The sequence below is a fragment of the Selenomonas timonae genome, from assembly GCF_014250475.1.
Taxonomy (GTDB): Bacteria; Bacillota; Negativicutes; order Selenomonadales; family Selenomonadaceae; genus Centipeda; species Centipeda timonae.
Genome location: NZ_CP060204.1, coordinates 1,901,140 through 1,958,810, shown reverse-complemented (window position 1 = coordinate 1,958,810; position 57,671 = coordinate 1,901,140). Strand labels below are relative to the sequence as shown.

The window sequence follows — 57,671 nt, the reverse complement described above, 5'->3', positions numbered from 1 at the left end:
GAGCCCAGTCCTCCGAGGAGAGGCTGTAGCCCGTCGGGTTGTGTGCCGGTGTGTTGAGGATGATGAGGAGGCTGTCCTGCTTCTTGAAGAGGGCATCGACCGCTGTGGAAAATGCCGCATGGTTGAAATTGTTTGCCGCGTCAAAGAGCTGGAAATTCGTCACGGAGCAGCCGAGCTCCTGACAGATGACATTGTACGTCCCCCAGAACCAGTCCGAGGTGAGTACCTGATCGCCCTTTTCCACATAGTTGTCTACGGCTGTGCGTAGCGCACCTGTTCCGCCTGCAGTGGCAATCGCAGCGAGGTAGCCGTCCGGGCGATTGCCTGCAAACGTGATGTCGATTGCCGCCTCCAGATACTCCGGAAGTCCCGAGATCGGTGCATAGGCAATATAGTCCTCAATGGGCAGCGAGCGAAAGACGCGCTCGACAGTGGGGAGGTGGGCGAGTTTGCCCTCGTCATCCATGACTGCGCCGATTGTTGCATTCGTCACACGTTCCGCACCATGCTCTGCGATTGCAGCGCGGCACGCTGCATTGGCACCGAAAATCGCGTCCTTCAGTATCCTCGAAGCCGCGTGGGATGCCGCCATCTGAATTGCCATTGTAATACGCTCTCCTTTTCGTTTTGAAAGCACGGACATCATGAAGTCCGCCAAGCGGCAGATCTTCATTCATCCGTGCTTTCTTTGGATTCATTATGATGATATCGTTTTGTTCCGCCCCTGTCCACCGAAGGGGCGGGTGTATACAAGTATTCTTAGCCTTCGGGGAAGAACTCGTCGTGAATGCGGTTGACTGCATCCTTTACACTGCCACCCTTGATGAGGCAGGAAATGCTGATCTCAGACGTGCTGATGATCTCGATGTTGATGTCGGCACGCGAGAGTGCGCCGAACATACGTGAGGCAATCCCAGGATTGCCGAGCATGCCCGCACCGACGATGGAGATCTTTGCCACATCGTTGTCAATGGCAACCGCAGAAGCCTTGATCTCAGCCGAGATCCCCTCGACCACCTGACGCGCCTCCTCGGCATCAATCGTGGCGACGGTGAAGACCATATCCGTCATATTCGACTCTGCGCTGCGAATGCTCTGAACGATCATGTCCACGTCAATGTTTGCCTCTGCAAGCGCGGAGAAAATCTTGTGCGCGACACCGGGGACATTGGAGACACCGAGTACGGTGATCTTCGAGACATGCTCGTCATGGGTAACGCCGCGAATGATAAAGGACTTTTCTTCCACTGTATATTCCTCCCTAATGATGGTTCCCGGTTCCGAAGTAAAGGTTGAGCGGACGTGGATGGGGATGCCGTAGAGCTGCCCCATCTCCACGGAGCGCGGCTGCATGACGCCGGCGCCGAGGCGTGCCATCTCGAGCATCTCGTTGTAGGTGATCTCGCGCATGCGGCGTGCGCCCTTTGCAATGCGCGGGTCGGCAGAGTAAATGCCGTCAACATCCGTGTAGATCTCGCAGGCATCTGCGCCGATTGCGCCTGCAATTGCGACCGCAGATGTATCCGAGCCGCCGCGTCCGAGGGTTACGGGATTGCCCTTTTCATCCGTTCCCTGAAATCCTGCGATCACGACGATATTGCCCTTGTCAAGCTCTTCGTGGACGCGCTCCGGATGAAGTCCGAGGATGCGTCCCTTCGTGTGGGCGCTGTCGGTTTTCATGCCTGCCATCGCGCCCGTGAGGGAGACCGCAGGATGACCCATCGATCGAAATGCCATAGCGAGAAGTGCAATAGACACCTGCTCGCCTGTTGTCATGAGCATATCCATCTCGCGGGCGTACTGATAGGGGCTCGGTGCAACCTCTCCGGCAAGGGCAATGAGGTCGTCCGTCGTGTCGCCCATTGCCGATACCACCATGACAATGCGGTCGTCGGGGGCTTTCTCGCTCAGAATCCGCTTTGCTACATTCTTGATCTTTTCAGGCGTCGCAACGGAGCTTCCGCCAAATTTCTTTACAATAAGTGCCATATAATGTCCCCCTATGGATTGATATGATTCCCATAACGGTGAATGCTGAACGCATTATACAATGAAAATGAAGCACTGTCCAGCTAGCAGAATGTGAATGGGGAGGATACGGAGATAAAAATATGACCTTATTCCATGCTGGACACGAAATAAGGTCATATTGCATGCACTCCGTTATGCGAACGGGGCGATATTACTTGTTGAGGAGCGCCTGGATTTCAGGAGCCTTGCCGTCAGAGCCGAGCACCTCTTTGATCTTGTGGGTGACGAGCTCCTTGATGTAGCTGCGGCCGTCGGTCAGATACTGACGCGGGTCGAAGTGGGACGGCTCCTTCTTGAAGTGCTCGCGGATGCCAGCTGTCATTGCAAGACGGAGGTCGGAGTCGATGTTGATCTTGCAGACGGAGGACTTTGCCGCGCGGCGCAACTGATCCTCGGGAATGCCGACTGCATCCGGCATATGTCCGCCGTTCTCGTTGATGATCTTCACATACTTCGGAATGACGGAGGAAGCGCCGTGCAGCACGATGGGGAAGCCCGGAATGCGCTTCTCGATTTCCTCGAGGATGTCGAAGCGGAGCGGCGGCGGTACGAGGACACCGTCTGCATTGCGCGTGCACTGCTCCGGCGTGAACTTGAACGCGCCGTGCGAGGTGCCGATTGCAATCGCGAGGGAGTCAACGCCCGTCTTTTCGACGAAGTCCTGAACCTCCTCGGGCTTCGTATAGGATGCATCCTCTGCAGAGACGTTGACATCGTCCTCAATGCCGGCGAGCTGTCCGAGCTCTGCCTCAACGGCGACGCCATGTGCGTGCGCATACTCTGCGACGCGCTTTGCAAGAGCGACGTTCTCATCGTACGGCAGATGCGAGCCGTCGATCATGACGGAGGTGAAGCCGCCGTCGATGCAGGACTTGCAGATATCGAAGTCTGCGCCGTGGTCGAGGTGCAGAGCAATGGGAATATCGTTGATTTCGAGTGCAGCTTTGACAAGATGGACAAGGTACTCATGGCGCGCATACTTGCGTGCGCCTGCGGAGACCTGCAGGATCAGAGGGGACTTGAGCTCTCCCGCAGCATCCGTAATGCCCTGAACGATCTCCATGTTGTTGACGTTGAAAGCACCGATGGCGTAGCCGCCCTCATAGGCTTTCTTAAACATTTCCTTGGTTCCGACAAGTGGCATGTGATTACCCCCTATTAAAGCTAAAAATATCCCACGAACGATTTTATTATAGCATAGTTTATTTACGGAAGATACCGTTTTTTGAAATTTCCCATCCGTTCTGTTATAATGGGTAAACTAATGGGGAAAGGCTGGTGCGTTGCGTGCAGCTAAAGCGCTTGGAAGCGTACGGATTCAAGTCATTCGCAGAGCGGATTGTTGTGCAGTTCGATCAGGGGATTACCGCCGTAGTGGGGCCGAATGGCAGTGGCAAAAGCAATATCACGGACGCTGTTCGCTGGGTGCTCGGCGAGCAGAATATTCGCATGCTGCGCGGCCTGCGCTCCGAGGACATCATCTTTGCCGGCTCTGCCGCGCGTCGTGCGCTGAGTGTGGCAGAGGTTGTGCTTGTCTTTAACAATACGGACAAGATGCTGCCGATTGACTATGACGAGGTCGTTGTCAAGCGCCGCCTGTACCGCAACGGCGACAGCGAGGTGTATCTCAATGATTCTCGCTGCCGCATCAAGGACATCTACCAGCTCTTTGCGGATACGGGCATCGGCCATGACGGCATGAGCATCATCGGACAGAACCGATTGAACGATATCCTCGACAGTCGCCCCGAGGATCGCCGCGTATTCTTTGAGGAAACTGCGGGCATCACGAAGTATCGCACGCGCAAGCAGGAGGCTCTGCGCAAGCTGCGTGAAAATGAGGGCGACCTCGTACGTCTGGATGATATCATGTACGCGCATGCGGCAGAGCTTGAGCCGCTCGCCGTGCAGTCGGAAAAGACCATGAAGTTCCGCAGTCTCGATGCCGAGCGGCGCCAGTATCAGATGACGGCGCTCGTACAGCAGCACGGGCGTCTCATGCAGGAACAGGATGCTTTGGATCAGACGCTGCGCACACATCGTGATGAAGAGGCGCGCGAAATGCGTGCGCGTATGGATGCAGAGGGGAAAAAGAACGCGCTTGAGGCTGACATCAGCGCCATCGACCACCGTATGCAAGCCGAGGAGCAGGTGGGGCGCAGTGTGCAGGAGAAGCTGGACACACTCCGACAGGAGGCGGCGCTCATCAAGGGGCGGCAGGATCAGGGGAAGAAGCGCGAAGAGGATATCGAGCGCATGCGTGTATCTGCGTCTGCCAAGATTGACGCGACCGATCAGGAAATCGTCCAGATCCAAGCACAGTTAGAACGCAAACGCGCTGAGATTGCGGAAAAAAATTCGCAGCAGACGGCGGCTCAGGTTGCGTCCGAGCGGCTAGATGAGATCATTGCGGGCGAGGAGCAGCACATGGCGCAGGAGGAGCACTCCTGTCATGCCGTACAGCGGGTACTGGCTCGTCTGCGGGAGGAGCTTGCCGTCGCTCGGAATGCGGCACATACGGAGGAGGAGAACAGGCAGCAAGAGGAGGAGCGTACACGGCGTCAGGATCTCCTTGCGGCGGCGCAGGGCGAACTCGCGCACATCAATCACGCCATCGACCTCTCTGAGAAGAAGATGCAGCAGTTCTCTCAGGAAGGAGATCAGCTTCATACAGAGATTGGAGACCTTCGTCGTACGATTGATCGTGATGAGGCGCAGCTGCGGCAGTCGGATGCGGAGCTCCTGCGCATACGGCAGAGCCTTGATTTTCAGCGGCGCATGCAGGACAGCTATGAAGGCTTCGGGCGGGATGTGCAGATTGTCCTGCAGGCACAGGAGGGCTGGCGCAAAAATGTCTCCGGAACGGTCGCCGACCTCATCCGCATCCCTGAGCGCTATCTCACGGCAATCGACGTAGCGCTCGGCGGGAGCGTGCGCAATATCGTCACGGAGGATACAGATACAGCAAAGGCTGCCATCTCCTATTTGAAGCGCAAAAATGGCGGACGTGTCACATTCCTGCCGCTGACGACGATCACGGTGCGCCAACCGCGTGCAGTCGACCTGCGGAGGTGTCACGGGGTAATCGGCTGGGCGAATACACTCGTGCAGGCGGAGGGGAGATTTCAGAAGGTCACCGAGCATCTGCTTGCACAGACGCTCGTGATGGAGAATTTGGATGATGCCCTGATTGTTGCAAAACAGGAGGGGTATCGCCTACGCATCGTAACACTGACGGGCGAACTGTTGAATCCCGGCGGCTCACTGTCAGGCGGCGGACGGCGCAAGCAGTCGTCCGCACTGCTGAATCGGCGTGCGGAGATCGAGACGTTGAGCGACACTCTGCGCGCGCAGGAGGAAGCCCATAGGGAAATGCGCGTCTCGTTGGAGCAGAAGAAACAGGAGCTCAAGGAGACGAGCAATCGTTATACAGAGAATCGGACGGCAGCAGATCGGCTCTCACAGGAGCTCGTGGATGAGCGCGGGAAACGCCGTGTGTTAGAGGAGCGCATCGCAGATCAGATGGCGACGCTGCAGGAGATGGAGCGGGCGGAGGATGCGCGTCTGGCGCGCGGAGCGCAGCTCGCTGCGAGACGCACGCGGATTGAGCGCCATATTGCCGTATGCACAGATCACGAGGTGCGCTTTACCGAGGCGATCGCGCAGCTGAATGAACGCTGCGAAGAGCTGCGCGACGCGCGCAGGGAGCAGCACGAGCACCTGCATACACTGGATGTTGCAGTCGCTGCGCTCTCCGCAGAGATCGAGACGGGAGAGCGCAATCGCAAATCGCGCGAACTCGAACATGCGGAGGCGCACCGTTCACTGAACGCAGTCATGGATCAGGCGACGCAGCTTGCGGATGAACTGCGAGTCGATGATCAGCGGCTCTCGGAACTCGAGGGCAATATTGAGCACCAGGATACCGCGTTCCAAGAACATGAAAAGCGCAGCGCCGTACTCAAGGATCAGCGACTGGCACATGAGGCGGAGAGCCGTGTCCTTGACGCTGCCGTCAAGAGCGCCGTTTCGCGCATAGAAGCCATCCGCACAAAGCAGCATGACTGTGATAAGCAGTTGGAGCGCATTCATATACGCATGGAGGACTGCCATACGCGTCTCCTGTCCGACTTTGGACTGACGCCGGAGGCGGCGGCAGCAGGTATTCTGGACGTGGACGAGGCATCGTTGGAGAAGCGTCTGCGCGCATTGGAGAATGACATTCAGGCGCTCGGCTCTGTGAACCCGAATGCTGTCGAGGAGTATGCGGAGAAGAAGGCTCGTTACGAGGAGGAAGAGGCACAGATTGCCGACCTGAGAGCCGCAAAGCAGGACATCGAGCAGATTATCCAGAAGATCGATCAGGATATGACGCGCACATTTCGCGATGCGTTCCATCAGATTCAGGAATATTTTAATGAAATATTCGTGCGTCTCTTTGGCGGCGGCATTGCGGAATTGCGTCTGACGGACAAAGAGGATATACTAAGCAGTGGCGTTGAGATCCTCGTAACCCTGCCCGACAAGAAACGGCAGAACCTCTCCGCGCTCTCGGGCGGAGAGCGTGCACTCACCGTCATTGCTCTGCTCTTTTCCTTCCTGCGCTATCGTCCCTCGCCGTTCTCCATTCTGGATGAGATTGACGCACCGCTCGATGAGGCGAATGTCTCGCGTTTCGGTGAATTCCTGCAGGAGTTTGCAAAGAACACGCAGTTTATCGTCGTCACGCACCGAAAGGGAACCATGCGTGCGGCGGATACCATGTATGGCGTTACGGTAGAGGATGCCGGCGTATCAAAGGTGCTGTCCATACGCCTGAAGGATTATGAAGCGGAGCAGTCCGTCTGAAAAGCAGAAAGGAGCTATTGTGGGATTCTTTGATCGACTGAAAAAAGGTCTGACGAAGACGCGGGAGAACTTCACGCATAATATTGAACGCCTCATCATCGGATATGCCGATATTGACGATGAGCTGATCGACGATCTCGAGGAGACGCTGCTGATGGCGGATGTCGGCGTTAAGACGACGGAGACGCTCATTGCAGCAGTGCGTAGGGGGATCAAGCAGAAGGAAATACGCACGCCCGAGGATCTGATCCCCTTTTTGGAAAAGGAGATCGTACAGATCCTGGAATCAGGAGAGAATACATTCCATATGGCGGAGCAGGGGACGACGGTGCTGCTCGTTGTTGGAACGAATGGCGTCGGTAAGACGACGACCATCGGGAAGCTGAGCGCCTACTACCGCAGACAAGGGAAATCGGTGCTGCTCGCGGCAGCGGACACCTTCCGCGCCGCCGCCATCGATCAGCTCGAGATCTGGGGCAAGCGTGCGGACGCACAGGTGATAAAGCACGGCGAAGGATCGGATCCTGCTGCTGTTGTCTTTGATGCTATGCAGGCGGCAAAGGCGCGCAATATTGACATTGTCATTGTCGATACGGCGGGGAGGCTTCAGACAAAGTCCAACCTCATGCAGGAACTCGAGAAAATCTATCGTGTGATCGGACGTGAGATCCCGGGGGCACCGCATGAGACGCTGCTCGTACTCGACGCCGGCACGGGGCAGAACGCGATTAGTCAGGCAGAGCTCTTCACGCAGGCTGCACCTGTTTCCGGCGTCGTGCTTACGAAACTCGACGGAACGGCAAAGGGCGGCGTAACAATCGGCATCAAGTCCCAGCTGTCCATCCCGATCAAGTGGATCGGTGTCGGCGAAGGGATGGACGATCTGCGCCCCTTCCATGCGGAGGATTTTGTGAGCGCACTGTTTGTCAAGCGTGCGGATGAGACGGAAGAATAACGCAGGTGGTATGTGGATGAAAGGGGGATCCGCCATGTATGAGGATCTTATAGAAACAAAGTGCAGCGGTGAGCATATCTTTGACGGCACGTTGCTCCATGTACGCCGTGATATGGTGCGTCTGCCGAACGGGAAGGAGTCCGTACGCGAGTGGATTCACCACCCCGGCGCGGCGGCGGTGCTCCCCGTGCTGCCGAACGGCAATGTGATTCTGGTGCGGCAGTTTCGCTATCCCATCGGGAAGGTCACGCTCGAGGTGCCCGCAGGAAAGCTTGATATGGAGGGGGAGGATCCCCTGCACTGTGCACGCCGCGAGCTGTCGGAGGAGACAGGCTATACGGCAGAGCAGTATGAGAAGCTGACGACCATTGCAACAACGGTGGGCTTTTCCAACGAATACATTCATCTCTATCTTGCGCGTAAACTCTCAGTCGGCGAGCAGCATACGGATGATGATGAGTTTGTTAATGTCGTTCAAATGCCGTTTACCGAGGCTCTTTCAATGGTGAAGACGGGGGAGATCATCGACTCCAAGACCATCATTTCCTTGTTGATGGCAGAAGAACGCCTAAGCATCTGACGAGTGGGAGAAATATATGTTCGGATTTAACTTTGAAGAGATGTTGCTCGGAATCCCCGGGCTCATCATTGCCATGACCTTTCACGAGTATGCGCATGCGCGAGCTGCTGTCTCACTCGGAGACTTCACACCGCGCCTGATGGGACGCCTGACACTCGACCCGCGCGCGCATATCGATCCCATTGGCCTCATCATGCTCTTTCTCGTCCGTTTTGGATGGGCAAAGCCTGTCATGGTGAATCCAAGCAATTTTCGTCAGCCGCGTCGGGATGATATTCTAGTGTCTGTTGCCGGGCCTGCGATGAATCTGCTGCTTGGATTTATTGCCTTCTATATGATCCTCTTCATTCGCTCGCATAATATCGATGTTTCACCGATTACATACGGGATCATACAGATGATCTTTGTCTACAACGTCAACTTTGCAATCTTCAATATGCTTCCGATTCCGCCGCTGGACGGCTCGCATATTGTGCGCAACCTTCTGCCGCCGGATCTCGCCTATCGCTATCAGGCAATTGAGCGCTACAGTCTGCTCATTATGATTGTGTTCATTGCAACACCTCTGCTGAGTGTTGTCCTCATGCCGCTGTTTCGGCTGGTATACGGCGTATACAGTGCGATCGGCAGTGCGCTCTTGTTCTAGGACTGTCTATGGCGGCAGATTATCTTGTCAAATTGGATGCGTTTGAGGGACCGATGGATCTGCTCATGCATCTGATCGAAAAGAATAAAATTGATCTCTATGACATCCCTATTGCGGATTTGACGCGTCAATATCTGGACCACATCGATACGTTGTATCAATTTGATATTGAATATGCAAGCGAATTTCTCGTGATGGCGGCGACGCTCCTGCGGATCAAATCGCGTATGCTGCTGCCGAAGAGCGATGCAGCGGAAGATCAGGAGGAAGATCCGCGCATGGAGCTTGTGGAGCGGCTGCTTGAATATCGTCGGTTCAAGGAGGTCTCGTCCATACTATTCTTCCTGAACGATGCCCAGAGCCCGTATGTGGAGCGCGCGCCGATGCCGCTCCCCGCACATCGGCTGCCGATTATGGGGCTTTCAGCAGAGGCTCTTATGCGCATCTTTGCGGATGTGCAACGCGTACGAGAAGAGCCTGTGATTCCCGCCGTTGTTGTATCGGCAGAGGAATATCGCGTGCAGGACAAGATGACGGATATTCTCGAGCTGCTCAGGCACAGGAACGGCAGAATCAAATTGAATGAGGCGTTTCCAACGGGAACGCGCGAGGAGCTTCTGTCCGCCTTTTTGGCACTTTTGGAACTTGCAAAAATGCAGATGGTCTATATCTCCCAGGAACATCTCTACTATGAAATCGTCATTTCGGCAAAGGAGGGGAGCCGTGCAGTCTCTTAATCGGGCGGGCATATTGGAAGCCGTTCTGTTCGCTGCTGGAATTCCGCTCTCCGTACCGAAACTCGCTGAAATCATTGAGACACCCGAGTGGGAAGTGCAGGAAACACTAACCGAGCTGGAACATATCCTTTCGGAGCGCGGGAGCGGCATCTTTCTGCGAAGATCGGCAGGTGGCTATCAGCTCGTGACACATCCAAACGCCTTTCCGTGGGTGAAGAAGCTGTCCGAAAAGGTGCAGCCGACACTCTCGTCTTCGGCAATGGAGACGCTTTCCATCATTGCGTATAAGCAGCCGATCACAAAGCAGGAAGTGGAGCATATCCGTGGGGTGCGCGCTGAGCGTTCCATTGGACGGCTGCTCGAACTCGAGCTGATCTGTGAAATGGGGCGCAAGCAGGTGATCGGGCGTCCGATTCTCTACGGAACGACGGATTTGTTCCTGCGCGCATTCGGGCTCGAGCAGATTGCGGATCTTCCTGAACTCCCGGAGATGGACGATGTCAAGGATACGCTGGACGATGACCAGCTGCGCCTCTTCGAGGAAATGCGCGCTGCAGCAGATGTCATCGAGCATGAAGACGGGGACGACGATGGCGGGACGGATGGAGAGAATGTCTCTGTGTTCTCACACGATGCAAAGGATTGAAGTCATTGGTTGAATTACTCGCTCCTGCGGGAACGAAGGAAGCATTTCTCGCTGCCGTAGAAAACGGAGCAAATGCAGTTTATCTTGCTGGAAAGATGTTCGGCGCACGCGCCTATGCCTCCAATTTTGATGAGGATGAGATGGCGGAGGTCATTCGGCACGCACATCTCAAAAATGTGCAGGTACATGTTGCTGTCAATACGATTGTCGACAGTGATGAACTTCCGCGGTTAAAAGAATATCTCGCCTTTCTCTACGATGTGGGCGCAGATGCTGTGCTATTGCAGGATCTCGGTGCTGTACGCGTCGCGAAGGAGGTCGTTCCGCAGCTTCCGCTGCATGCGAGTACCCAGATGACGGTACATAATCTCGCTGGTGTTCGGGCGCTGGAGGAACTTGGATTTTCGCGTGTCGTACTGGCGCGCGAGCTTTCCATTGCAGAGATTCGCCACATCTGCGCAGAGAGCCGCGCTGAGATTGAGTCGTTCGTGCATGGCGCGCTCTGCGTCTGCTACTCGGGGCAATGTCTGATGAGCAGCATGATCGGCGGCCGCAGCGGCAATCGCGGGCGCTGTGCGCAGCCTTGTCGTCTGCCCTATACATTGGTCGATGCCCATGGAAAGGATGTACTTGGGGAGTCGGCAGGGAACTTCCTTCTCTCGCCGCGCGATCTGAATACGATCGAACTCATCCCTGAGCTGCTTGATGCGGGCATTGATTCGCTGAAAATCGAGGGACGCATGAAGCGCCCCGAGTATGTCGCAACGATTGTGCATACCTATCGCAAGGCGATCGACCATTATCTCCATCGCGAGAGTGCCCCCGTTGACGCAGAGGATCTCGATCATCTGGCGCAGGTGTTCAATCGTGACTTTACAACGGCGTATATGGAAAAACGCCAAGGCAAATATATGATGAGCGATCGACGGCCGAACAACCGCGGCCTCCTGATCGGGCGCGTTTCTGCGTATGACCGTAGTTCGCACCGTGTCACGGTGAAGCTGTCCAGAAAACTCGCCATCGGAGATCAGGTGGATTTTTGGGTGAAGGTCGGCGGCCGTGTCAGCGCTGAGATCGAGCATTTATACAATGCACAGGGAAAAGAGTGCAGTGAAGCCGCCGCGGGAGATACAGTGTCATTCGTCATCTGTGGCAAGGTGCATATGAATGACCGTGTATTCAAGGTCTATGATGCGAACCTCATGGATGCGGCAAGACATTCCTATGATGTTGCGCACAGCGAAAAAATCCCGCTTCGTGCCGTTCTTCACGCAAGACTCGGAGAAAAGCTGCGCCTCCACATTGAGGATGATGCGGGGAACGCTGTGGACAGCGAGAGTGACTATGTTGTCGCGCGGGCGAACAACCGCCCGCTCACCATCGAGACTGTGCAGAAACAGATGGGACGACTCGGAACAACACTGTTTTCTCTTGCGGAACTGTCCTGTGAGATGGACGATGCTGTGATGGTGCCCGTCAGCGAACTGAATAATCTGCGCCGCTCTGCCATTGCCTCACTTGAGGAGCTTCGCATACATCGTTTTCAGCAAAAGCGAAGCGATACCGTGCGGATTGCCGCGAAAAATAGTGCAATGCCGGTAAGACACAAAACAGAGCTGCCAGCTCCCGCCGCGCTGATGGCTGCGGTCGATGATCTGGCGGCGATGAAGGCGGCTGTCGCCGCTGGTGCGGACGGCATTCTCTACGGAGGCGAATCTCTCCGCGGTATTTCATTGCATCCGAAGGACTATGAAGCTGCATGGGACTATGCACAGGAATGCGGCGTGCGGATCGACTACAACACGCCCCGCATTGTGCGCGGGGACGAGCAGGCGGCTCTGATCCGTCTCTTTGAGTGCTTTGGAGAGAAATTGCCGTCGGCGCTGCACGTCCATCACATCGGTACGGCATTCCTTGCACGCGAGCGCGTTCACGTTACGCTCCATGCGGATTATTCGATGATCTCCTATAACCCGTCTGCACTGGATTTTCTCTATTCATATGGATTCGGCGAAGCAACGCTCTCGCCCGAACTCAACGGCAGACAGATGGAGCGCCTTGTAAAGGCAAGTCCCATGCCCCTCACGGCTCTTGTCAGCGGACGTCTCCCGCTTATGATTTCGGAGTACTGCGTCCTGGGCAGTTTTCTTGGGAATCTCGATACGGGGAAATGCTCGATGCCCTGCCGCAGACAGGACTTTTACCTCCGTGACCGCAAGGGCGTGGATTTCCCCGTGATGACCGATCAATTTTGCCGTATGCACATCTTGAACAGCAAGCAATTATCCCTGCTGCCCTATGTGCATCAGTTTCTCCATATGGGCGTGGCAACGCTGCGGATTGAGGGGCGCGGGATGCCGGTCAATGAGCTGGCGGGCATTATTCGGATGTATCGGGCTGCAATGCGGCACAAAGGCCCGCTCAGGGAAGAAGATGAGCAGTATCTGCGTATGCAGGAGGGCAATGATATTACACGCGGTCACTATTTCCGCGGAATCTTATAAGAGGTATCTATGGACACTGAGTCATTCAAGGTCTTGGAGTACGAGAAAATCACAAATTGGCTGGCATCATTTGCCGCCTCCGTACGCGGTAAGGAGCGCTGCCGCAGTGTCATACCGTCCGGCAACTACGATGAGGTCGTGCGACTCCATGCGGAAACGGCGGAGGCGGTACAGATTCAACAGATGCAGTCGCCGCCCTTCGGAGGGATCTACGATCTGCGTGCAATCTTGAAAAAGGCGACAATGAGCTCCGTTCTCGAGCTCGATGAACTTCGTTCCATTATGAGTACAATGGGCGGCATGCGGAATGTGAAATATTTTTTTCGCGATCTCGTGCAGGATGTTTCGCTCCTCAAGGATATGGCAAGACCGATTGAAATCCTTGGCACATTGGAGCGTCATCTCAAGGATACGATTGATGAGCACGGGAATTTTCGCGATGATGCCAGCCCTGAGCTGCGCAGGATCACGCGCGAACTCCATACGGCGCAGGCACGTGTAAAGGATCGGCTGTCCGCCATCCTGCACGATGCGGCGAATCAGAAATATTTTCAGGAAGCGATTGTCACCGTGCGCGATGAGCGCTACGTTATTCCCGTCAAACAGGAATACCGCAATTATTTCCCTGGTGTGATTCACGATCAATCGTCAAGCGGTGCAACGCTTTTCGTGGAGCCGTTGGCGACGGTAGAGCTGAATAATACCGTGCGGCAGATGGGGCTTGCACGAGAGCAGGAGATTCAGCGCATCTTGCAGAAGCTCTCGGGGGAGATTGCACAGTCCGCCGCGATTCTCGCGGAAAATTGTGAGATTCTCGCGGAGATTGACCTTATCTTTGCCCGTGCGGGTCTTGCGCGCGAGATGGAGGCATATCCGCCGACGCTGAATCGGGACGGTGTTGTCCGATTAAAGCGGGCGCGGCATCCGCTGCTTTCAAAGGATAAGGTCGTACCAATTGATATCGAGCTCGGCAAGAACTTTTCCATACTCCTCATTACGGGACCAAATACGGGCGGCAAAACCGTGAGCATGAAGACGCTCGGACTCTTGGCACTTCTGGCGCAGTCTGGCTGCTTCCTGCCGACGGCGCCGGATTCGGAACTTCCCGTCTATCCCAATATCTATGCGGATATCGGAGACGAGCAGAGCATTGAACAGAGCCTTTCCACCTTCTCGGCGCATACGAGGAACATCGTCCGCATCATCGACAAGGCGCAGCAGGGCGACCTGATCCTGCTGGATGAGGTCGGGGCGGGCACCGATCCCGATGAGGGTGCTGCTCTTGCGCGCAGCATTATCGAGCACTTCTTGCAGCGTGATATTGCAGTTCTTGCAACGACGCATTATGCGGCGCTGAAGACCTACGCCTACACACAAACGGGCGTGGAGAATGCCTCGGTGGAATTCGACTTAAAGACGCTGCGTCCGACCTATCGCCTCCTGATCGGAATTCCGGGAGCGAGCAATGCCTTTTCGATCAGTCGGCAGCTCGGTTTGCCGCAGGAGATTGTTGCGCGTGCAGAAATCTATGTCAATGAGGAGCATACGCATTTCGAACGCGTTGTCAATGAACTCGAACAGGAAAAGAAGGACTATGAGGCAAGGAATCGTGTACTGTATGACAAAGAGCGTGAAATAACAGCTGTCGAGGCACGCCTGCGCAGCGAACGTGAAACACTTGCCGCTTCTCGGCAGGAGCTCCTGCACAAGGCGCGCGAGGAGGCAAATAACATCGTGCGCGAGGCACGGCGCAGCGCAGAGGAAACGATCAAGTCACTCAAGGATCAGTTCGATGATCACGGTGTCAAGGAGCGCCGCAAGGCGATTCAGGAAGCCCGAAACAGACTGGATGAGGCGTACGTTCCGGCACATACAGTGCGCAGTACTCCGGTCGGCAAACCCGTGCGCCCCGATGACATTCAGACCGGCGATATTGTCTATATTGACAGCCTCGCACAGGAGGGGACGGTGCTCTCCGTTCAGGGGCACGAGCTTGCTGTTCAAGTGGGCGGACTGCGCACGATTGTCAAGATGAGCGCATGCAGATTTGTCAAACGGAAAGCACCAAAGCCGCGTGTGGAGAAGGTGCGCATTGCGGCATCGATTTCCAGAAAAGCGGCGGAGATCCGACCGCAGATCGATGTGCGCGGCATGACCGTGTCCGAAGCGGAATCCGTGCTTGGAAAATTTATCGATGACGCTGTTTTCACGGGGCTCTCCAAGATCCTTTTGATTCACGGGAAGGGTACGGGTGCCCTGCGGCAAGGGCTGCAGGAGTATCTGAAACATCATCGCTCCGTACTGTCATTTGCGTTTGCGGATATTTCCGAAGGTGGCACCGGAGCGACTGTTGTGGAACTGAAATAGGCGATTCTGACAGCATGCGGCTCCATTTTTGACAAAATATCCTTACAAAATTTGCAGTTTGTGTTAAAATAAGGAGAATTGGACACAGTATGCGCAGTGGAGAGACATCCAGACAGGAAGGTATCTATGCAGAAAAGCGAAAAAAAAGCAACAAAGAAGTCAAATAACGGCTCCGTTCTTGGAAAAGCAATTCTCGTCATGGGTCTGATCCTGTTTGTCATGATCATCGGCGTCGGCTGCGGATTCCTCACGGCAAGTCTGAATACCAGACCAAATCTCGCGGAGGATATTGTGCCGCCGGCATCGTCTCAGATCTACGACATCCATGGCAATGAAATCGCCAATATCCATGCGGCTGAGAACCGCAGACCGGTCGGGATCAATGAGATTCCGAAGGATCTTCAGAATGCGTTTATTGCCGTTGAGGATAATCGGTTCTACGAGCACATCGGCATCGATCCCCGCGGCATTGTCCGCGCCGTTTGGGCAAATATTCGTGGCCGCACGGTCACGGAGGGCGGCTCTACGATCACGCAGCAGCTTGCCAAGAATGCCTATCTAACTCAGGATCGGACGCTGAAACGAAAGATTCAGGAAGTGTTTCTTGCACTCCAGCTCGAACGTCAGTATACCAAGCAGGAAATCCTCGAGCTCTATATGAACCAGATCTATTTCGGTCAGGGAGCGTATGGCGTTCAGGCTGCGGCACGCACGTATTTCGGCAAGGACGTCAAGGATCTGACGCTGAATGAATGCGCCATGCTGGCGGGCATTCCCAAGAGTCCGAACTACTATTCTCCGATCAACAACATCGAAGCCGCAACCGAGCGCAAAGCTGTGGTTCTCGATCAGATGGTCAAGTATGGCTATATCACGGAGAGCGAAGCAAACACTGCAAAGAAGGAATCGCTCTCCATCGCAAAGAGCAATAACGACGGCGGAAACGGCCCCTCATATTTTGTCGACTATGTGCTGCAGCAGCTTGCGGAGAAATATGGCGATGATGCCATCTATAAGGATGGCCTCAAGATCTATACCACCATCGATATGGATCTCCAAGCCGCTGCGGAAAGCGCCATGCAGAATCTTCCTACGTACTTTACGGACGCAAATGGCATCGTTCAGCCGCAGGGGGCTTTGGTCGCCATCGATCCGCATACGGGATATATCCGCGCAATGGTCGGCGGACGCGGCACGGATCAGTTCAATCGTGCGACGCAAGCAGTGCGTCAGCCCGGTTCTGCGTTCAAGCCTTTTGTCTTTGCTGCGGCACTCGAGAATAAGTATACGCCGGATTCCATCATTGACGACAAGCCGCTGAAGATTGGTGGATGGGAACCGCAGAACTACAGCCGCAACTTCTCGGGCAAGGTGCGGCTGCGCGATGTCGTGCGTTGGTCGCTGAATGTCCCGACGGTGCGCATCGCACAGGACATCGGCATCGATAAGGCAATCTACTATGCACAGGAGATGGGCATATCGACGTTTGTGCTCGACGGCGCGACGAATGACCGCAATCTTGCCATCGCACTGGGGGGTATGACGCGCGGTGTCACACCGCTGGAGCTCACGAGCGCATATGGTACGTTTGCGAATCGCGGCATTCATGTCCAGCCGGTTGCCATCCTCCGCGTCGTCTCGCGCACGGGCAAGGTGCTCGAGGAGGCGGAGCGGAAGGAAAAAAGTGTCATCTCTGCAGCGAATGCCGCCACAATGACGGCGATGATGGAAGATGTCATCCGACGCGGTACGGGAACGCGCGCCAACATCGGGAGACCTGCGGCGGGCAAGACAGGAACGACGAGCGATTATCATGACGCATGGTTCGTCGGCTATACGCCGGATCTCGTGGCAGGTGTCTGGATCGGCAATGACAGCGTAGGAGATTTGCACGGCATGGCAGGCGGAACCACACCCGCCGTTATATGGCAGGCCTTCATGCTGAAAGCCCATGCGGGACTTCCCGTAAGAAATTTCGAGGGTTCCCCCGCATTTTCCGCCTCGTCTGATTCGGATGTTTCGATTGAAGACCCGGAAAAAGATAAAGACGCGAAGAAGAAAACGGATGATAAGGGGAAGGATGCAGGGAAGTCGACGTCTTCAAACTCAAATAAGAGCGGAGCGGATCGCTCCACATCTGCACCATCGCGCATATCATCTCCTGCGTCCGCAGAAGCGCCAGAACCTGGGATGGGCGTAGAAAAAGGGCAGAACTGAGGAAGCCTAAGAAAGAGGTAGTATATTGAACGCCATTGACATACTGAAGGAACGCGGATTTCTTGCACAATGCACCGATGAGGATGGGCTGCGCGAGCTGCTCAGTCAGGAACAAATTTCCTTTTATACGGGATTCGATCCGACGGCAGACAGCCTCCATGCTGGTCATTTGATCGCGCTCATGGCGATGTCTCACATGCAGCGTGCGGGACACCGTCCGATCTGTCTCGTGGGAGGCGGCACCGGAACCGTTGGTGATCCCTCGGGGCGCACGGACATGCGCAAGGTGATGACGGACGAGACCATCCGCCATAATTGCGACTGTTTCCGTAAGCAGATCTCGCGCTTCATTGACTTCTCGAATGATCGAGCAATCATGGTGGATAACGGGGACTGGCTGCGCAAGCTCAACTACATCGAGCTGCTGCGTGATGTCGGTGCACATTTTACCGTCAACCGCATGCTTGCTGCCGAGAGTTATAAGCAGCGCTGGGAGAAGGGGCTGACCTTCCTCGAGTTCAACTATATGATCATGCAGGCGTATGACTTCCTCGAGCTCAACAAACGCTATGGCTGCAAGCTGGAAATGGGCGGAGACGATCAGTGGTCGAATATCATCGCTGGGGTGGAGCTCTGCCGCCGCAAGAAAAATCTCACGGTATTCGGGCTCACGAACAAGCTGCTCACGAAGAGCGACGGTACGAAGATGGGCAAGACGGCAGGCGGCGCGCTTTGGCTCGACGCAGAAAAGACCTCGCCCTATGACTTCTACCAGTACTGGCGCAATATCGATGATGCCGATGTAGAGATCTGTCTCTCCCTGCTCACCTATCTCCCAATGGAGGAAGTGCGCCGTCTTGCGGCTGCCGAGGGGCGGGAGATCAACCGCTCCAAGGAAATCCTTGCCTATGAGGCGACCAAGATCGTTCATGGCGAAGAGGAGGCGCGGAAGGCGCAGGAGACCGCGAAGACCCTCTTTGGCGGCGGCATGACGGCTGAGCTCCCGCAGATTCATGTGGAGATCGGCGAAAAACTCGTGGATGCGCTCACGTGCGGCGGCGTATTCCCCTCGAAGGCTGAGGCACGCCGTATGATTCAGCAGGGCGGGCTTACGCTGAATGATGTCCGTGTTGCGGACGAACACTACGTATTGCAGGAGTCGGATTTCACCGACGGCACCGTACTTGTCAAAAAGGGAAAGAAAAAGCACTATCAGCTTGTATATAGATGACCTCCTCCATGCGGAGCAGGTCTGGAAGGAGATCGAACGATGTCAGGACATTCAAAATGGGCAAATATAAAGCGTAAGAAGGGCGCAAATGACGCCATTCGCGGAAAGATCACAACGAAGATTGGACGTGAGATCACGATTGCCGTCCGCATGGGCGGTGGTGATCCGACGGGCAATATGCGCCTGAAACTGGCGCTTTCCAAGGCCAAGGCGAACAATATCCCGAAGGACAATATCAATCGCGCGATCCAGAAGGGACTTGGTGCGACAGAGGGCAGCAATTACGAGGAGGTTCTCTACGAGGGCTACGGCCCGGGCGGTACTGCGGTCATGCTCGACATCCTGACGGACAACCGCAACCGTACGGCGGCGGATGTGCGCCACCTCTTTTCCAAGTATGGCGGCAACCTCGGTCAGGATGGCTGCGTTGCATGGATGTTCAAGAAGAAGGCGGTCTTTATCGTAGAGCGTGAGGCGTTCGATGATGAGGATGCCCTCCTTGAGATCGTATTGGAGGCCGGCGCAGAGGATATGCGCGCGGAGGATGATGTCTTTGAGATCATTGCCGAGCCGGAGGCATTCGAGGCAATTGAAACAGTGCTTGGAGAAAAGGGCATTGAGACGGCATCTGCCGAGGTGACGATGGTGCCGGACACGACAGTGCATCTCGCTGACAAGGATGCCGAAAAGATGCAGACATTGATCGACGCGCTCGAGGACAATGATGATGTCCAGAATGTCTACAGCAACTACGAAATGGATGAATAAGCGGAGGATTCCTTAAAAGAGTGCAGACGCTTTGTGTCTGCACTCTTTTTAAAGGAAGCACTGATAAATTCAGCACCATCACCTTGGCGCATCTTTTTCGCCCTCTCATCGTCGACAAATCCTCCACATAGCCTCTGCTATGCGTCCGGTTTGTCTCCTTGATAGGACAAAAAATCTATACCAATCTGATGGACTTCATTTTATCAGCGATTCCATGAGAATGAGAAGATGTTAGTACTCGGTATCGATCCTGGAACTGCCATTTGCGGCTATGGTTTTGTGGAGCAGGAAGGTTCGCGTCTGCGTGCCCGTTCCTATGGCGCCATTACAACACCATCCAAGATGGCGGTGGAAAAACGCCTGCTGAAAATATATACAGAACTGGAAGCGCTCATTCAAAAGTATTCCCCCGATGCAATGGGGGTAGAGCAGCTTTTTTTCAACCGGAATGTCACGACGGCGATTCCAGTCGGGCAGGCGCGCGGCATCGTCCTTCTCGCGGCGGCGCAGAACAATATTCCGATTGTGGAGCGGACGCCGCTGCAGGTCAAGCAGTCTGTGACGGGCTATGGAAAGGCGACGAAGGAACAGGTCATATACATGGTGACGAAGCTGCTGAACCTTCCCGCGCCGCCCCATCCGGACGATACGGCGGACGCACTTGCCGTCGCCATCAGTGCCGCGCACTGTGTAGACAGCATTGCATGGCGCAATCGCATCTAGATTGAGGAGCAGGGAGCAATGATTGGATTTTTGCGCGGCAAGGTGACGCATGTATTTTCGGATTACTGTTTTTTGGATGTCCGCGATGTCGGCTATCGCGTGTTCATATCGCACGCAACACGCACGCATCTCTCCGTCGGTGAGGAGGTCATGCTCTATGTGCACACTCATGTACGAGAGGATGCGCTTCTTCTTTATGGATTCTTTTCGCAGGAGGAGTATGACCTCTTTCAGCATCTGATTGGTATTTCCGGAATCGGGCCAAAGGTGGCGCAGGGGATTCTCTCGGCAACGACGGCAAACGACTTTTACCGTATGATCCATCAGAAGGATGTCAAGGCGATCACGAAGCTCCCAGGCATCGGGAAAAAGACCGCCGAACGGATCATCTTGGAGCTCAAGGACAAGCTCGCATCCACGTCCTTTGATGCGGCTACCGATACGAATGATATAACGGAGATCGGCGACGGCATGGGGGACATGGCCGCAGAGGCAACGGAGGCGCTCCTCAGCCTCGGCTTCCAGCAGAGCGAGATTCAGTCGGTATTTAAGAAAAAGAGCGATGGAGAGAGTACGGAGGAACTGATTCGCTATGCATTGGCAGAGCTGCAGCGTTTTTGAGAAAGGAGGAGTTCGATGAGCGATATGTATGAGGATGAGGAAATCAGCTCCTTCGAAGAACAGTCAACGGACGGCTGGCAGTATAGCCTCCGCCCGCGGCGTCTGAACGAATACATCGGACAGGACAAGGTCAAGTCGAATTTGTCCAAATTCATACAGGCGGCGCTCTCGCGCAACGAATCGCTGGATCATGTGCTCCTCTATGGTCCGCCCGGACTTGGCAAAACTACACTTGCCGCCATCATAGCGAATGAGATGGGGGCGAATTTCCGTCAAACCTCGGCTCCTGCCATTGAACGTCAGGGGGATCTTGCGTCTCTGCTTACCAATTTGCAGGAGCACGATGTTCTCTTTATCGACGAGATTCATCGGCTTTCCCATCATGTTGAGGAGATTCTCTACTCTGCGATGGAGGATCACGCCATTGACATCATCATCGGCAAGGGACCGAGTGCGCGCTCTTTGCGTCTGGATCTTGCGCCGTTTACCCTCGTCGGTGCAACGACGAAGACGGGGGCTCTTTCGGCACCGCTGCGTGATCGCTTCGGCATTCAGTCGCGCTTGGAATACTATACGCCGGAGGCATTGCTGCTCATCATCGAGCGCACGGCGGAGATACTTTCCGTCTGCATTGAGCGCGAGGGGGCACTCGAGATTGCGCGCCGCTCACGTGGAACGCCGCGCGTTGCGAACCGCATTCTGAAGCGTGTCCGCGATATCGCACAGGTGGCGGGAGAGAGTGTCATATCGAAGGCAGGGACCATCGAGGCGCTCGCAGCGCTCGAGGTCGATGCAAGAGGTCTCGAGAACAAGGATCGCTATATGCTAGAGGTCATGATCCGAAAGTTTTCCGGCGGCCCTGTCGGGCTAAAGACGCTGGCAGCGGCGCTCAGCGAGATGGCGGAGACCATAGAGGATGTCTATGAGCCCTATCTGATTCAGCTGGGGTTTATCGCACGTACAGCACGCGGCCGCATTGTCACGCGCGGCGGATACGAGCATATGGGTATTCCATTTCCACAAAACGACGACAGACAAGGAGAACTGCTCTGAGATGAATCTGCTCATGCACATGTGCTGCGGACCATGTTCCTGCTATCCTCTAAAAAAATTGCGCTCTGATGGAATCGAGCCCACAGGATACTTCTTCAATCCCAATATCCACCCCTATCAGGAGTGGGAGGAACGCCTGCAAAATGCACGGAAATTTGCCGAGCTCTCGCAGATGGCCTTTATCGCAGACGAGGAATATGCAATGCGTGAGTTCCTGAAACGGGCGCTGCCGGCGGAGGGGACGCGCAAAGGCCGCTGCCGTATGTGCTATACATGGCGGTTGGAGGAAACGGCACGCTATGCTGCAGCACACGGCTTTGATACGTTCACATCTACGCTCTTTTACAGCATTTATCAGCAGCATGATCTCATGCGCTCCGTTGCGGAACAATTTGCGAAGCGATACGGTGTTGCATTTTACTACGAGGACTTTCGTGTCGGCTGGCAGGAGGGAATCGATATCAGCAAGGAGATGGGACTCTATCGCCAATCTTACTGCGGCTGCGTATTCAGCGAAGAGGAGCGGTACAGTCGGGCGCTGCGCAAGCTGCAGCGCAAGGAAAACAAAGAGAAGAAACGTCTGCGGTTAATGGCATAACGGTCAGAAGGGGAGTTTGCTATGAATCGGTATCTTTTCCTATGTGTTTCCGTGCTCTTTGCTGCAATTACAGTTCTTCCTATGACGGCTGCAGCGTCATGGCAGCCTGAAATCACGATCGGGCTCAGTCAGGGTGTATCGGAAATACGTCTCTCGGCAACGAACGGAGCTCTATACGTCTATGACGATCCGGAGAAAGAGCCGATGATGAAAATTCCGCAGGGACAAGAGCTTTCTGTTCGTATGATGCGGGATCGTTTTTTAGCAAACGAAAAGGAGCTCAAGGCCGAGCGTTTGGTGATTCAGCCCGAATCCACGGGTTTTGTTAAGGTGAACGGGATGCCCTACCGCGGATTTATCACCCTTTTGAAGAAGCAGGGGATGATCGTCGTCAACAATGTGCCTGTGGAGGACTATCTCTATGGCGTCGTTCCGAAGGAGATGCCTCCAAGCTGGTCTGCCGAAGCGTTGCGTGCTCAGAGTGTCGCAGCGCGTACCTTTGCCCTGAAGAATCGCAAGCGTCACAGCGCGGAGGGCTTTGATCTCTGCAGCACTGCACATTGTCAGGTCTATGAGGGCATGTCCGCTGAAATGCAGTCTACAACAGAAGCCGTCAACAGCACGCGCGGCGAGGTTCTCTTCTATAAGGGGGCAATCATCGACGCTCTCTTCCATACGGATTCAGGAGGGATGACAGAGTTCAGCGAGCATGTATGGGGCAGCTCTGTGCCCTATCTGCGCGCCGTGAAGGAACTCCGCACGCAGACACAGCCGTGGAGCCGTACGGTCTCCATGGCATCCTTTGTGCAGAAAATCGAGGCAGGAGGTAAAAATCTCGGTATGCTCAAGGAGATACGACTTTCTCCTTTGACCGTTGGAAAGGGGAGCACAGACCGAACACCGTCAGGACGTGTGCGTGCGGCAGAATTTGTTGGAACGAAGGGGCGTATCAGTCTCTCGGGCAATGATCTGCGCTCTATGTTCTCTCTGCCCAGTACGCTTTTTGACATACGAGCCGGTCGGACAGAAGTCGTTTTCAGCGGATACGGATCGGGGCACGGGCTCGGGCTGTCCCAATGGGGCGCCAAGGCGCTTGCAGACAGCGGGAAAGGATACAAGGACATTCTGCTCTATTACTATTCCGGCGTAACACTTGAAAAATTATACTAGGCAAGGTGCTTATTTACATGGATATTTCTGATTTTGACTACGATCTTCCGGAGGAACGCATCGCTCAGCTGCCTGTCGAGCCGCGCGACAGCTCCCGCCTGATGGTATTGGATCCATCAAATCATACGATAGAGCATCGGCGGTTTTTTCAGCTTGGAGACTTTCTGAAGCAGGGTGATGTGCTGATCTTCAATGATACGCGCGTCATTCCGGCACGTCTCATCGGAGCGCGTGATACGGGCGGAAAGGTCGAGGTCTTCCTCCTGCGTCAAATGGATAAAGATCGATGGGAGGCATTGGTCAAACCCGGGAAAAAGATGCGCATCGGTTCCGTCGTCCACTTTGGCGAAGAACTGTCCTGCGAGATTGTCGCTCATACGGATTTTGGCGGGCGTATCGTACGATTTATCTACGACGGCATCTTTGAGGAGATTCTGGATCGCTTGGGCAATATGCCGCTTCCCCCATATATTCATGAGAAACTGGAGGATCGGGAGCGATATCAGACGATCTACAGCCGTGTAAAAGGCTCGGCTGCAGCGCCGACAGCGGGGCTGCACTTTACAGAGTTACTGATGGCGGAGCTGCGCAGAAAGGGCATCCAATTTGGCTTTATCACCCTTCACGTCGGGCTTGGCACATTTCGTCCTGTTCATGTCGATACCATTGAAGACCATGTGATGCACAGTGAGTTTTATTCGGTTCCAACAGATACTGCCGAACTCATTCGTTCGGCGAAAAAAGATGGGCGACGTGTTGTTGCTGTCGGCACAACGTCCATCCGTACACTGGAAGCCGCAGCCTCATCTACGGGGACTGTCGAGGCGGGGAGCGGATGGACAAATATATTCATCTATCCGGGATATGAGTTCAAAGTGGTAGACGCTGTAATCACAAACTTTCATCTTCCGAAGTCTACTCTCATTATGCTGATCAGCGCCTTTGCGGGACGTGCGTTCACACTGGAGGCATATCGCACGGCTGTAGCAGAAAAGTATCGCTTCTTTTCCTTTGGTGATGCCATGCTTATCCAATCACGGCAATAAAAAACAACGCGATGAAAAATCGCGTTGTTTCTGCTTATGGAAGCTCACGAAACAGATCGCGGTGCTCATTGATGATTTCCGCCATCATCCGCTTTCCGTTGATATCGGGATGCAGACCATCCGTGGAGAGTAGCGGATCCAGAATACGCCATTCTTTGTCGTAGAAATATGGCTCCATGTCCACATAGAATTCCTGCGTTCTGATCCAGGTGTTTACAGCCATCATCTTCCATTTCCATGATGGATCTGTCTCGGTGTGGAAGGCAAGCGAAATGTGTTCAGGGTTGATCGGCAGGAGAGTCAGGAAAATGGGGCGAATGCCGTGGTTTAGACACTTCTTTTGCAGGTCATCCAAATCGTCAATGATGTCCTGTGCCGTGACACCATAGGCGCGCAGACTGTTCGATCCGGTCAGGATCAACAGGTTCACCGGGTGCAGCGGAAGTACATCCTGCTCAAAACGCTCCAGTGTTGTATGTGCCGTATCGCCGCTGCGTCCGAGATTGAGGCATTCGAACGGCAGATATGTTGTATAGCTGTATTCGAGGAATGCGGGCGAGCTTGATATAGCGCCCCCGCCGTGCGTGATGCTGTCCCCGAGCGCCGCTGCATAGATGCGATCATTCACAGCATCGACAGTGAATGAGGCGAGATCTGACCACGTTCCAATGGTATTGTCCTCCTCGTCCAGACCTCGTACCCGCCAGTAATATGTGCCCGCATAGGGACGCGCATATTCATCATAGACTGCATTGGCGGCCGTGATCGTCTGTGCCCATGCACGATTTGGATCCGGTTCTGTATTGTGCTCCTTTGCAGGAGGCTCTGTCAGCAGTTCGACCTCATAACGTGTTACGCCATTTAACGGAATCCATTGATATACAGGATAGATGGGCTGATGGAAGTTCATTACCTGATCGTAGGTATTCGGGATCGGACGATTTGGAACATCTGCGGATTTATCCAAATAAAGCTCCTCAGCAGGGGAGAATTCTCCGATTGGCTCAAGCTTCAGCCCGAGCGCCCGCACGCGCCAGTATATCTTTTCATAGTTCTGATAGGCGCGCAGATCAGCCTGCCAGCCGTTTGTAAAAATGCTGCGCGTACTCGTCAGGTGATTCGTCGGTGATGGCGTCGTGCCGCCATCCTGTGCCGGCGGTGCGGAGAGAAGTTCAACCTCATAGAGAACGGCATTCGGAATGCTGTGCCAGAGCAGAAAGGGCTTGAGGCTGGCAGGATGATCTTCCGTATAATGAAAGATTGGAATGGGGGCTTTTGCCATGAAATATGGCGCTGCAATTGGTGTTGACGGGGCAGTTACGGCACCAAACATTCCATAGGCTGTAATGCGATAATAGAATGGAATGGGAGCGGAGGAGACCTTGCAGGAGGGCGTAGTGCTAAACTCGGTCTTTACGTGTTCATAGATAGACTCTTCGGCAATCGCCCCAGTTGTCTTGATATAGGTATCAATGCGATAATAGCAGGGATAGGGAAGACGCTCCCATACGAGAGTGGACGTTCCGTCAGCTTCGAGGACTTCGGCTGCAATGTCCATCTGTTTCAAGTGCAGGACGTCCATTTTCTCGATGAGGAAAATACAGCCGAGGACGGCGAGAAAAATAATGCCCGTGAAAAAGAAATAATGCTTCATACATTCACCCAAATATTTTGTATTTCAGAAAGTTGAGGAATTCATATGGAAAACAAAGGTCTTATCATCGTTCACACCGGTGAAGGGAAGGGAAAGACAACTGCAGCTCTTGGCATGGCACTGCGTGCATGGGGAAATCATATGCGCGTGCTCATCCTGCAATTCATCAAAGGAAGCTGGAACTATGGCGAACTCGCCGCAATCGAAGCCCTTTCATCTGCAGATGGCTGCATCGAGATTAGGCAGGGAGGGCTTGGGTTTTCGCAGCGCGGCGACGGTGCACAGGAGGAACATCGCCGTGCTGCTGTCGAACTACTCCAAATGGCAATGGATGAGCTTCAGAGCGATGCGTGGGATATGGTCATCCTCGATGAGTTCAACTACGCATATTCCTTTGGGTTCATCCATGCGGATGATTTGGCGCAGCTTCTCTCAGCACGTCCCGCGCATACGCACCTGATCTTTACGGGGCGCAACGCCTCAGAGGAGCTCATCGATCAGGCTGATCTCGTCACGGAGATGCGGCTTGTGAAGCATCCCTTTCAAAAGGGAATCAAGGCTCAGAGAGGGATTGAATTTTAATAGGAATACAAAGAAGCAATCAGATTATAACACATTCACTCATTGTATTCCACGTGAGAACAGTGCTCTTTGATATAAGCTATTGAAAAAAAACATAGAATGCGGTAAAATCTCTGTCATGTGTTTATGTTATCTTTTATTTATGGAAGAGCATAGCTTCCATAAATGATAGTAGAATTAGGAGAGTTTTTATGAGAAGTGATGTCGTAAAAAAGGGAGCGACACGCTGTGCACATCGCTCGCTTTTTCATGCAAACGGATATGGCTCCGAGGATCTCAGAAAGCCGCTGATTGGTGTCTGCAATTCGTTCAACGAGATTATTCCGGGGCACTTTCACCTGAATACGATCGCAGAAGCTGTAAAGCTTGGTGTAGCAGCAGCTGGCGGAACGCCGATTGAATTCCCGTCCATCGGGGTCTGCGACGGCATTGCCATGGGGCACACGGGGATGAAATACTCCCTTGCGAGCCGCGAACTGATTGCGGACTCCATCGAGTCCGTCACGATGGCGTCAGGATTTGATGGGCTCGTCCTCATCCCGAACTGCGACAAGGTTGTACCGGGCATGCTCATGGCTGCCGCGCGGCTCAATATTCCCGCCATTCTCGTCAGCGGTGGCCCCATGCTTGCAGGGCGTCATCGCGGGCGTGACATCAGTGTCAGTCAGGCGTTCGAGGCGGCAGGCATGTTCGCGGCGGGAAAAATGGACGCGCGTGAAATGACTGCGATTGAGGAGCACGCCTGCCCCAGCTGCGGCTCCTGCTCCGGTCTGTTCACGGCAAATACGATGAACTCCCTGACCGAGGTGCTCGGCATGGGACTTCCCGGCAACGGTACGATTCCCGCCCCCTATACGGGGGAGCGCCGCCTGCTTGCCAAGCATGCAGGTGCGGTCATTATCGAACTCATTGAGAAAAATATCTGTCCGCGTGATATTATGACGCGCGAGGCATTCGAGAATGCGATTACCGTAGATATGGGCATTGGCGGCTCTTCCAATACCGTTCTGCATCTCACGGCGATTGCACATGAGGCGGGCATTGAGCTTCCGCCGCCGCTCTTTGATGAGATCAGCAGACGCACGCCGTACATCACGAAGCTGAGCCCTGCGGGAACGCATCATATGCAGGATCTGAACGAGGCAGGCGGCATCTCGGCGGTGATGAAGGAGCTGTCGAAGAAGGATCTGCTGCACCTGGATGCACTGACCGTTACGGGAACAGTGCGCGATCGAATTGCACACGCAGAGGTTCTGGATTCTACGGTGATCCACAGTGTTGAAAATCCCTATCGTCCGCAGGGCGGTCTTGCCATTCTGCGCGGGAATCTCGCGCCGGACTGCGCCGTTGTCAAGGCATCGGCGGTGGCGGACGACATGCTCACCTATCGCGGGACGGCGAGATGCTTTAACTCCGAGGAGGAAGGCGTCAACGCCATTATGGAGGGGAAGATCCATGATGGAGACGTTGTCGTCATCCGCTATGAAGGCCCGAAGGGCGGTCCCGGGATGCAGGAAATGCTGAATCCGACGGCGGTCATCACGGGCATGGGGCTGAAGGTCGGTCTCATCACGGACGGGCGCTTCAGCGGCGCGAGTCAGGGCGCCTGCGTCGGACACATCTCGCCTGAGGCGATGTCGGGCGGTCCGATTGCGCTCATTGAGGACGGCGACACGATTCTGATCGACATTCCGAATCGAAAGCTCGAGCTCGAGGTCAGCGATGAAGAACTGGCGCGTCGTCGTGCGAACTGGGTACAGCCGGAACCGAAGATCAATACGGGCTACCTTGCGCGCTATGCAAAGCTCACAACGTCTGCCAATACGGGCGCTGTTTTGCAATAAGAAGCCCAGCCCACGGGAGTTTCTGCTCCTGTGGGTTGTTTTTATGAACATAATTCGCTATAATGGCGTTGCATTATTTCTGGAAGAGAGTGAGGTCTCATATCCATGCACATCGTCCTTGTCGAGCCGGAAATTCCCGGCAATACGGGGAATATTGCACGCCTATGCGCTGGCACGGGGATGGAGCTTCATCTCGTACGCCCGCTCGGTTTTTCAACGGATGACAGACATTTGAAGCGTGCGGGACTGGATTACTGGCATCTTGTCAAGGTGCACTATCATGACTCGTTTGCGGATGTGCAGAGGCAGTATGAGGGGCATCCCTTCTACTTCTGTACGACGAAGTCTGCGCATATCTACTCCGATATTCGCTATACATCGGATGCTCTTCTTGTCTTTGGCAAGGAGACTGCAGGGCTGCCGGAGTCTCTGTTGGCTGCAAATGAGGAGCATACGATACGCATACCGATGCATGCAGGCGCACGTTCGCTGAATTTGTCCAATGCTGTTGCCGTTGTTGCATATGAGGCGCTGCGTCAAAATTCTTTTGCTGAATTATGTCTTGCAGGAACGGGCTGCAATGGGGGAGATCATTGATGAACAAGGAATTCGTGCGTGCCTGTTACAGAGAATTTGATGCCGCGCGGCTCTTTGCCGATGCCCCCATGCGCTTTCATACGACGTTTCGGATCGGCGGTCCTGCGGATCTGCTGTTCTACCCGAAAACTACGGAAGAAGTCCAGCGGATTATCCGCATGGCAAGGGAATATGGCGAGAAGGTCACGCTACTCGGAAACGGTTCCAATCTTTTGGTGCGTGACGGCGGGATACGAGGGCTTGTCATACAGTTCAGTTACAAGATGGCGGCTGTTGTACGTGAGGGCACGGATCTCATCATTGGCGCAGGGGCTCTTCTGCGTGATGCCGCTGCGCGTGCACAGGAGTATGGACTCTCGGGGCTTGAGTTTGCCTGCGGCATTCCGGGAAGCATTGGCGGTGCGATCTTTATGAATGCGGGGGCTTATGACGATGAGATGAAGTCTGTCGTTGTGTCCGTAAAGACGGTCACACGGGACGGGGAGCTCCATCTGTATTCTGCAGAGGATCTCGATTTTGGGTATCGGCACAGCATTTTTCATGGCTGCGATGAGGCGATCTGTGAAACGCGCCTGCATTTGCACGAAGATGACAAGGCTCTGATCCTTGCACGGATGGAAGATCTGAATCAGCGGCGCGAGAGCAAGCAGCCCTTGTCTTATCCGAGTGCGGGAAGTACGTTCAAGCGACCGCCCGGATACTTTGCGGGGACGCTGATCGATCAGACGGGATTAAAGGGTCTCACGGTCGGCGGCGCACAGGTTTCACAAAAACACGCGGGCTTTGTGATCAACATCGGCAATGCTACGGCAGACGATGTGCAGCAGCTGATCTCGATCGTTCAGAAGCGGGTCTATGCAGCGCATGGCGTACAGCTTTTTCCGGAGCTGCGCATCATCGGAGAAGCCTAAGAGGAAGTTGCCAACACATTTTTGAGGAGTATGTTTCTTCTGCATGGAAAAATACAGTCAGCTTGTTGATTTTTCATCAAAACATCCTAATATCGTCGTTGCACTTGGCATGTTTGACGGCCTTCATATCGGGCATCAGGAAATCATTCGGACTGCCGTCGCGAAAGCGCATGAAATTAATGGAACTGCGCTTGTTTTTTCGTTTGCAAATCATCCACGTTCTGTGATTGCACCCGAAGGTGCACCGCGTCGCATTGGGAGCGACGCCGTGCGCGCCCGCATACTCAATCATCTCGGTGCAGACGCCCTCGTTGAAATCCCCTTTACCTCCGATTTTGCCGAAACGTCTGCCGATGATTTCATGCAGCTGCTGCAGCGCTGTTTTGCCCCGAAGTATATTGTCGTGGGAGAAAACTATACGTTTGGACGCGGCGGGAAGGGAACAACTGCACTTTTGCGGGAGAAATCCGAAACGTATGGATTTCAGCTGATCGTATGCCCCTCCATGATGCGCGACGGCGCACCTGTGAGCAGTACGCGGATTCGCGCCTTGATTGCACAGGGAGAACTTGTGCGTGTGAGAGAGTATCTCGGCTATCCCTTTACCATCATCGGCACGGTGATTCACGGACAGGCACGAGGGCGGACACTCGGCTTTCCCACTGCGAACATTGCTCTGCGCGAGGACTATGAGCGTCTGCCGAACGGTGTCTACGCTGTGACGGTGATGCATCAGGGGCTGCTTTACTGCGGTGTTGCCAACATAGGAAACAATCCTACATTCGACGGCTGCGACCGACGCCTCGAAGTTCATCTTTTCGATTTTTCGGGAAATCTTTATGACAGCGAGATCATGGTCACATTCTATGAGAAAATACGGGATGAACTGCGATTTGCATCCGTTGATGCGCTCATCGCTCAGATTGCAGAGGATAAACGAGAAGTCGAACGAAAGTTTGAAAAAAGTTTTCATTTACAAGAAAATATTTCTATGGTAATATGATGAGCGCTAACAGAACCATGACTCAGATGACGAATAATCCGACGTTTTCTTGGTCAGTGGTGAAAAAATTATGAGGAGGATTCCAATGCTCACACAGGAAAAGAAACAGGAAATCATCAAGGAACATGCCGTCCATGAGGGCGACACGGGCTCGCCGGAGGTGCAGATCGCCGTTCTGACGGCACGCATCCAGTATTTGACGGAGCACCTGAAAGAACACAAGAAAGATCATCACTCGCGCCGTGGGCTTCTGAAGATGGTTGGACATCGTCGTCGCCTTCTGAGCTATCTGTATCAGACGGATATTGAGCGCTATCGCTCGATCATCATGAAGCTCAATCTGCGTAAGTAATATTCCGAACACGGAGAGAAAGAGCGGGGGATTCCCCGCTTTTTTGCTGTTGGGACAAGGATTCTATGATATTTTGTCGAATGCTTTTGTCATATGGAACGAATAGAGAGACCTAGGAGGATATTATGCAGTGTTTCGAAATTGAGTTGGGCGGACGAAAGCTCACCGTAGAACATGGGAAAATGGCAAAGCAGGCAAATGGCGCTGTTCTGGTTCGCTATGGCGATACCGTAGTCTTGGTGACGGCGACGGCTTCGAGTGCTCCGCGTGAGGGCGTTGACTTCTTCCCGCTGACGGTGGACTACGAGGAGAAGATGTATGCGGCGGGAAAGATTCCCGGCGGCTTCATCAAGAGAGAAGGACGCCCAAGCAGCGATGCCGTGCTCTGCGCGCGCCTGATCGACCGTCCCATCCGCCCGCTGTTCCCAGAGGGCTTTCGGAATGACGTTCAAATCGTGGCAACAGTTCTCTGCGTAGAGCAGGACAATCCTCCGGAGATCGCCGCCATGCTCGGTGCTTCCTGTGCTCTCACTGTGTCGGACATTCCCTTTATGGGGCCGATTGCCGGTGTTCGTGTCGGCTATGTTGACGGCTCATTTGTCATCAATCCGACGGAAGCACAGAGGGAGGTGTCGGAACTCAATCTGACGGTAGCAGGTTCCTATGATGCTGTGATGATGGTTGAGGCGGGAGCAAATGAGCTCTCCGAAGAGATCGTTCTCGATGCCATCCTCTTTGGCCATGCCGAGATTCGCCGCCTTGTCGCGTTCCAGAACGACATCCAAACAGCCTGCGGCAAGGAGAAACAGACGCCCGCCATCTTCACTGTTTCCGAGGAGCTCGAATCCAAGGTGCGCTCCTATGCCGAGGAGCGCCTCGATGCCGCGACACGCAACAGCGACAAGCTGATGCGCGATGCAGATATTGCCGCTATTAAATCAGAAACCGTTGAGCATTTCATCGAGGAATATCCGGACGCAGCGAAGGAAATTTCGCAGATTCTCTATAAGATCGAAAAGGGGATCGTCCGTCATATGATCACGCACGAGAAGATCCGTCCGGACGGCCGTGCGCTTGATGAGGTGCGCCCTGTCAGCTGTGAGGTTGGTATTCTGCCGCGCACGCATGGCTCCGGACTCTTTACAAGAGGTCAGACACAGGTGCTCACCGTCACCACGCTCGGCTCGATCGGAGATGAACAGATTATCGACGGGCTTGGACCCGAGACGACGAAGCATTATCTGCACCACTATAATTTCCCGGGCTACAGTGTTGGAGAGGCGCGCCCCATGCGCAGCCCCGGACGGCGTGAGATCGGACACGGTGCACTCGCGGAGCGTGCGCTCTTCCCGATGATTCCGTCGATTGAGGACTTCCCGTATACAATTCGTCTCGTATCGGAGATTCTCGAGTCGAACGGGTCGAGCTCGATGGGCAGTGTTTGCGGCAGTACGCTTTCCCTGATGTGTGCGGGCGTTCCGATCAAGCGCCCCGTTTCCGGCGTTGCGATGGGGCTTGTGCGCGATGGGGATGACTATTCCATCCTGACCGATATTCAGGGGATGGAGGACGCGCTCGGCGACATGGATTTCAAGGTCGCCGGCACATCCAAGGGCATTACGGCCATCCAGATGGACATCAAGATTGCCGGCATCACACGTGATATTCTCGCCTCGGCTCTTGCTCAGGCAAAGCAGGGGCGGGCGTTCATCCTTGAAAAGATGCTCGAATGCATCGCCCAGCCTGCGGCAGAACTCTCCCCATATGCGCCGCGCGTGGAGGTTATCACCATTGACATCGAGAAGATTCGCGATGTCATTGGAACGGGCGGCAAGGTTGTCCGCAAGATCATTGATGAAACAGGCGTCGATGTCGATATTCATGAGGACGGCAACATCTTCATCACATCGCCCAACATGGAGGCGATGGATCGCGCACGCAAGATGATCGAGGATATTGTGCGCGAGGTCGAGGTCGGCGAGGTGTATACGGGGCGCGTCACGCGCTTCCTGAAATTCGGCGCATTCGTCGAGCTCCTTCCTGGCAAAGAGGGGCTTTGCCACATCTCGCAGCTTGCAAAACATCGCGTTGAGAGCGTCGAAGATGTTGTGAAGATCGGCGATCAGCTTGAGGTCAAGGTCATCGAAATCGACGAGAAGGGACGTATCAACGTCAGCCACAAGGCGCTTCTCTGATGATTCAGGTCTATACCGGAAACGGAAAGGGAAAGACTACGGCGGCAATTGGGCTTGCCATTCGTGCCTTGGGAGCAGGGCACAAGGCTTTTCTTATGCAGTTTATGAAGAGCCTTGCCTATAGCGAGCAGCATATTTTGCAGAAAATGCCGAATCTGACGCTTGAGACCACAGGAAAGCCCTTCTTTATTGCAGAAGAGGGGATGATGGATGAGCGTGCGAGAGAAGCGCTGGGGGCAGATGTTGTCATTTTCCCCAAGGGGCATCCGCCCGATGATTATGTTGCCTTGCTCACATCGGGACTTGATAGGGTGATGGATGTTATATCCAAGGGAGAGACGAATCTCATCATTCTCGATGAGATCAATATTGCGCTCTCCTTCGGGCTCTTGCGGAGAGAACAGATGGAGGAGATTCTGCACGCGCTGCCTTCGGAAATGGAGCTTGTCTGTACGGGGCGCAATGCGCCGCAATGGCTGCTTGATCGTGCGGATCTTATCACAGAGATGAGGGAAGTGCGGCACTATTACGAACGTGGAATCAGTGCCCGCAGAGGGATTGAAAACTAGAGGTGATTTTATATGAAGTCGATGATTCGCGATATTAATCTGGCACCGTCCGGTCATGCAAAGATCGACTGGGTCAAGCGCTTTATGCCGGTGATGGCGGCTGCCGACAAGGAGTACTCTGTGACCAAGCCGTTTGCCGGAATCAAGATGGTCATTACGCTGCATCTCGAGGCAAAGACCGCCTATATGGCGACAATTTTCAAGCATGCAGGTGCGGATGTCGCTGTCACGGGCAGCAACCCACTGTCCACGCAGGACGATGTTGCCGCGGCGCTTGTGGAGGAGGGCATCCATGTCTTTGCATGGCACGGATGCACGGAGGAGGAGTATGATGTATTCCTCAACCGCGCACTCGATATCAAACCAGATATTGTCATCGACGACGGCGGCGATCTGGTTGATATGCTGCATACGACGCGCCGTGAGCTGCTTCCATCCCTCATCGGCGGTTCAGAGGAGACGACCACAGGCGTTCATCGCCTGAAGGCGCTCGAGCGTCAGGGAAAACTTGAATTCCCAATGATTGCGGCAAATGACGCATACTGCAAATATCTCTTTGACAATCGCTATGGCACGGGTCAGTCGACATGGGACGGAATCATGCGTACGACGAATCTCGTCATTGCAGGCAAGACCGTTGTCATCGCCGGATATGGCTGGTGCGGCAAGGGCGGCGCTATGCGTGCACGCGGACTCGGCGCGAACGTCATCATCACGGAGGTCGATCCGATCAAGGCAATCGAGGCTGTTTTTGACGGCTTCTATGTCATGCCGATGGATGAAGCCGCAAAGGTCGGCGATATCTTCCTGACGCTGACGGGCAATAAGGACATCCTCTGCAAGCGTCACTTCGATGTGATGAAGGACGGCGCGATGATGGCGAACTCCGGACATTTTGACGTTGAGATCAACATTCCGGAGCTGACAGAGGGCTCCGTGTCCAACGATATCGTGCGTGAGAATATCAGAGAATTCGTCCAGCCGGATGGACGCCGTCTCTATCTTCTCGCTGAGGGGCGTCTGGTCAACCTTGCGGCAGGAGACGGGCATCCCGCAGAGATCATGGATCTCTCCTTCGGTGTGCAGTTCTTCTCAGCTCTTCATCTGGTACGTCACGGGCGCGAGATGAAAAAGGGCGTCCATCTCATGCCGGATGAGATCAATGTCGAGATTGCAAATATCAAACTGAACTCGCTTGGCGTTTCCATTGACGAGCTGAGCGCGGAGCAAAAAGAATATCTCGGGCTGGCATAGGAGAGTGTGCATTGAATACGCTGATTAAGAACGTCACTGCGCTTCTGCCTGATGGGACGACTGCGACTGCCAATATCGCCATTACGGATGATCGTATCACGGCTGTTGGAGATGTACCGCATGACTTTCACGCAGACAAGGTCATTGATGGTACGGCGCATTTTGCAATCCCCGGCTTTGTGAATGCGCATACACATGCATCGATGACCCTCCTGCGCAGCTATGCAGACGATATGAAGCTCATGGACTGGCTGGAGCAAATGATCTGGCCGGTCGAGGCAAAACTCCGCTCCGATGATATCTACTGGGGTGCAATGCTTGCCGCCGTCGAGATGATCCACAGCGGAACGACGTGCTTTGCCGATATGTACGGACCTGATATGGAGCGCGTTGCCGAGGTGGTCGAGCAGTCGGGGATGCGCGGCGTGCTCTCGCGCGGTCTCATCGGCGTTGCGCCGGACAGTGACAAGAAGCTGGAGGAGAACGCCGCCCTCTATGAGAATTTTCATGGTGCGGCTGATGGTCGCATCACCGTGATGTTCGGCCCTCATGCACTCTATACCTGTCCTCCTGACTATCTAAAGAGGGTCGCGGAGAAAGCGCAGGCGCTTGGTGCCGAAGTCCACATCCATATGTCGGAGACCGTGGGAGAGGTGGAGAACTGTATCAACCAGTATGGAAAACGCCCCTTTGCACACGTCGCCTCCACGGGATTGTTTGAAAACGGGACGCTTGCCGCGCACTGCGTCCACTTGGATGATGAGGATATTGATATCATCAAGAAGTATCATATTCGTGTCGCCCATAACCCCGGAAGCAATATGAAGCTGGCGAGCGGTACCGCTCCGGTGCCGCGCCTGTTGGAAGAGGGCATTTGCGTTGCGCTCGGTACGGACGGTGCGTCGAGCAACAACAATCTGGATATGCTGGATGAAGTTCAGCTCGCCGCGCTTATGCACAAGGTACACACCCTGGATCCGCTTGCCGTTCCCGCACTGACTGCGGTGAAGATGGGGACGGAGTACGGGGCGCAGGCTCTTTCGCTCCATGATGTCGGTCGCCTGCAGGCGGGGGATAAGGCAGACATCGTACTCTTTTCCATGCATGGGGCAGCGTGGACACCCTGTTATAACCCCGTGTCACTTCTTGCGTATTCTGCGAAATCCTCATCTGTCGATACGGTCATGGTCGACGGCAAGATTCTCATGGAGAACGGTGTGCTCAAGACGCTTGACGAGGAACGCATCCTGTACGAGGCGCAAAGAGTTGCAGATCGGCTGACAAAATAGTATACTGACATATGGACAAATGATTTTTGCTATGCCTCCGCTCTCTGAGGGCGGGGGCATAATGTGATATGGAGGGATTCTTTTTGGGAAAGAAAAGTTCTGGCCGACGAACGTCGCGGTCGGTTCCTGCCAAGCGAAGGAACACGGCGCCAAACGGATCAGGACGGAAGTATGAACTCATAGGACTTATCCTTCTTGCTTTTGCACTTCTTTCAGGGATCGGTATTCTCGGGCTGAATGTCGGCTTTGTCGGCTTCTTTTTTGCAGATTTCTTTCGCTATTTTTTTGGCTGGGGCGCTCCCTTTGCCATTCTGCTTATCGCCCTGATCAGTCTGCAGTATATTATCCATCATCGCGGTTTGCTCTATACAAAAAAATTCTTTGGTGTCATCGGCTTGTTTATTTCTCTGCTTGCCGTATGGCATCACTTTGTCATCCCTGTGGATGAGGAAATACTTCCGCAGAACCTTGCAGACGGCGGGGGATTGATCGGCGGAGCATTCCTTCTGTTCCTGCGCTCCTGCTTCGGTGTGGATGGTGCCATTATTTTGCTGAGCACCATCATTGTCGGATCAGTTCTCCTGTCTACAACATGGTCACTTGCCTCCGGTTATATGAAAACGAGGGAGCAGGCAAAGAAAGGGGCAAATGCGGCGGGTGCTGTCCTTCATACAACGCGTGAAAAAGTAAGTGCCGCAGCAGAAAAAATCGAGACAAAAACGGCAGCAATCGTCAGTGATACACTGTCTGCTGTCCCATATAATCAGGAAAAAGATCCGATGTTTTTGGAGGAGTCTGCACCTGTGCAGGAACAGGTGGCAGATCCGCCTGTTAGCGAGCCGCCCATTGCAAATTCTGTCGAGGAAGAACCTGAAACAGCGTCGGTGCAGGTTACGGAGATTACCATGCCGAATGAAACGCTGCCATCAGATACAACCGAAGAAACCTCTTCCGCGCCGTTTCCGATTGACTATGGGACTGTCGAAGAAGCACCACATGATGAAATTATTATCTCGCAGGGGGACGTTCCTCCTGTTGCAGATATTACAGTCACTGATGAACAGGAGTTTATGCAGGACGAGATAGAACCTCAAATGATGATTCCAACGGAAGAACAGGAATCTTCGTTTGAGCAGGATATAATCTCTCCGGATGCATCATCTGAAAACGACCATGAAGATCAGGCTGAGGCTCTGCCATCTGTCTCAGTTCCTCCAACCCATCTTCCTCCAGAGGCAGAGGAGGGCGGTCAGCATCCCTATGAAATTCCAAAGGTTACGCACATCCTTTCGAAGCATATCAAGAAAGAGAACGCATCGTTGGCGCAGGAAATTGAAGAGAATGCGCGTATTTTGCAGCAGACACTCGAAAGCTTTCACGTGAACGCGAAGGTCATCAGCGCATGCCACGGACCTGCAGTGACGCGTTATGATCTTGAGCCGGCACCCGGCGTCAAGGTGAGCAAGGTCACGAATCTCGCGGAGGATATCGCGCTACAGCTGGCAACATCCTCTGTTCGTATTGAACCCGTTCCCGGAAAAGCCGCGATTGGCATCGAGATACCCAACCGCACGCTTGAGGGCGTTCAGCTCCGTGAAGTTTTGGAAAATCCTCAGTTTCAAGAGGCATCATCCAAACTCACAGTTGGTCTGGGCATGGATATCAGCGGGCAGGCAATATTTGCAGATATTGGGAAGATGCCGCATCTCCTGGTTGCAGGTGCAACGGGCTCAGGTAAATCCGTGTGCATCAACACGTTGATCTCGAGCATCCTGTTCAAGGCAACACCCGATGAGGTGAAGTTCATACTGATCGACCCGAAGATGGTAGAGCTCTCGAATTACAACGGAATACCGCATCTCATGGTGCCTGTTGTGACCGATCCGAAGAAAGCCTCCTCTGTGCTGAACTGGGCGGTGCAGGAGATGGAGAAGCGCTATTCGATCTTTGCAACGCACGGCGTTCGGGATATTAAATCCTTCAATCGGCGCTATGCGGAAGAGACAATGCCCTTTATCGTTATTGTCATCGACGAATTGGCTGATTTGATGATGGTTTCGCCCAAAGATGTGGAGGATGCCATCTGCCGTATCCTCCAAAAGGCACGCGCTGCCGGCATACACATGATTCTCGCGACGCAACGCCCGTCCGTCAACGTCATCACGGGCATCATTAAGGCGAATCTGCCGTCCCGTATTTCCTTTGCTGTTTCGTCACAGGTGGATTCCCGCACCATATTGGATCGCGGCGGAGCAGAGACCTTGCTCGGCAAAGGGGATATGCTGTTCTCGCCGCAAGGCGTCTCCAAGCCGATTCGTGTGCAGGGGGCGTTCATCAGCGATGAGGAAGTCGAGATGCTCTTGGATTACATTCGTGCACAAGGGCAGGAAATCTGTGAAAACGAGGAGCTCATTGACTTCATGGAGAGCGAGGCGGAGGAAGAGGACAGATCCGAGGACGATGAACTTCTCGTAAAGCAGGATAAACTGCTTCCCGATGCCGTCGATCTGGTCATGTCCACAGGACAGGCATCCACCTCGAGCATTCAGAGAAGGCTAAGTGTCGGATATTCTAGAGCGGCTCGATTGGTCGACACAATGGAAGAGCTGCGTATCATCGGCCCGAGCGCCGGAGGAAACAAGCCCCGTGAGATTCTGATGACCTCGGAGCAGGCACAGGAACTCTTGAAAAGCGTCATGTGATATGGGAATTTAGTGTATGTATACCGTTTCACGGGACTGGGGATTCTTGTCTTTTTGCTAAATTTTGTGCTATACTTACGCACACTCAGTTCTTTAAGAACATAGCTTTAGGAGGGCGATTACGTTGAAATATATGACTGGAAATGAGCTGCGAGAAGCATATCTTCAGTTTTTCGCAGAGAAAAAAGACCATCTTCGGTTGTCCAGTTATTCTCTTGTCCCGGACAATGATCCCACATTGCTCCTGATCGGCGCCGGTATGGCACCTCTGAAGCCGTTTTTCACGGGCAAGATGAAGCCCCCCCGCAATCGCATTGTCACCTGTCAGCGCTGTGTTCGTACAGGCGATATCGAGAATGTCGGCCGTACCGCACGACATCAGACCTTCTTCGAGATGCTTGGAAATTTTTCCTTCGGAGATTATTTCAAGCAGGAGGCAATTCCTTGGGCTTGGGAGTTCCTGACCGAGGTTGTCGAGCTTCCCAAGGACAAGCTGTGGGTCTCCATCTATCCGGAGGATGATGAGGCGCGTGAAATCTGGCTGAAAGAGACGGATGTAAATCCCGACCATATTGTCGCGTTGGAGGACAACTTTTGGGAGATTGGTCCCGGTCCCTGCGGCCCCGACTCTGAGATCTACATTGATCTCGGTGAGGAGAGGGGATGCGGTGAGCCGACATGCGGTATTGGCTGTGACTGCGACCGCTTCCTCGAAATTTGGAATCTCGTCTTTACGCAGTATGACCGCACGGAGGAAGGCGAGTATAACCTTCTCGCGCACAAGAATATTGATACGGGCTGCGGTCTGGAGCGTCTTGCCTCTGTTGTGCAGAACAAGAGGACGAATTTTGAGACGGATCTTCTCTATCCAATCATTGAATATACGTCTAAAATTGCAGATGTACCCTATGGCACAGATCCGAAAAAGGATATTTCCCATAAGGTGATTGCGGATCATGCTCGCTCGGTTTCCATTATGATCATGGATGGCATTCTGCCTTCGAACGAAGGTCGTGGTTATGTCCTCCGCCGTACGCTGCGCCGCGCAATTCGTCATGGGCGCATGCTTGGCATTACGAAGCCGTTTCTTGACGGTGCGGTCGATGCCGTTGTCGAGATCTTCCGTAACGCGAAGGACTTCAGCGAGATTCTCGCAAAACAGGATTATATCAAGCGCGTGATTCGTGTCGAGGAGGATCGTTTTGCCTCGACGCTGGCACAGGGCATTGAACTACTGAATGAAGAGGTAGCACGCCTGAAGGACGCCCACGAGACCGTTCTGCACGGTGAGGTTGGCTTCAAGCTCTATGATACCTACGGTTTCCCGCGGGAACTCACCGAGGAGATCCTGCACGAGAATGGAATCACGCTCGATGGCGAGGGCTTCCATCAGGAGATGGAGAAACAGCGTACCCGCGCAAGAAGTGCGCGTGCGGAAAATCAGGCGGTCTCCGTTCCGGATTTGTCAGGCGTAGATACCGGAAGCCTGACCGAGGATGCAGATGCGGTGAAAGCCACAGTCGTTGCGATTTGGCGCGATGGCGGGCTTGTGGATGCCCTGCACGATGGTGAGAGCGCAGGGGTCATTCTCAGTACGACGCCGTTCCATCCCGAAGGCGGCGGACAGGTCGGGGACGAGGGCATTCTGCGCAGCGAGCTCGGCTATCTATCCGTCAGCAATACGAAGCGTCTGCCCGATGGGACAATCTATCATGTGGCATACGTCGAGGAAGGACAGATCCAGCGCGGCGACGCTGTAGACATCTGCCTTGATGCGAAGAAAAAACTTTCGTCTGCGCGGAATCACACTGCAACGCATCTGCTGCAGGCAGCACTGCGCCGCGTTGTGGGTGAGCACGTACAGCAGGCGGGGTCGCTCGTTACACCCGAACGCCTTCGCTTTGACTTCACGAATTTCGAGCCTGTGATGGAGCAGCAGCTGCGCGATGTCGAGGAACTTGTCAACGAGGAGATTCTGCGCTCGAACGATCTCCACATTTCCATGATGCCGATTGATGAGGCAAAGGAACTGGGCGCTATGGCACTCTTCGGCGAGAAGTATGGGGATGTGGTACGTGTCGTAAGCGTTCCGGATTTCAGCATCGAGCTGTGCGGTGGCTCCCATGTGAGCAACACGGGACAGATCGGTCTGTTCAAGATCGTCAGTGAGTCCGGCGTTGCAGCAGGTGTGCGACGTATTGAGGCAATCACGGGACGGGCAGCATTTGCATATGCAGCAGAAATGTCCCGTATGGTTCAGGAACTCTCGCGTAAGCTGAAAACGAGGTCGGAGGATCTTGTTTCTCAGGTGGATAAGTTCATGGATGAGAGAAAGTCCATGCAGGAACAGCTGCGTAACTTTGCCACCTTCCGCGATCAGGCAGATGCGCAGAAGCTCCTCATGGGTGTCCAGAACATTGGCGATTTCCATGTAGTGGTTGGCAAAGCCAATGTTGACTCGATGGATGAACTACGCAAGATTGCAGATCTGACATGCGAGAAGCTTGAAGCGGGCATCGTCGTGCTCGGAGCAATCATCGAGGATAAGGTCAACCTTGTCGTCAAGGCCGACAAAGCTGCCGTACAGATGGGTGCTCATGCGGGCAATATCATCAAGGAAGCGGCGAAAGCGGTTGGCGGCGGTGGCGGCGGACGTCCTGATATGGCACAGGCAGGCGGCAAGATTCCTGCGCAGCTGCCGCAGGCGTTTGAAGCGGCTGTTGCGGTCATCCGTCGGCAGATTTCTGCCTAATCGAAGGTGTTTATTAGGCTGTCACAGCGTTGACAGCCTTTTTTCATAGGATCAGCAGCCATGGAAATTGACATCACAAATTTTCTAAAGAAGAGAGCACTCCTATTCTTTGTCGTCTTTCTTATATTCATACTGTTCATCTCCTTCCTTCTGCTCCGTGGAACAGGGCGGACAGGCGAATCCACTATCTCCAATGCCCGCCTTGTATTTGAGCAGCAATCCATACAGGCACCGCATCCGCTCCTTGTGCAGGACGTGCATATCACGGAGGGAGACTCTGTGCAGCAGGGAGAGGCGCTTCTCAGCATACAGAACATCGTATCAGATGAAGAGCTTCTGCGTTTACAGAAAAACGCAGACCTTGCGCGCATGAATCTTGCACAAATTCAATCCGGCTTTATCGATACATTGTCCAATCAATCTCCCGACGCGCAGGAGGAGTTGGAGGCCGCACGGCGACGGATGGAGCGAATGAATGAACTTTATGAAATGGGGGCAGTCAGTGCAGCGAAGCGAAATGAGGCTGCTGCTGCATATGAACAGGAGAAGGCTGCACTCGGCAGTGTACAAGCGGTCAGGAGAGCGGATCCGAAGGCTGTGCAGGTGGCAGAGGAGCAGCTGAAAAAAGCGGAGCTTGCATTGGAGAAAGCGCGCAATACAGGTATCACAGAGCTTTATGCACAACGCACGGGGATCATCTCAAAAGTCTCTGTAAAGGCAGGGGATATACTTGCCGCAGGCGATGATATTCTAGCGCTCAATATCACAGACCATTGTTGGATTGAAGCAAGGCTATCAGAAGAAGAGGCACGACGTGTCTACTTAGGTCAAATTGTACGATATGAAATCAATGGTCTGCATTTTGAGGGAACGGTAGAGGAGATTACGGACATTGTGACAGAGCAGGTGGATGATAACGGAGCAGTCGAAAAATGTGTTCGCATATCAGTACCTCAAGAGAATGCATCAATAGGTGAATCGATATCTGATATCATATTGCACTTCTCTTCCTAACCTGCTGTACGGATGCGCCTTTTCGCTCGTCCTATTCTGTGTTATACTGTGAACGAATCAACGATATGAACCGAAGTGTTCATGAGAGGGATCTGTTATGGTAAATCAAAAATTGAGAGATGATCTGACCGATCAACTTTGTCGTGCTGTTCTTTCACTGGAAACGATGGAAGAATGCTATCAATTCTTTGAGGATGTCTGCACCATCGGGGAGCTTCGTGCCATGGCGCAGCGTCTGGATGTCGCTCGTATGCTTCACGAGGGCTTCACCTATGATGATATTGTCGCACAGACGGGTGCCAGTACGGCAACGATCAGCCGCGTGAAGCGCTGCCTGAACTATGGAGCAGATGGATATACGCTTGTGCTCAAAGGTATTTCCACGCCTCTCGATGATAAGGAGAAAGCATGATGAATCCCGAAAAGCTCATCCTGGAAACGCCCTATGGAACGCGGGATCTCCTGCCGAGAGATGCGGCGGAGATGCGGCATATGGAGAACATGCTGTCCTCTCTGTTCCGCTCTTGGGGATATGATGAGGTGGTCACGCCGACGATTGAGCATCTGGAGACATTGGCACCGCGCGTGCAGGAGGAAAACTCTCTCTTCATGCTCCTGGGCAATCAGAACAAGATCCTCGCCCTCCGCAATGAAATGACGACACCAATTGCGCGACTCGTCAGCAGTCGGCTGAAAGACGCACCCGTCCCCTTGAAATTATCCTATATCGGCAATGTGTTTCGTGTGGAGCAGACGCAGATGGGGCGCCAGTGTGAATTTCATCAGGCGGGTGTCGAACTCATGGGGAGCGAACGCCCTGCAGCAGATGCGGAGATTGTTTCACTTGCGATTGCCTCTGTTCTTGCATGCGGCATCAAGGATTTTCAAATACACATGGGGCAGGTGGATTTTCTCGATGGTCTCCTGTCGTACTTTGAGATTGACGAACAGTGCCAGCGGGAAATCAAGTCTGCGATTGAGCGTCACAATTTTGTTCTCATGGACAGTTTGATTGACGCCTTGCCGCTCTCAGAGCAGGACAGGGGAATGCTGAAGGAACTTCCCCTGCTCAATGGGCGGGAAGAACTTTTGCGCCGTCTCTATGATTTCCCACGCAATGAGCAAAGCCGACGTGCCATTGATAATTTGGCAGAAATATATGCGCTGCTCAAATCCTATGGCGTGGCAGACTATGTGCGTTTCGATCTCGGTATTATCCGCGATTTCAACTATTATACGGGGATGGTCTTCGAGGGCTATTCACCGGGACTTGGCTTCCCCCTGTGCGGCGGAGGCCGTTATGACCGCCTCCTGACAGAATATGGACATCCGATGTCGGCAACGGGATTTGCGCTCGGCATGGAGAGAATCCTGTTGACACTCGACCGTCAGGGTATTCAGATTCCGTCTGTATCGCGCGATGTTTATATCGGATATGCCGAGCAATCCATCGGCGAGGCAATCAGGCGGGCAATGGAGCTGCGTCAGACAGGAAAGATCGTCGAATTGGGGCTGAAGGGGCAGTCCTATGAGGAGGCAGAATCTTCCAGAGAAGCGCGCGGATATGCCGCCCTTGAGTATTTCCAATGAGACAGCGCATACGGCAGTTTATACAGGCCGTATTCGGACGACTGAATGCGGAGGGGCACACTTTTATCCGCACTTATCTGAGCACTCCCGAACAGAGGCTGTTCTATGCGATGCATGAGGCGGATCAGCTGCACGCTTTTCGCGTTGCACTCACGGCAAAGGAGCTTTATGCAAAGCAGTCTCGTGACGATTCGGACGAATACATCCTCCTGATTCGCTGTTCGCTCCTCCATGATATAGGACGTGTCAAAGGGGATGCGGATATCTGGGGCAAGGTGCTAGCTGTCCTTTTCTATCGCTTCATTCCGTCTCTGATTCCGTATTTTGTCCGAAAAAAAGACACGGCCAGTGTTTTGGGAAGAATAGGGAGGGCTCTTCATGTCCATATCAGCCATCCATATATAGGCGCTGACAAATTGCGCGCGATTGGCGCTGCTCATGTAGCCGAAATCATTCAGCACCATCAAAAAAAAGCAGCACCAGAGGATTCTCTGGTGCTGTCCCTGTTAAAGGCGGCAGATGCGCGCAACTAGAGGGTCAATAGCCACGCAGTTTGTCGACGACGTTCAGCATGCCGATGCGCTGCGGAAAGATTTGCAGATTGTTGCGGAATATCTTGAGCGATCGGTCTAAGTACATGGGAGATATTGCCGAGTAATGCGGCGTAATGAAGAGATTCGGCACGTCCCATAGCGGGGAATCCTCCGGCAGAGGTTCCGTCGTAAAGACATCGAGAGCTGCGCCGCGAATGCGTTTTTCTGTGAGTACCTTGATTAAATCAGCTTCCTCTACGACATCGCCTCGGGACACATTGATGAAAAAGGCATTTTCTTTCATCATGTTGAACGTACGGAGGTTGAACAGTTTTTTCGTCTGAGGTGTCAGTGGCAACGTGACGATAACGTAGTCCGCACAGGACAGTGCATCGGGCAGATGGTCAATGCTGAACAGTTGATCGACAAACGGCTCCGTGGATTCCTTCTGCTTCACAGCCACGATACGCATGCCCATGTTTTTGAGATGTTTTGCAATCTCCCGCCCGATGCTTCCCAGACCGATGATTGCAGCCGTTTTTCCAAACAGTTCATCGGCAGCACTCAAGCGCTTCCATGCGTGTGCCTTTTGATTTTCCCACGCTTCGATGAGACAGCGGCTGGAGGCAAGCATTGTTCCGAGAACGTGTTCCGCCATCGGTATGCCGTGAATGCCGCGCGAATTTGTCAGCAAGATCTCGGATTGAGAGAACGATTTGTCTGAGAGCAGCTTCTCGACTCCGGCACTGTAGGTATGAATCCATTGCAGATGCGGCATACGTGGGAGAAATCTCTCCAAATCCATCTGTGCATCATAGCCCAGCAGGATGTTGACATCGGGAATGTCGTCTCCGAGTTCCGTTGGGCGGATACATCTGACATTGCAGTCGGGATAGCTCTGATACAGAAGTTCTATCTGTTGCTCGCTCAATCTCACCAATGATAGTATTTGAAGTGTCATCTGATACTCCTTTTCATGAGGATGAGTTTTTAGGTTTATATCGTCTATTCGAGATGAGTGCCAAAAATCCTCTTTAAGGAAGCATTGACCTATTACATACAACGTGGTAGTATACATCTGTATTAACTCTTTAATTAACTAAAGGATACAAGGGGATTATATGGAACAACGTATTGATGATTATTTAACGATTGCATTGCCCAAGGGAAAACTGTTTTCGCTATCCACGGATCTGTTTGAGAAGGTCGGGATTACTGCGGAGCATATGAGTGAAAAATCTCGTAAACTCATCATATCAAATGATGCGATCAAAGTGCGGTTCATCATCGCTAAGACTTCGGATGTACCGACTTATGTGGAATACGGTGCTGCAGATATTGGCATCATCGGCAAGGATGTGCTGTTGGAAGCGGGGCAGGATGTCTATGAACTGCTGGATCTTGGATTTGGGAAATGCCGTCTGATGATGGCTGTGCCGCGCAAGGAAAAACGCAGTTGTCTCACGGACTATGCACATACGCGCGTTGCAACGAAATATCCGCATATTGCGGAGAAATTCTTTGCGCAGCAGGGGATGCAGATGGAGTATATCAAGCTCAATGGCTCCATCGAATTGGGACCTATCGTTGGTTTGTCGGAGAGCATTGTCGATATCGTGGAAACAGGGACGACGCTTGTCGAAAATGACTTGGAGGAGATTGTGCATATCATGGATGTAAGCGCACGTCTCATCGTCAATCGAGTCAGCTTCAAGCTGAAATTTGAGCGCATATACGGGATCGTAAATGATTTGAAACGCATTTTGGAAAGTGGGGAAGGCCGATGAATATCGTTTCTGTTGCAGATGTCGGAATGGAGGCGGCAGAACTTCTGCTTAAGAAGAAAGCCTTTGATGAACTCACGCTCAGTGACGGCATCCGCAAGAAGAATCAGGAGATATTTGGAGAAGATCTTTCTGCCACAGAACTCGTTCATCGCATTGTTCAGGAAGTTCGCCATGAGGGAGATCGGGCGCTTTTTCGCTATACCGAATTATTGGATCGCGTGGAACTAACCCATGGTAATCTTATGGTATCGGAGGAAGAGTTTCTGTCTGCAGAGCGTGCTGCCGACCCGAAGATCGTTGCCTCGCTTAAAAAGGCGGCAGACAATATCTTTGCCTATCACGAAGAGCAGAAGCCGCGCTCATGGATGACCTATCGCGCACACGGTTCGATTCTGGGACAGGCAGTCCTGCCTCTCGCACGCATTGGCATCTACGTCCCGGGCGGTACGGCGGCATACCCGTCGTCCGTTCTCATGAATGCAATACCTGCCGTTGTCGCGGGCGTCGAGGAAATTATCATGTCCGTTCCGACAAAGGATGGCGTCATAAATCCGTACGTTCTTGTCGCAGCGCGTCTGCTCGGCGTAAAGAAGATCTTCAAGATCGGCGGCGCGCAGGCAATCGCGGCAATGGCGTATGGCACGGAGAGCGTTCCGCGCGTGGACAAAATTACGGGTCCCGGAAATATCTTTGTGACACTTGCCAAAAAAGAGGTGTACGGCCATGTAGATATCGATATGCTGGCAGGACCGAGTGAGATCCTCATTTTGGCAGATGAAAGTGCCTCCGCTGAATATGTTGCAGCCGATCTGCTCAGTCAGGCAGAACACGATCCTCTCGCATCGAGCATTCTCATCACCACTGATATGGAGTTGGCACAAGAGTCTCTGGCAGAGGTTCGGAAGCAGCTGGAAACGCTGCCGCGCAAGGATATAGCGCGCGCTTCGCTCGAGGGACACGGGCGCATCATCGTCACAGAAAATATGGATCAGGCGATACATCTTGCCAATGTGTCGGGACCGGAGCATATCGAGCTGCTTGTTGGAGATTCGTTCCATATCCTTCCAAAGATTCGCTGTGCCGGTGCGATTTTTCTCGGGCCGTATTCTCCCGAACCGCTTGGCGATTACTTCGCAGGACCGAATCATGTGCTGCCGACAGGCGGGACGGCGCGTTTCTACTCTGTGCTGAATGTGGAGACCTTTATGAAGCGTACAAGTATCATATCCTACACGCAGGAGGCTCTGAATGATGTGAGTGAGGACATCATCTATCTTGCCGAAACAGAAGGGCTTGATGCACATGCGCGTGCAATTCAGATGAGGAGGGGATGCTGATGCTGAACTACCGTGACGGATTGGCAGATATGCCCCTGTACGACACACGCGAACAGGATTGGAACATCAAAGTAAACGCAAACGAATCTAATATAGGGTTGCCGCCGCTGGTTGAAGACCGCGTTATGACACGGCTGTCACGCATTGCATTTCCGCGCTATCCAAACGAAGAATATGATTTGCTCTGTGAGCAGATTGGAGAAGCGTATGGATATCGACGGGAAAACGTCATCATCGGAAACGGTTCCAGTGAAATCATAGAGAAGGTATTCCATGCGTTCGGCGGCAATCAGGAGCATAGGATCGTATATCCCAGCCCGTCCTTTTCCATGTATGCGATCTATGCTGCCGCTGCCGATGCCACAGGTGTACCTGTTCCTTTGCGACCTGATTACCAGCTTGATGTGGAGGCCTTTGTTCAGCAGGTCAATCAAAGCCAGGCATCTCTTGCCGTTATCTGCAATCCGAATAATCCAACGGGGCAGATATTGACAGTGGAGGAAGTCGAATATATTGCATCGCATATATCCTGTGCACTCCTTGTCGATGAGGCGTATGCGGAATTCTGTGAGCACAGCGTCATAGCACTTTTAAAAAAATATCCTCATATGATGGTTGCGCGCACTTTTTCAAAAGCGTACGCACTTGCCTCCTGCCGTGTTGGCTACATGTTGGCACACGAGGATGTGATTGATATGCTTGCGAAGACATACATGCCATATCATATGAATGTGCCGTCGCTGGTCGTTGCAGATACCGTGTTCCAGATGCGGACGGAGTTTGAGCCGCAGATTCAGATGATCTGTGCCGAGCGTGAACGTATGCAGGAACAGTATCAAGCTCTTACAGGCTTGACCGTCTATCCGTCCCATGCGAATTTTCTCCTGATTCATTACGCACAGGCAGAGGCGCTCAATGAAGACCTCATCAGATATGGGATCGGCGTGCGCAGCTTTGGAAAAGCCCCGGGGCTGGAAAATATGCTGCGCATCTCCATCGGACGAGCGGATCAAAATGACGAGGTACATCGCATCATCAAAGCCTTTGTGGAGGGACATTCATGAGCAGACGGTTTGCAGAGATACATCGCACGACAGCGGAAACGGACGTCGCAGTCTCCATTGATCTGGATGGTAGCGGAGTATCTGAGATCGATACGGGCCTCGGTTTTTTTGACCATATGCTCACGCTGTTTGCTTCACATGGGCAATTCGATCTGAATGTCAAATGCGATGGGGACATCGAAGTCGACGGGCATCATTCGATCGAGGACATCGGAATTACGATGGGGCAGGCATTCCACGAGGCCATTGGAGACAAGCGCGGCATATCCCGCTATGGATCGTTTTACCTCCCGATGGACGAGACTCTTGTGCTGGCGGCTCTGGATATCAGCGGACGTCCATTCCTCGTCTACGATCCTGGAGATGCACCCATGGCGCCCATGATCGGCGGATATGATACGGAGCTGACGGAGGAGTTCCTTCGCGCATTCGCGTTTCACGCGGGAATCACACTTCATGTGAAGATCCTATATGGGACGAATTCACATCACAAGGTAGAGGCGGTCTTTAAGGCCGTTGCACACGCACTGCGGACTGCCGTGGGGAAAGATGAGCGACTGGGTGATGCGATTCCGTCTACTAAAGGCGTTTTGTAAGGTGATCCTATGATTACAATTATAAATTATGGGGCGGGGAATCTGTTCAGCGTAGAGAAAGCCTTTTCTGCTTTAGGGGCAGACGTCCGTGTCAGCAGTACGCCTTCGGATATTCTCTCTGCGGACAAAATCGTTCTGCCGGGTGTGGGCGCTTTTGGTGACTGCATGGAGCAGTTGAATGCGTCGGGATTGATTCCTGCCATTCGGGAGGGGGGTGCACGCGGGATCCCACTCCTTGGAATCTGTGTAGGACTTCAAATACTGTTTGAAGGCAGCGAGGAATCCTCGGGCGTAGAGGGGCTGGGACTGCTGCAAGGGAGAGTATCCAGAATTGCTGCCCCGCATGAAAAAATCCCCCATATGGGCTGGAATGCTTTGAATATCGCCGAAAACCATAGGGAAAAAGGCTTGTTTGCGGGAATTCCGCAGGATTCCTACGCGTACTTTGTCCACAGCTATCACGCGCTGCCGAAGGATCGAGCGATTATTTCCTCAACCTGCTTCTATGGCGAGGAGATTACGGCATCCATATCCGCCGGAAATATCATGGCGACGCAATTCCATCCCGAAAAATCGGGGGATATTGGACTGAAGATCATTCATAATTTTATTCATCAGGAGGGAAGCACATGATTATTTTTCCCGCGATTGATCTGTGTGATGGAAAATGTGTCCGCCTGCTCCGAGGAGATTTTGCCCAAGAAACCGTATACAGTGACCGACCTGAGGAAACTGCCCTTCGCTGGGAACGGGAGGGGGCGGAGTTCCTTCATGTTGTCGATCTGGACGGTGCGCTTGCAGGCAAACCGCGCAATACAGATGTGATCAAGAAAATTCTCAGTGCCGTGCAGATTCCGATCGAGGTCGGCGGCGGGATTCGCAGCCTTGAAACGATTGAGAAGACCTTGGAATTGGGTGTACATCGCGTTATTCTTGGCTCTGCTGCCGTGCAGAATCGTGATCTTGTCAAAGAGGCATGTCATCGATATGGTGATCGTATCGCTGTCGGAATTGATGCCAAGGACGGTATTGTCGCCATTGATGGATGGGGCGTATCGGGTGGGATTACAGCCGCTGCGCTTGCAAAAAAACTTGCATCCTTCGGGCTGAAGACCATTATATATACCGATATTTCAAGGGATGGTACGCTCTCGGGCGTAAACATTGAGGCAACGTCCAAACTGGCAGCCGAATCAGGCATCGACATCATCGCATCGGGCGGCGTTCGATCGCTGGATGATATCCATGCACTGAAGAAGTACGAATCGAAAGGGATTGTCGGGGTTATTGCCGGTAAATCCATCTATGAAGGTACGCTTGTGCTGTCTGAGGCGATTGCAGCTGCACGTTGACTGCATTTCGAAAGGATTGGTTTCATCTTGAAGAAAACCTTTGCGAAACGAATTATCCCTTGCCTTGATGTCAAAGACGGGCGCGTTGTCAAGGGCACAAACTTTGTCGGGCTGAGAGATGCGGGCAGCCCGACGGAACTTGCCGAACGCTACGATAAGGAGCGCGCGGATGAGCTTGTATTTCTGGATATTACCGCCTCGAACGAAGAGCGAAACACAATGGTTGAGGTTGTGTCCGACTGTGCCTCGAAAGTCTTTATCCCGCTTACTGTTGGAGGCGGAATTCGCAGTGCAGAAGATATGCATCGTATGCTAAATGCAGGGGCGGATAAGATTTCGGTCAATACAGCGGCGGTGAAGCATCCGGAAATCATTCGCGAGGGAGCATTGCGCTTCGGCAGTCAATGCATTGTTGTTGCGATTGATGCGCGTCGTAGGGGCGCAGACTCGTGGGAAGTCTATATCAACGGCGGCAGGATGCCTACAGGGATAGACTGTATTGCGTGGGCGAAGGATGTTGTCGCGCTTGGTGCAGGAGAGATCCTGCTGACCAGTATGGATGCCGACGGAACAAAGAATGGCTATGACATTGCACTGACGCGAGCGGTCTCTGAGAGTGTGAATGTACCCGTAATTGCTTCGGGCGGCGCGGGTAAATTGGAGCATTTTTATGATGTACTCTCCGAGGGAAAAGCGGATGCCGTACTGGCAGCCTCACTCTTTCACTATGGAAAGTTATCCATAAAAGAAGTAAAGACATATCTAAAATCACGCGGTTTGGAGGTACGATTCTAATGGATATTGACATCTCTGTGATTAAATTTGACGAGCGTGGGCTTGTACCAGTGGTCGTCCAAGAAGAAAATAATCAGGTTCTCATGCTCGCATATATGAATCGCGAGTCTCTTGAGAAAACGATTGAAACAGGCTTTGCGTATTACTACAGCCGCAGCCGCAATAAACTGTGGAAAAAGGGCGAGACATCAGGAAATGTTCAGCGTGTGCAGGAGATCGCGTATGACTGCGACGGCGATACGATTTTGCTGCGTGTAAAGCAGACAGGTGTGTCCTGCCATACGGGGACGTATTCGTGCTTCAGCGGACGCAAACTCTATCGTACAGACGAAAACAGCATCGTTCCGATTGTGCCGGAGGATGAAATGTCCCTGACAGAGATCCTGTCTGATCTCTACCAAGTGATTCAGAGCCGCAGACTGCATCCGGTCGAAGGCTCCTATACGAACTATCTCTTCGATAAGGGACAGGACAAGATTTTGAAAAAGCTCGGCGAAGAGACGGCAGAGACCATCATTGCATCCAAAAACAATATCCGCGAGGATGTACTGTATGAGATGGGTGATCTCTGGTATCACTGTCTGGTACTGCTCGCATATCACAACATGACACCGGAGGATCTGCTCGAAGAATTGAAGCGCAGACACAACGGCGGGAACTATCACAAGTTCGCAGGAAAAACAGGGGTACGTCCGGATATGTAATTTTTCCCGTTCCCTCCCTCCAACTATCCATAATGGTAATTATGGATAGTTGGAGGGAGGGGTAAAATTTAGCGGAAAGCGACATCTAAAAATATGTGAATTTTATAACTTGTCATTGACAATAACGCAATTTGATTCTATAATTTAGATATTGGGTTATATAATTTTTGATTATACTATTTAATCAAGGAGAGTGTTCTTTTATGGCAAAGAATCCGGTCAAAATCACTGAGACTGTCCTCCGTGATGGTCACCAGTCACTGCTGGCAACCCGCATGAGAATTTCGGATATGCTTCCGCAGCTTGCGGCACTTGATGCCATTGGCTACAATTCTCTTGAAGCATGGGGCGGTGCTACGTTTGATAGCTGCCTGCGCTTCCTTGATGAAGATCCGTGGGAGCGCTTGGATATTTTGAAGAAGAATCTCAAAACTCCGATCCAAATGCTTCTCCGTGGTCAGAACCTGCTTGGTTATAATCATTACTCCAATGATGTCGTGGAAAAGTTCGTCCAGAAGGCGTCGGAGCATGGCATTGGTGTATTCCGTATTTTTGATGCTCTCAATGACATTCGCAACCTCAAAGTTGCGATTGACGCGGCACTCAAGTGCCCTGAGAAGCCGCATGTTCAAGGCTGTCTGGTCTATACAATCAGCCCTGTTCACACGAATGAGAGCTTTGTCGAGCTGGCTGTTGAACTCGAGAAAATGGGCTGTCATTCCGTCTGTATCAAGGATATGTCAGGCCTTTTGAAGCCGTACGTGGCAGAGGATCTTGTTAAGAAGCTCAAGGCTGCGGTAAAGATTCCCATTGATCTTCATACGCACTGCACCTCTGGATTCGGTCATGCAACCTATCTGAAAGCGATCGAAGCTGGCGTCGACATCATCGACACAGCTCTCGCTCCCTTCTCCAGCGACACCTCGCAGCCGTGCACGGAGACCATGGTTGCTATGCTCGAAGGAGAGGAGCGCGATACAGGGCTCGACCGTCAGGCGATGACACCGATTTCCAAGTACTTCCTCGGGGTCAAGCAGGATCTCATCAAGACCTTCAACCTCAAGGGTTATTTCGATGTCAACCCGAATGTTCTGGACTTCCAGATTCCAGGCGGAATGCTTTCCAATCTCGCGAACCAGCTCAAGGAAGCCGGTATGGAGGACAAGTATCAGGATCTGCTCGACGAAATGCCGCGCGTGCGCAAAGATGTCGGTTATCCCCCGCTCGTTACGCCGTCCTCTCAGATCGTCGGCACGATGGCAACCTTCAATGTCATGAGCGGCGAGCGCTACAAGATGGTTCCGAACGAGTTCAAGGATCTCGCACGTGGCAAGTTTGGCAGAACGCCGGTCGAGGTTGACCGCAAGTTCTTGACGGATACCCTCCACATTGCGCCCGAGGACATCATTGAGGACTGCTCCATCGAGGATGCAAAGGCAACGACGTTTGCGGAGTTCAAGGAGGAGCTCAAGAACAAGGGCTATATCAATCCGTCGGATGAGGATGTCCTCTCCTACGCGCTCTTCCCGCAGGTTGCAGAGGAGTTCTTCCAGAAGCACTACAAGCCGATCACGGCCTACGTCAAAGAGTAATACGCAGAAGATTGCACTAAAAAAGCTAGGGTTTCATCAAAGAAGCCCTAGCTTTTTTGATATCTATAGAGATGTTATGAAAAGAATACCGATTTACCGATAAATTCTCTGAGGATGGAGTTGTTTGGGATATCGTCAATGGCGGAGATTTCATTGACGTATTGCAGAAAACGAAGGATCAGCCGTGCTTCGGTATACCCCTCTTCCCCACGCTCAATCTCTTCCAAAAGCGGTACAGCATATTTCTTCAAGACGCCGATTTCATAAATCAGTGCAGAATTGAACAAGACATCTGCATCCTCCTGAAATGGAAAGATGTACTTCTCTTCTCCATCTCTGACATCAGGCCATTGACGAATACTCTTGAGTGCTTTTGCACCGCGGAATTGATAGTCGCGTACAAGACGCCGCAGAAAACGCACCTCTGTCGTCGGAATTCGATTGTGTGCATCGATGTTCAGCTGGGTCAATGCGCTGATATAGATCTTATACTTGTTCTTGCGCGGGATATCCTTTGTTAGATATTCATTGAGTCCGTGAATTCCTTCGATAATGATAGGCTGATCGCTGTGAATGGAGAGGAATGCATCTTCCTTCCATTCGCGCATGCCAGTAATAAAATTATACCGTGGAATCTGTACTTCCTGCCCTGCCAGAAGCGCAAGCATATCCTGATTAAACAGCTTCGTATCAAGGGCATCAAGGGACTCATAGTCATACAGTCCCTTTTCGTTGAGCGGTGTATCCTCGCGGTTGAGGAAATAATCATCCAGAGAGATCATCACTGGACGAAGACCGTTGACACGCAGCTGAATGCGAAGTCGCTGCGCAAAGGAAGTCTTTCCGGATGAGGAGGGACCCGCAATCAGGATCAGACGAACATCTTCACGATTGGAAGCAATATGATCTGCAATCTGGGCAATTCGTTTTTCCTGCAGCCCTTCCGAGATTCGGATCAGCTCACCAATGGCTTGCTCCCTATTGATGCGATTCAGATCAGAGATAAAGCGACAGTCCAAAATATCAGCCCATGCTTTAGATTCTGCAAGGATTGAGCCAAACTTAGGCTGACTGACACGCTTTCTGATCTGCCCATGCGTTCTCTCATCCGGTGTTCGGATCAGGACACCAAAGGGCTCATGGTCCAGCTCGAAACGATCCAGATACTTTGTTTCATAAAGCATAGGGCCATATAGATAATCAGTATATTCCTCGCAGGTATATATGCTGATGATATCCTGGGAGAGTTCGGAGAGCAGATTTACTTTACCTGATTGGCCTAGTTTTTGAAAGCGTTCAATCGCTTCTGTTCGTTGAATACTATGCTTGATAATGGGAATATTCTCTGAGATCATTGCGCGCATGGTGCGATCCACTTTTGCAATAAACGCAGGATCAATCTCCCTGCCGGGAAGCTTGATCTCACAATAGAGACCTTTGTTTACCGTAAACTTTGCAATAACCTCGGCATTTTTTTCTATTTTGCTTACTGCAGCAATTAATAGAAAAAGTACAGAGCGCCGATAAATCTTCCATCCCAGTGATGAATTAAGTTCAATAAAACTTATGGTATCGCTTTCGGAGAATGGCGTTTGAATATCACGCACTTCACCATTGAGCTTTACTGCAACGATCGGACTGGAATAGTCCCCCTGTGCTTTTTCAGCCATTTGAATCAATCTTTTTTCCATGATGAATCCCCTTTTCTTTCTCTTTATATAAAAATCCTGCTCATTGGCAGAGCAGGATTTTTCAAATTCATATTATATGAATAACAGAACAAAATGATATGTAATTGCTCCCATAACCGCAGTGCAGGGAATCGTCATCACCCAAGCGACAACCATTTGCTGCGCTACGCCCCAACGGACAGCGTTGATGCGCTTTGCCGCACCAACCCCCATGATCGAGCCGGAAACAACATGTGTGGTGCTGACCGGGAGATGCAAAAGGGTTGCACCGAATATGATGATGGAAGAATTGAGGTCTGCCGCAAATCCAGAAATCGGCTGGAGCTTAAATATTTTTCCGCCAATTGTCTTGATGATACGCCAGCCGCCTACCGCCGTTCCACAGGCCATAGCAGTGGCTGCGAGTACCTTGACATAGGTCGGAACTTCAAAGACATCAATATATCCGCCAGCAAGGAGCGCCAATGTAATAATACCCATTGATTTCTGCGCATCGTTGGAGCCGTGTGAAAACGCCATGGTTGCTGCTGTTAAAATTTGCATTTTCTTAAATTTACCGTTAATCGCCGTAGGTCGAAAACGACCAAAAAAGCGGAATAACAGCAACATAATGACGCATCCCAATGCCATTCCGACAAGTGGGGAAAGAATCAGAGACAGGATGATTTTGCCAATCCCATAAAAGTTCAATCCATCAGCACCGGAGGCAGACATCATGACCGCTCCGATCAGGCCGCCAATCAGGGCATGGGAACTGCTGGACGGTATGCCAAATCTCCATGTAATAATATTCCAGATAATAGAGCCGAAGAGCGCTGCAATCAAAACGTGTTCATCTACATGGGAAGCCGATTTGACAATATCGGAACCAATGGTCTTTGCAACCCCCGTACTATACATAGCACCGAAGAAGTTGAGTACGGCAGCCATGATGATTGCATGCTGCGGATGGATGGCGCGGGTAGAAACGGAAGTAGCAATCGCATTTGCAGTATCGTGAAAGCCGTTGATGAAATCAAATATGAGCGCTAAGAGTATAACCAAAAAAATCAAGAGCTGGAAATCAGGCATATTTCATTACCACTCCCCGCAGCATATCCGCAATGAGTTCACAATGATCCAGCGTATCCTCCAACTGCTCCAAGACATCTTTCCATCGAATCAGTTCGAT

Annotated in this window: 50 protein-coding genes (2 of these 50 only partly in view); 42 read left to right on the top strand and 8 right to left on the bottom strand. The window is 52.9% G+C overall.

Going from position 1 to position 57,671, the window contains the following annotated elements:
* The 3 genes from H1B31_RS09390 to fba form a co-directional block, all read right to left on the bottom strand.
* Nucleotides 1–604, bottom strand: the beginning of a protein-coding gene (locus tag H1B31_RS09390) for an aminotransferase class I/II-fold pyridoxal phosphate-dependent enzyme (protein WP_185980124.1). Its footprint begins 638 nt before the window's first position; the window shows 604 of its 1,242 coding nt (coding positions 1–604); it begins with the start codon at nt 602–604; its stop codon lies off the left edge, out of view.
* Between the two features lie 155 nt (nt 605–759).
* Nucleotides 760–1,989 carry an aspartate kinase gene (locus H1B31_RS09385; protein WP_185980123.1) on the bottom strand — a complete coding sequence of 410 codons (1,230 nt, stop codon included), beginning with the start codon at nt 1,987–1,989 and terminating at the stop codon, nt 760–762.
* A gap of 193 nt (nt 1,990–2,182) precedes the next feature.
* Nucleotides 2,183–3,175 (bottom strand): class II fructose-1,6-bisphosphate aldolase, encoded by a 993-nt coding sequence (gene fba, locus H1B31_RS09380; protein ID WP_185980122.1) that lies wholly within the window; start codon nt 3,173–3,175, stop codon nt 2,183–2,185.
* 143 nt (nt 3,176–3,318) lie between these two features.
* Here fba and smc point away from each other — a divergent pair, with 143 nt between their 5' ends.
* From smc to queA, 17 genes are all read left to right on the top strand, one after another.
* Nucleotides 3,319–6,879: a chromosome segregation protein SMC gene (gene smc, locus H1B31_RS09375; RefSeq protein WP_185981277.1), complete on the top strand. Its 3,561-nt coding sequence runs from the start codon at nt 3,319–3,321 to the stop codon at nt 6,877–6,879.
* Nucleotides 6,880–6,898: 19 nt separating this feature from the next.
* The gene (gene ftsY, locus H1B31_RS09370) at nt 6,899–7,834 is read left to right on the top strand and encodes a signal recognition particle-docking protein FtsY (RefSeq protein ID WP_221933439.1); all 936 of its coding nucleotides are present in this window, start codon (nt 6,899–6,901) and stop codon (nt 7,832–7,834) included.
* A 34-nt stretch (nt 7,835–7,868) separates the two neighbouring features.
* The gene (locus H1B31_RS09365) at nt 7,869–8,414 is read left to right on the top strand and encodes an NUDIX domain-containing protein (protein ID WP_185980120.1); all 546 of its coding nucleotides are present in this window, start codon (nt 7,869–7,871) and stop codon (nt 8,412–8,414) included.
* Between the two features lie 16 nt (nt 8,415–8,430).
* Nucleotides 8,431–9,060, top strand: a complete 630-nt coding sequence (locus H1B31_RS09360; RefSeq protein ID WP_009440110.1) for a site-2 protease family protein — start codon at nt 8,431–8,433, stop codon at nt 9,058–9,060.
* Between the two features lie 8 nt (nt 9,061–9,068).
* Nucleotides 9,069–9,797: a segregation and condensation protein A gene (locus tag H1B31_RS09355; protein WP_185980119.1), complete on the top strand. Its 729-nt coding sequence runs from the start codon at nt 9,069–9,071 to the stop codon at nt 9,795–9,797.
* On the top strand, nt 9,784–10,443 hold the full coding sequence (scpB, locus tag H1B31_RS09350) for an SMC-Scp complex subunit ScpB (RefSeq protein WP_009440113.1): 660 nt from the start codon (nt 9,784–9,786) through the stop codon (nt 10,441–10,443). The genes H1B31_RS09355 and scpB overlap by 14 nt, the downstream gene beginning before the upstream one ends.
* A gap of 5 nt (nt 10,444–10,448) precedes the next feature.
* On the top strand, nt 10,449–12,947 hold the full coding sequence (locus H1B31_RS09345; RefSeq protein WP_185980118.1) for a U32 family peptidase: 2,499 nt from the start codon (nt 10,449–10,451) through the stop codon (nt 12,945–12,947).
* A gap of 9 nt (nt 12,948–12,956) precedes the next feature.
* On the top strand, nt 12,957–15,314 hold the full coding sequence (locus H1B31_RS09340; RefSeq protein ID WP_185980117.1) for an endonuclease MutS2: 2,358 nt from the start codon (nt 12,957–12,959) through the stop codon (nt 15,312–15,314).
* Between the two features lie 126 nt (nt 15,315–15,440).
* Entirely contained in the window at nt 15,441–17,531 is a 2,091-nt protein-coding gene (locus H1B31_RS09335) for a transglycosylase domain-containing protein (RefSeq protein WP_185980116.1), read from the top strand.
* A gap of 25 nt (nt 17,532–17,556) precedes the next feature.
* The gene (gene tyrS, locus H1B31_RS09330) at nt 17,557–18,762 is read left to right on the top strand and encodes a tyrosine--tRNA ligase (protein WP_404828660.1); all 1,206 of its coding nucleotides are present in this window, start codon (nt 17,557–17,559) and stop codon (nt 18,760–18,762) included.
* A gap of 39 nt (nt 18,763–18,801) precedes the next feature.
* A complete protein-coding gene (locus tag H1B31_RS09325) occupies nt 18,802–19,530 on the top strand; it encodes a YebC/PmpR family DNA-binding transcriptional regulator (RefSeq protein WP_009656683.1) in 729 nt (242 codons plus the stop codon).
* Between the two features lie 228 nt (nt 19,531–19,758).
* Nucleotides 19,759–20,253 carry a crossover junction endodeoxyribonuclease RuvC gene (gene ruvC / locus H1B31_RS09320; protein ID WP_009440121.1) on the top strand — a complete coding sequence of 165 codons (495 nt, stop codon included), beginning with the start codon at nt 19,759–19,761 and terminating at the stop codon, nt 20,251–20,253.
* A gap of 18 nt (nt 20,254–20,271) precedes the next feature.
* A complete protein-coding gene (gene ruvA / locus H1B31_RS09315; RefSeq protein ID WP_185980115.1) occupies nt 20,272–20,874 on the top strand; it encodes a Holliday junction branch migration protein RuvA in 603 nt (200 codons plus the stop codon).
* 15 nt (nt 20,875–20,889) lie between these two features.
* Nucleotides 20,890–21,927, top strand: a complete 1,038-nt coding sequence (gene ruvB, locus H1B31_RS09310) for a Holliday junction branch migration DNA helicase RuvB (protein WP_185980114.1) — start codon at nt 20,890–20,892, stop codon at nt 21,925–21,927.
* Between the two features lies 1 nt (nt 21,928).
* Nucleotides 21,929–22,525, top strand: coding sequence for an epoxyqueuosine reductase QueH (locus H1B31_RS09305; protein ID WP_009440124.1), 597 nt, complete (start codon nt 21,929–21,931; stop codon nt 22,523–22,525).
* Nucleotides 22,526–22,546: 21 nt separating this feature from the next.
* Nucleotides 22,547–23,695, top strand: a complete 1,149-nt coding sequence (locus H1B31_RS09300; RefSeq protein WP_185980113.1) for a SpoIID/LytB domain-containing protein — start codon at nt 22,547–22,549, stop codon at nt 23,693–23,695.
* Between the two features lie 17 nt (nt 23,696–23,712).
* Complete coding sequence (queA, locus tag H1B31_RS09295) at nt 23,713–24,741, top strand: tRNA preQ1(34) S-adenosylmethionine ribosyltransferase-isomerase QueA (RefSeq protein ID WP_185980112.1); 1,029 nt, start codon at nt 23,713–23,715, stop codon at nt 24,739–24,741.
* A 34-nt stretch (nt 24,742–24,775) separates the two neighbouring features.
* Here queA and H1B31_RS09290 read toward each other — a convergent pair whose 3' ends face one another.
* Nucleotides 24,776–26,395 (bottom strand): GDSL-type esterase/lipase family protein, encoded by a 1,620-nt coding sequence (locus tag H1B31_RS09290; RefSeq protein WP_185980111.1) that lies wholly within the window; start codon nt 26,393–26,395, stop codon nt 24,776–24,778.
* A 45-nt stretch (nt 26,396–26,440) separates the two neighbouring features.
* Between H1B31_RS09290 and cobO the strand changes: the two genes are divergently transcribed.
* From cobO to H1B31_RS09210, 16 genes are all read left to right on the top strand, one after another.
* Entirely contained in the window at nt 26,441–26,977 is a 537-nt protein-coding gene (gene cobO, locus H1B31_RS09285; RefSeq protein ID WP_185980110.1) for a cob(I)yrinic acid a,c-diamide adenosyltransferase, read from the top strand.
* 191 nt (nt 26,978–27,168) lie between these two features.
* Nucleotides 27,169–28,821, top strand: coding sequence for a dihydroxy-acid dehydratase (gene ilvD, locus H1B31_RS09280; RefSeq protein WP_185980109.1), 1,653 nt, complete (start codon nt 27,169–27,171; stop codon nt 28,819–28,821).
* A 105-nt stretch (nt 28,822–28,926) separates the two neighbouring features.
* Entirely contained in the window at nt 28,927–29,418 is a 492-nt protein-coding gene (locus tag H1B31_RS09275; protein ID WP_185980108.1) for a tRNA (cytidine(34)-2'-O)-methyltransferase, read from the top strand.
* On the top strand, nt 29,418–30,329 hold the full coding sequence (murB, locus tag H1B31_RS09270) for a UDP-N-acetylmuramate dehydrogenase (RefSeq protein WP_185980107.1): 912 nt from the start codon (nt 29,418–29,420) through the stop codon (nt 30,327–30,329). The genes H1B31_RS09275 and murB overlap by 1 nt, the downstream gene beginning before the upstream one ends.
* 43 nt (nt 30,330–30,372) lie before the next feature.
* Nucleotides 30,373–31,332, top strand: a complete 960-nt coding sequence (locus H1B31_RS09265) for a bifunctional riboflavin kinase/FAD synthetase (RefSeq protein WP_185980106.1) — start codon at nt 30,373–30,375, stop codon at nt 31,330–31,332.
* 85 nt (nt 31,333–31,417) lie between these two features.
* Nucleotides 31,418–31,684 carry a 30S ribosomal protein S15 gene (rpsO, locus tag H1B31_RS09260; RefSeq protein ID WP_185980105.1) on the top strand — a complete coding sequence of 89 codons (267 nt, stop codon included), beginning with the start codon at nt 31,418–31,420 and terminating at the stop codon, nt 31,682–31,684.
* A 125-nt stretch (nt 31,685–31,809) separates the two neighbouring features.
* Entirely contained in the window at nt 31,810–33,879 is a 2,070-nt protein-coding gene (locus H1B31_RS09255; RefSeq protein WP_185980104.1) for a polyribonucleotide nucleotidyltransferase, read from the top strand.
* Complete coding sequence (locus H1B31_RS09250) at nt 33,879–34,448, top strand: cob(I)yrinic acid a,c-diamide adenosyltransferase (protein WP_185980103.1); 570 nt, start codon at nt 33,879–33,881, stop codon at nt 34,446–34,448. Before H1B31_RS09255 ends, H1B31_RS09250 begins: the two co-directional genes overlap by 1 nt.
* Nucleotides 34,449–34,460: 12 nt before the next feature.
* Nucleotides 34,461–35,702 (top strand): adenosylhomocysteinase, encoded by a 1,242-nt coding sequence (locus H1B31_RS09245; protein WP_185980102.1) that lies wholly within the window; start codon nt 34,461–34,463, stop codon nt 35,700–35,702.
* A gap of 11 nt (nt 35,703–35,713) precedes the next feature.
* Entirely contained in the window at nt 35,714–36,991 is a 1,278-nt protein-coding gene (locus tag H1B31_RS09240; protein WP_185980101.1) for an amidohydrolase, read from the top strand.
* A 68-nt stretch (nt 36,992–37,059) separates the two neighbouring features.
* Nucleotides 37,060–39,693, top strand: a complete 2,634-nt coding sequence (locus H1B31_RS09235) for an FtsK/SpoIIIE family DNA translocase (RefSeq protein ID WP_185980100.1) — start codon at nt 37,060–37,062, stop codon at nt 39,691–39,693.
* 133 nt (nt 39,694–39,826) lie between these two features.
* A complete protein-coding gene (gene alaS / locus H1B31_RS09230) occupies nt 39,827–42,445 on the top strand; it encodes an alanine--tRNA ligase (RefSeq protein WP_185981275.1) in 2,619 nt (872 codons plus the stop codon).
* 60 nt (nt 42,446–42,505) lie between these two features.
* The gene (locus H1B31_RS09225) at nt 42,506–43,459 is read left to right on the top strand and encodes an HlyD family secretion protein (protein ID WP_185980099.1); all 954 of its coding nucleotides are present in this window, start codon (nt 42,506–42,508) and stop codon (nt 43,457–43,459) included.
* Nucleotides 43,460–43,556: 97 nt separating this feature from the next.
* Entirely contained in the window at nt 43,557–43,871 is a 315-nt protein-coding gene (locus H1B31_RS09220; protein WP_185980098.1) for a YerC/YecD family TrpR-related protein, read from the top strand.
* The gene (hisZ, locus tag H1B31_RS09215) at nt 43,868–45,049 is read left to right on the top strand and encodes an ATP phosphoribosyltransferase regulatory subunit (RefSeq protein ID WP_185980097.1); all 1,182 of its coding nucleotides are present in this window, start codon (nt 43,868–43,870) and stop codon (nt 45,047–45,049) included. Before H1B31_RS09220 ends, hisZ begins: the two co-directional genes overlap by 4 nt.
* Nucleotides 45,046–45,582, top strand: coding sequence for an HD domain-containing protein (locus H1B31_RS09210; protein WP_185980096.1), 537 nt, complete (start codon nt 45,046–45,048; stop codon nt 45,580–45,582). Before hisZ ends, H1B31_RS09210 begins: the two co-directional genes overlap by 4 nt.
* A 4-nt stretch (nt 45,583–45,586) precedes the next feature.
* Here the strand turns inward: H1B31_RS09210 and H1B31_RS09205 are convergent, their stop codons facing one another.
* On the bottom strand, nt 45,587–46,543 hold the full coding sequence (locus tag H1B31_RS09205) for a D-2-hydroxyacid dehydrogenase (RefSeq protein ID WP_185980095.1): 957 nt from the start codon (nt 46,541–46,543) through the stop codon (nt 45,587–45,589).
* Nucleotides 46,544–46,703: 160 nt separating this feature from the next.
* Here H1B31_RS09205 and hisG point away from each other — a divergent pair, with 160 nt between their 5' ends.
* The 9 genes from hisG (at nt 46,704) to H1B31_RS09160 (ending at nt 54,809) form a co-directional block, all read left to right on the top strand.
* Nucleotides 46,704–47,369, top strand: coding sequence for an ATP phosphoribosyltransferase (hisG, locus tag H1B31_RS09200; RefSeq protein WP_185980094.1), 666 nt, complete (start codon nt 46,704–46,706; stop codon nt 47,367–47,369).
* Nucleotides 47,366–48,706, top strand: a complete 1,341-nt coding sequence (gene hisD, locus H1B31_RS09195) for a histidinol dehydrogenase (protein WP_185980093.1) — start codon at nt 47,366–47,368, stop codon at nt 48,704–48,706. Before hisG ends, hisD begins: the two co-directional genes overlap by 4 nt.
* Entirely contained in the window at nt 48,706–49,770 is a 1,065-nt protein-coding gene (gene hisC, locus H1B31_RS09190) for a histidinol-phosphate transaminase (protein WP_185980092.1), read from the top strand. Before hisD ends, hisC begins: the two co-directional genes overlap by 1 nt.
* The gene (hisB, locus tag H1B31_RS09185; protein ID WP_185980091.1) at nt 49,767–50,366 is read left to right on the top strand and encodes an imidazoleglycerol-phosphate dehydratase HisB; all 600 of its coding nucleotides are present in this window, start codon (nt 49,767–49,769) and stop codon (nt 50,364–50,366) included. The genes hisC and hisB overlap by 4 nt, the downstream gene beginning before the upstream one ends.
* A gap of 9 nt (nt 50,367–50,375) precedes the next feature.
* Complete coding sequence (gene hisH / locus H1B31_RS09180) at nt 50,376–50,999, top strand: imidazole glycerol phosphate synthase subunit HisH (RefSeq protein ID WP_185980090.1); 624 nt, start codon at nt 50,376–50,378, stop codon at nt 50,997–50,999.
* Nucleotides 50,996–51,718: a 1-(5-phosphoribosyl)-5-[(5-phosphoribosylamino)methylideneamino]imidazole-4-carboxamide isomerase gene (gene hisA, locus H1B31_RS09175; RefSeq protein ID WP_185980089.1), complete on the top strand. Its 723-nt coding sequence runs from the start codon at nt 50,996–50,998 to the stop codon at nt 51,716–51,718. The genes hisH and hisA overlap by 4 nt, the downstream gene beginning before the upstream one ends.
* A gap of 27 nt (nt 51,719–51,745) precedes the next feature.
* Nucleotides 51,746–52,513 carry an imidazole glycerol phosphate synthase subunit HisF gene (gene hisF, locus H1B31_RS09170; protein WP_185980088.1) on the top strand — a complete coding sequence of 256 codons (768 nt, stop codon included), beginning with the start codon at nt 51,746–51,748 and terminating at the stop codon, nt 52,511–52,513.
* Nucleotides 52,513–53,217, top strand: a complete 705-nt coding sequence (gene hisIE / locus H1B31_RS09165) for a bifunctional phosphoribosyl-AMP cyclohydrolase/phosphoribosyl-ATP diphosphatase HisIE (protein WP_185980087.1) — start codon at nt 52,513–52,515, stop codon at nt 53,215–53,217. The genes hisF and hisIE overlap by 1 nt, the downstream gene beginning before the upstream one ends.
* Nucleotides 53,218–53,420: 203 nt before the next feature.
* Nucleotides 53,421–54,809: a pyruvate carboxylase subunit B gene (locus H1B31_RS09160; protein ID WP_185980086.1), complete on the top strand. Its 1,389-nt coding sequence runs from the start codon at nt 53,421–53,423 to the stop codon at nt 54,807–54,809.
* Between the two features lie 74 nt (nt 54,810–54,883).
* On the opposite strand, the gene H1B31_RS09155 is transcribed toward H1B31_RS09160, so the two are convergent.
* The 3 genes from H1B31_RS09155 to H1B31_RS09145 form a co-directional block, all read right to left on the bottom strand.
* On the bottom strand, nt 54,884–56,500 hold the full coding sequence (locus H1B31_RS09155; protein ID WP_185980085.1) for a nucleoside kinase: 1,617 nt from the start codon (nt 56,498–56,500) through the stop codon (nt 54,884–54,886).
* Nucleotides 56,501–56,572: 72 nt separating this feature from the next.
* Complete coding sequence (locus H1B31_RS09150; protein ID WP_009440157.1) at nt 56,573–57,571, bottom strand: inorganic phosphate transporter; 999 nt, start codon at nt 57,569–57,571, stop codon at nt 56,573–56,575.
* A protein-coding gene (locus H1B31_RS09145; protein ID WP_009656764.1) for a DUF47 domain-containing protein crosses the window boundary here: on the bottom strand, nt 57,564–57,671 show its final stretch. 519 nt of this gene lie beyond the right edge of the window; 108 of the gene's 627 nt are visible here — the last part of the coding sequence; the start codon falls outside the window, past its right edge; the stop codon is at nt 57,564–57,566. Before H1B31_RS09145 ends, H1B31_RS09150 begins: the two co-directional genes overlap by 8 nt.

Excerpts from the sequence above, each read along its gene's own strand:
- H1B31_RS09385 (WP_185980123.1), bottom strand. The coding sequence starts at position 1,989 with ATGGCACTTATTGTAAAGAAATTTGGCGGAAGCTCCGTTGCGACGCCT.
- fba (WP_185980122.1), bottom strand. The coding sequence starts at position 3,175 with ATGCCACTTGTCGGAACCAAGGAAATGTTTAAGAAAGCCTATGAGGGC.
- H1B31_RS09365 (WP_185980120.1), top strand. The coding sequence starts at position 7,869 with ATGTATGAGGATCTTATAGAAACAAAGTGCAGCGGTGAGCATATCTTT.
- H1B31_RS09360 (WP_009440110.1), top strand. The coding sequence starts at position 8,431 with ATGTTCGGATTTAACTTTGAAGAGATGTTGCTCGGAATCCCCGGGCTC.
- H1B31_RS09355 (WP_185980119.1), top strand. The coding sequence starts at position 9,069 with ATGGCGGCAGATTATCTTGTCAAATTGGATGCGTTTGAGGGACCGATG.
- H1B31_RS09340 (WP_185980117.1), top strand. The coding sequence starts at position 12,957 with ATGGACACTGAGTCATTCAAGGTCTTGGAGTACGAGAAAATCACAAAT.
- H1B31_RS09335 (WP_185980116.1), top strand. The coding sequence starts at position 15,441 with ATGCAGAAAAGCGAAAAAAAAGCAACAAAGAAGTCAAATAACGGCTCC.
- H1B31_RS09325 (WP_009656683.1), top strand. The coding sequence starts at position 18,802 with ATGTCAGGACATTCAAAATGGGCAAATATAAAGCGTAAGAAGGGCGCA.
- ruvC (WP_009440121.1), top strand. The coding sequence starts at position 19,759 with ATGTTAGTACTCGGTATCGATCCTGGAACTGCCATTTGCGGCTATGGT.
- ruvA (WP_185980115.1), top strand. The coding sequence starts at position 20,272 with ATGATTGGATTTTTGCGCGGCAAGGTGACGCATGTATTTTCGGATTAC.
- ruvB (WP_185980114.1), top strand. The coding sequence starts at position 20,890 with ATGAGCGATATGTATGAGGATGAGGAAATCAGCTCCTTCGAAGAACAG.
- H1B31_RS09305 (WP_009440124.1), top strand. The coding sequence starts at position 21,929 with ATGAATCTGCTCATGCACATGTGCTGCGGACCATGTTCCTGCTATCCT.
- H1B31_RS09300 (WP_185980113.1), top strand. The coding sequence starts at position 22,547 with ATGAATCGGTATCTTTTCCTATGTGTTTCCGTGCTCTTTGCTGCAATT.
- queA (WP_185980112.1), top strand. The coding sequence starts at position 23,713 with ATGGATATTTCTGATTTTGACTACGATCTTCCGGAGGAACGCATCGCT.
- H1B31_RS09290 (WP_185980111.1), bottom strand. The coding sequence starts at position 26,395 with ATGAAGCATTATTTCTTTTTCACGGGCATTATTTTTCTCGCCGTCCTC.
- cobO (WP_185980110.1), top strand. The coding sequence starts at position 26,441 with ATGGAAAACAAAGGTCTTATCATCGTTCACACCGGTGAAGGGAAGGGA.
- ilvD (WP_185980109.1), top strand. The coding sequence starts at position 27,169 with ATGAGAAGTGATGTCGTAAAAAAGGGAGCGACACGCTGTGCACATCGC.
- H1B31_RS09275 (WP_185980108.1), top strand. The coding sequence starts at position 28,927 with ATGCACATCGTCCTTGTCGAGCCGGAAATTCCCGGCAATACGGGGAAT.
- murB (WP_185980107.1), top strand. The coding sequence starts at position 29,418 with ATGAACAAGGAATTCGTGCGTGCCTGTTACAGAGAATTTGATGCCGCG.
- H1B31_RS09265 (WP_185980106.1), top strand. The coding sequence starts at position 30,373 with ATGGAAAAATACAGTCAGCTTGTTGATTTTTCATCAAAACATCCTAAT.
- rpsO (WP_185980105.1), top strand. The coding sequence starts at position 31,418 with ATGCTCACACAGGAAAAGAAACAGGAAATCATCAAGGAACATGCCGTC.
- H1B31_RS09255 (WP_185980104.1), top strand. The coding sequence starts at position 31,810 with ATGCAGTGTTTCGAAATTGAGTTGGGCGGACGAAAGCTCACCGTAGAA.
- H1B31_RS09250 (WP_185980103.1), top strand. The coding sequence starts at position 33,879 with ATGATTCAGGTCTATACCGGAAACGGAAAGGGAAAGACTACGGCGGCA.
- H1B31_RS09245 (WP_185980102.1), top strand. The coding sequence starts at position 34,461 with ATGAAGTCGATGATTCGCGATATTAATCTGGCACCGTCCGGTCATGCA.
- H1B31_RS09235 (WP_185980100.1), top strand. The coding sequence starts at position 37,060 with ATGGAGGGATTCTTTTTGGGAAAGAAAAGTTCTGGCCGACGAACGTCG.
- alaS (WP_185981275.1), top strand. The coding sequence starts at position 39,827 with ATGACTGGAAATGAGCTGCGAGAAGCATATCTTCAGTTTTTCGCAGAG.
- H1B31_RS09225 (WP_185980099.1), top strand. The coding sequence starts at position 42,506 with ATGGAAATTGACATCACAAATTTTCTAAAGAAGAGAGCACTCCTATTC.
- H1B31_RS09220 (WP_185980098.1), top strand. The coding sequence starts at position 43,557 with ATGGTAAATCAAAAATTGAGAGATGATCTGACCGATCAACTTTGTCGT.
- hisZ (WP_185980097.1), top strand. The coding sequence starts at position 43,868 with ATGATGAATCCCGAAAAGCTCATCCTGGAAACGCCCTATGGAACGCGG.
- H1B31_RS09210 (WP_185980096.1), top strand. The coding sequence starts at position 45,046 with ATGAGACAGCGCATACGGCAGTTTATACAGGCCGTATTCGGACGACTG.
- H1B31_RS09205 (WP_185980095.1), bottom strand. The coding sequence starts at position 46,543 with ATGACACTTCAAATACTATCATTGGTGAGATTGAGCGAGCAACAGATA.
- hisG (WP_185980094.1), top strand. The coding sequence starts at position 46,704 with ATGGAACAACGTATTGATGATTATTTAACGATTGCATTGCCCAAGGGA.
- hisD (WP_185980093.1), top strand. The coding sequence starts at position 47,366 with ATGAATATCGTTTCTGTTGCAGATGTCGGAATGGAGGCGGCAGAACTT.
- hisC (WP_185980092.1), top strand. The coding sequence starts at position 48,706 with ATGCTGAACTACCGTGACGGATTGGCAGATATGCCCCTGTACGACACA.
- hisB (WP_185980091.1), top strand. The coding sequence starts at position 49,767 with ATGAGCAGACGGTTTGCAGAGATACATCGCACGACAGCGGAAACGGAC.
- hisH (WP_185980090.1), top strand. The coding sequence starts at position 50,376 with ATGATTACAATTATAAATTATGGGGCGGGGAATCTGTTCAGCGTAGAG.
- hisA (WP_185980089.1), top strand. The coding sequence starts at position 50,996 with ATGATTATTTTTCCCGCGATTGATCTGTGTGATGGAAAATGTGTCCGC.
- hisIE (WP_185980087.1), top strand. The coding sequence starts at position 52,513 with ATGGATATTGACATCTCTGTGATTAAATTTGACGAGCGTGGGCTTGTA.
- H1B31_RS09160 (WP_185980086.1), top strand. The coding sequence starts at position 53,421 with ATGGCAAAGAATCCGGTCAAAATCACTGAGACTGTCCTCCGTGATGGT.
- H1B31_RS09155 (WP_185980085.1), bottom strand. The coding sequence starts at position 56,500 with ATGGAAAAAAGATTGATTCAAATGGCTGAAAAAGCACAGGGGGACTAT.
- H1B31_RS09150 (WP_009440157.1), bottom strand. The coding sequence starts at position 57,571 with ATGCCTGATTTCCAGCTCTTGATTTTTTTGGTTATACTCTTAGCGCTC.